Below are 57,671 nucleotides of genomic sequence, written 5' to 3'. Positions count from 1 at the left end.
ATCGTAGGGCTGGGTAAACAACAGGCGCTTCTCGCCAGACGAATAAAAGTATTTTGGTACGCCGAATAAATTAATACTCTTCAATGTTGAATCAACAGGTAGATAAGCGCCGAGGAGCTCACCTGTCGTGGTATCATACCGGGCAATATTTTCGAAACGTGCGCGATCATCATCACTAGTGGAATACCGGGGATGATAACAGATTCTGAATTCGTTGAATAGCGTAAAATCTCTAAAAGAAACCGTGCTGTCGGATTCCGTCACATCGATAAAGCCCCCATCCAATCCAAACGTGTAGGCATAGGAGGTCATAAAATCCTTAAATGAGACGATATTTCCAAACCTATCGACGGTGAACCTATTGACGCTCTTAAAAGGTTCGTTTTTGTTGTTTTTGTCTATCTTATGGCTGAAGCTACCATCGCGATTAAAGAAAAAGAGGCTGTTCATCCCGCCATCTAAAATAATATAATAGCTGTTGGTTACCTCCATCTGCGAAATAATTGAAAACGCAGAATGCTCATTGGTCTCTAAGGGGATATAAACGATAGAATCAAACAGCATGGCATCTGTACCCCCACTCGCCGCGGCAGGGTCTATCCGGATTTCAGTAGCTGCTGAGGTCGAATCGTGCTTGGTTAGGGTTTCACTCAAGCAAATACTCGCCAGGACTGCCCCATGGAACACGAATAAAGCAAGCTGGAGAAGAACCCTGCTAACTATCGGTCTCATAATTAATGGATTTCTTTAATTTTGTCAATACCAAGACCGGATTTTGGTTATTTCCTCGCTTATAGTACTCCCGCAGGTGATCGGGTAATGACGCCAAATATCCGGATATGCTAATATTAGTATTCAAAGCCTGGATCATTCGCGTGGAAGGGATTACTGATATCAGCCTGTTATTATCAACACCCAAAACATCAGTACCTGCTATGGGCAGATAAAGTGTCGAAGAATCAGAAAGATAATTTCTAAAATTAATCAAAACATCGGTATTAAGATCATAAAGAAGAGTTTTGATATATTTAGAACCTATTAACTTGAAATACAAAATCTTACCTGTTTTATACACATCGGTGATTAAGTATACTCGAGATTTATTATCGTTCGTATAAGCACGCCTTTTGCTACTGTATTTATTACTTGTCAAGAAATCCGACGGAATCCTGAGGTTTTCGGGCAACGAAATCTGAAGGTATGCATTCATTTCCCCATTATCCCCAAACGTATAAATGGTATAATCATACGGTCTGGAAAACAACAGCTGCTCAGTTGATTGAAAGAAGTATTTCCGCGCACCATATACATCATCTTGGTCAATGACCGACGGATCAAAATATAGATAGGAAGCATTCTCTCTTCCATTCTCCGTTACGGTAATACTACGACCCTGGGGCTTTTTGGCCATAGAATTATCATAAGAAAAATAGTCAATTTTAAATGTATTCAAATAATGCGATTCACGAATTGTATAATCTACCGGCTCCTTTTTTCGTGTTTTTATAAAATTTCCCAATAAATCAAATTCGTAGATATAAGGGGATAGTGCATCAGGAAATGATAAAATTTCATTTTCAGTATCTATCGTAAACTTCAAAATACTCTTGAAAGGAATTGGGATATCATCGTTTTGAGCACTGATCTTTCTGACAAAACCTCCATTCTTTCTAAAAAACAAAATTTCATTCGTAAACTTGTCCAAAATCACAAAAAAATCCCCAGCAATCTGAATTTGGGATATCTCCCCAAATTCAGATTCATGCGTAGTTTCTAACGCAATGTATTGTACCGAATCAATAAAATCCTTCGTATTTAACGATACGTGCTTATCAGGCCGTATATTCACTTCAGGCACATCAGACAGGCTTTCCATCTGTTGGTTGTCCTTCTTCTGCCCCTTAAAATCTGTACATGCCCCCATTAAGGATAGAAAAGCGGTCGAGCAAAGTGTCGAAAAAAGGAAGTGCTTCATACTATGCGCTATCCAATTAGTCGTTTACACACTCAGGATCATCTTCTTTTGTACAAGGTACAAAAAAATTGTTACAACCAGAACCCAACCCTGTAATCTCTTGTTGTGTACAACTATGGCGCTCATCTCTTGAGTACATACAATCGATATTATACAATATGGCGGGCTCCGAACCCACATTATACTCGTACAGCGTACCTTCAAGGAGACCTTCAGTATTCCACAGTCGCTCAGACCTCACCAGTTCACATACAGTACACTCTACTTCCACGATTTCATCCACCTTAGCATAAGATGGAAGTTCAAAGCTATCTGTTTCACATGGAACATACGCAGCCGGCGCCTCAGGATCAGTAGAAGTCACAAAACTCGATAGCGTTACTAAACAAAGGCTAAAAACTGCTAATACAGAAAGTTTAAATTTAGTTTTCATAATTTTTGAATGATTTAGTGAACTTATTTAGTTATAATTTAAATGAATACACAGAAACAAAAAAGTGTCAAAAAAAGCTGCTTTTATATCTTTAGTTTCCTAAAAGATAAGGCTTTCTCTACGTTTATAGCACTATTAACAAAGATAAACATTAATTTGATAAAACCAAATTGTCATAAATAAGCAAAATTATTCGATATTGTCTGTTTGCAAAGGCACTCATGAATGCTTCGCAGTTATCGATCTCTCCGCTGCCGCTAAGAAGCAGCATTTATAGCGGAAACATACAAAAAAATTGATTGAAGTGTTTTATAGGGTGTACGACAAATTTCCGTCAAACTCTCGACTTACGAAGTTTTGTTGGCTTTGTGCGTAGGGGAAACTTCGTCAGTCTTTACCCTGGGGTTATAAAGACTGCGCAGGTCGCCTACCCAATACCCTTTGGAGACTGGCGAAGTCAACATAGCGGAAATCTGTGCACCCTGTTTTATATAATATTGGTTTTTTCTTTCGAAATTCTGTTATCGGCTATCGGTAATCGGCTATCAGTAGCTATGCACCTCACAACGGATACCTAGCCACCAGCGGCATCATCCTGCCTACACCGAAGGCCTTGCTGCTGACGCGCAATATCGGGGGGCTTTGGAAACGCTTGAATTCAGCGGTGTTGGTCATTTTCAGTATACGGTGCACCAAGGGTTCGGCGAAGCCCAAAGCGATGATTTGCTCGGCATTTTTTTCGCATTCGATATACTGGAAGAGGATGGCGTCCAGCAGGTCATATTCCGGCAGGGAATCGCTATCCTTTTGGTCGGGTCGTAATTCCGCCGATGGAGGTTTCACGATGGTGTTTTCCGGGATGATTTCCCCATTACGATTGATGTACCGGGCCAGTTGGTAGACCTGCGTTTTATACACATCGCCAATGACTCCCAGTGCCCCGGCCATGTCGCCATATAAGGTGCCGTAGCCCACAGCGGCTTCACTTTTGTTGGAGGTGTTGAGTAAAATATAGCCAAGTTTATTGGACATGGCCATCAATAGCGTGCCCCGGATGCGGGCCTGTATGTTTTCCTCGGTTGTATCGGGATGCAGGTTTTCGAAAACGGTAGCGAGGCTTTGGTCAAATGCGTCTGCCATGGGCTGTATGTGAATGATTTCATGTGGGCATCCCATGTTTTTCGCCAAATCCTGCGCATCCTTGATGGAGTGGTCGCTAGAATATTTAGAGGGCATCAATACAGCCATTACATTTTCGGGGCCAAGCGCTTCGCTAGCCAGCGCCGCCACTACCGCTGAATCTATCCCGCCCGACAATCCTACAACCGCTTTTTTGAAGCCCGATTTGAAAAAGTAATCGCGGATACCCAACAACAAGGCTTGGTGTATCAATTCGGTTTCCAGGGGTTGTTGCAAGTGGCCTACGTCATGTACGGCGGTTATTTCCGTGCCATTCAGCTCATAGTACCGGAGATCTTCGGTAAAGGCGGCCATCATATCCACCAATCTGCCATCGGGTGAGAGGATGATGGCGCGGCCATCGAAAATGATATCGGTATGTGCGCCCACCTGATTGAGGTAGAGCAGCGATGCTTGGGCCTGCCTTGCCTGAGCCTGCAATACCCCCATCCGTTCGTTGAGGTGGTTGTATGAAAATGGGGAAGCAGCTATATTAATGACGACATCAGGATTCTCTTCCCGCAATTTATCCATCGGGTTCCTCCGGTATAGTTTAGGTTCGGTGGCATTCCACAAGTCTTCACAGATGGTAAGCGCAATCTTAGTGCCTTGATAATGGATACATCCGAATTCATTGGCCGGTTGGAAATAGCGGTATTCATCAAAGACATCGTAGTCGGGGATGAGCCCTTTGCGTACGACCTGTCGCACTTCACCATCAGCAAAGAAGAGGGCGGCATTGAATAGCGCTTTGCCTTGACCGGATGTGTTGGGTATGGGCGCGCCGATGATGCAGGCTATACCCTGGCATTGGGAGGCTATCATGGCGATTGATGCCTGACAAGCATCCAAAAAGGCTTTGGATCTCAGTAGGTCCTTAGCGGGGTATCCCCCGATGGCCAATTCAGCAAATATCACGATATCCGCGCCTTTATGCTTGGCATCGTGTATGGCCTTGATGATTTTAGTGGTATTTTGTTCGAAATTACCAATGTGGTAATTAAGCTGTGCTAAGGCAATAACCATGAGGCTTTTTGAGTAAGGGCAAAGGTCAGAAAAAGATTCCGAAATTGAAAGCTATGTACGAATTGCGGGGCTCACCAGCCCGTACGGCCCTCGTGAAACCATTGTTGAAGGTCAATCCGGTCATCATCACGAGGTTATGGTCGAGCTGCCATTCCACCCCTCCACCAATCTGTAAGGCTAGGCGGAGAAAGTCTGCACTACTACCCATCGAGTGGCGTGATGAAGCCCCGGCTTCCTGTTCCTTGGCATTGAGTTTGAGACCGGCGGTAAAGCCAAATTGCCCATAGTAGCTACGAAAATACCGCATCGTACTTTTCAATTTCACGGCGATGGGAATCTCGGCATATTGGAGGCGGTAATCCCGATCGAGGGTTCCACCCGTTGTTTCGGGCGATGGTCCAGAAGTTTCGGTATTCAGCGTATTGATGAGTAATCCCGTGGAAAAGTAATAATTTTCGGAGAAAGCGAAGTCGGCCAGCAAGCCGTAGGCATAGCCAAATTTGGGGCTGCTTTCATACTCATCATTGTCGCCATACCGCATCCATCCGATATTTGGGGAGAATGTGATTCCCAATGATATCGGCTTGTATTGATAGGTGGAACTGTAATAGTCCTGGGCCAAGCCCTTGTGGTTACTGAATACGAATGGTAGCGCTAAAAGGAGGAATAGTATTGTTTTCTTTTGCATGTTGTTGGTATAATCTGTGTAAATCTCTTGAATCAGTGTCATCAGCGTTCCATCAAAACCCATCAAATTCCTTAACTTCGTTGCCGGCTAATGAACAAAAATGATGCTCAAAATCTATCCGTTGCAAATTTATTGCTTTTTTTTGATTATTGCTTTGGTTTCTTGCAAGGGAGAAAGCCGGGTGGATGTCAGTCATATTGATGTGGATATCTCCATCGAACGTTTTGACCGAGCGTTGGACAGCCTGCATGTGGATAATATCTTTCAGAAAAACCGCGAATGGCTGGATCATTATGGTTTTTTTTACACCGATTATATGCAACATATGCTGGAAGCGGGCAATCCAATGGACAGTGTGCGGCTGGCGACGGTATTGAAGCAAGTGATAGCGACGGATGACTTCAAGGCCTTGAAGAAAAGCGTATATGAAACCTTTCCGGATATGGAGGCGCAGGAAGCGGGGCTAACTGATGCATTCCGGCATCTGAAATATTATTTCCCTGAGATCGTGATTCCCCATTTTATTGCCTTTTTTTCGGGCTTTGCCGTGCAGACGCCCATAGGAGAGGGGTATCTAGGCATCGGATTGGATATGTTCTTAGGGGCCGATTCCAAATTTTATCCTGCCTTGCGGGAGAGCATTCCTTATTATATTTCCCAACGTTTTACACCGGAAAATATCGTACCACGAGTGGTAGAAGGTTATATCCGTGAGGAGCTCTATCCACAGGATGAACTGGATGTAAGCTTACTCCAACATATGGTGTATCATGGTAAGGTGCTATACCTGATGGAAAGGACCATGCCTGATGTGGCCGACAGCTTGAAAATCGGTTACACCAGCCAGCAATGGGATTGGGCCAACCGTTTTGAACGTGATGTATGGGCTTGGTTCCTCCAGGAAAATCTACTATTTGAGGCGGATTACAACCGCATCCAGAAATACCTCGGCGAAGCGCCGTTTACGCCTGAGCTGGGTGAGCGGAATGAATCGGCACCCAAGCTGGGTGTGTATATTGGTTGGAAAATTGTGAGGCAGTATATGGAGCGGCATCCGGAAACCACGTTGGAGGAGCTGTTAAGGATAACGGATGCACAGGTGGTGTTGGATGGGGCGCGGTACAGAGGGAAATGATGATATGATGTAAACACCACACCAGCCTAAACCGGTGTGGCATTCTTATTTTGTTTTATAAACCGAATCCTATTTAGTTAACGAATTAATGTAGGCTGCAATCTTGAGCGCATCTGCTTTCGGTACATGCGGCATCGGAGGCATTTCTGTAGCGTAGCCGGGCCAGTTTTCCGGTTGGGGATTGTGGATCAACTCCACGATCTTTTCATTGGAATACTTCCGTTTTGCGATTTCCAAGTACGAAGGACCGACCTGCTTTTTTGTGGGATTATGGCAGGCTATGCAGGTGTGTCTTGATAGCAACCCTTCCACGTCCTTGAAGGTCGGCGCCTTGGCCACGGTAGGTTTTGCTGGTGTAGCTTTTACTGCTGATTTACTAGCTTGCTTTACCGTTGGAGCAGCAGGACCGGAGGGAGGTGCTGGTTCCTCAATCACCACCGGAATGGAGCTGTCTTTGGTGCTCACTTCGCTCATCGCCAGTTTTGCGCCCTGCGGTATGCTGTGCAAGGTATAGTATGCGGTGGGATGGATCAGCGAATAGAAATTGTCCTTTTCGCGGATTCCGTCCAGTATAATTGTATGGATGTAATGTTGTCGCAAGCTATCCACCATGATCCGCGCGCTTAAGCCATCGGCAGCAACCTTTACGCCTTTGATGGGGAGTGAACGCATGTCTACCGGTGGACTGCCATATACCGGATGGTACTTGTAGGTATAGCTTTCCACGCGATACGACGCGAGGTCATTGGCAGAAGCGGTATCCACCGGAAGGGTGAAGGTAATCTCAAACCCGTCGGGCATGGCTTTTACCGTTTGCATTTCAAACGGGATGTTTTTATTCCATTCCAGCCTTTCCAGCCCTTCGTTGGCGTCGCCCGCGGAACCCCAGCCACGGTTGGTTTCGCCTACGAACAATGATCCATCGGGCGCCCACGCCATCCGCAGGATGCCCGACCGGAACCCACTGCGGAACCCGATGGCCGCTCCCTGGAGCTGTCCGTTTACTTCTTCCAACATCACGCGGGACAACATGCTCATCCCTTGGTCGCCCACCAATACCTGTCCGGAGAACGGACCGAATGTGCCTTCGGGAATGACGGTAGGCTCTGATGAGGAGATACCCAGGATCCCGTGGGGCAGCCATACGGCTGGTAGGCGGAATTCGGCAAATTCCCGCTTGGCATCGAATGCAGTTTTGTGCGTTTCGTTGATGATATTCTCCGGCTTGATGTAGCGGCCCTGATCATTCTTAATGCGGCGCTCATCCATTTTCGAAAGGAATTGATCGGTAGTGAGCTTAACTGCTGATCCGGCGAAATCGATCCACCGTAATCCGGCAGGGTGTCCCATAAAATCACCTTTATTTACCTGCCACAGGCCGCCCGATGCAATCCAGTCGCCTTGGTTTTCAGTGTAGAAAAACTGCCCGTTGAGCAGGCCGGGACCCGCGGGCGAGCGCATGCCCGTAGCCCAGGGGGTCAGTTTACCGTCTTCCGTGATATTTACTGCCCAACCACGCCAAGGCACCCGGCTCTCGCCGCGCCACCATTCCTCATCGCCGAATGCCACGTTGCCGGTTACGAAAAACGACCCGTCCGGAGCGATGACCGGGCCAAATGAATACTCATGGTAATGCCCCGACAAGGGCCAGGCATAGACGGTTTCATACACGTCGGCCTTGCCGTCGCTATCGGTGTCAACCAGCTTGGTCAGTTCACCGCGCTGGGCACAATATAGCGCACCATCCTTATAGGCAAGGCCAAGGATTTCGTGCAAGCCCGAGGCGAACTTCCGGAAATATGGATTACTGCTGGTCGGATTCTCGATGATGTATACGTCGCCACGGCGTGTGCTAACACCGAGGTTACCGTTGGGAAGCATGGTCAAACCGCCCACTTCCAGGATGATACCTTCCGGTGTACGTACTTTTCGGATTCGGAAGTAGTCTTCCTCTTTGGGGCTCTCCTGAGCGGACAGGCTTAGCACCGAGGTGAGCGCGATGGCCAATGCCGCAACTAGCTTTATCTGTAGTATCTGTTTAATCTTGGTTGTCATAGTCAATTGGTTAGAAGATAATGGAATAACGGATTGTGGGGAGCACCGGCACCAACAATTCCTTGCCGTTTTGCTGTTCACGGACAATGGGTTTGCCTTTGCCAACATCTTCCAGTTTGAGGTACCAAGCTTTATCTCCGATCATGAATATCCCGTTGCCTTGATCGATGATTATTGGCGCCGCTGCCAAACGCAGGTATAAGCCCTCCGGATTGCCGGAAACCGTTAGGGTTCTGGTAAATCCCTCTCCATTGGTTAATGGGCGGATGGCATCTTCGACCTGGTCATCATAGATGCGGTAGCGGAAGGTCGGGAGGTCTTGCCCATCCAATTTGTATCCATTTGGCTTGTAACCGGTGCCTACCGTATCCATTGGCCAAGTGTCGTTTAAGGTAGCCAGTTTTCCGATGAGGAGGCTGGGTGCTCCAAAATGGATAGGGCTTCCCAGCACCCTGGATGTGCCGTTACCCCGCTCATGCCACATCGGGGTGGCATCGAGAAATCCGCCGCGCCATACCTGGAAGAGGCTGCCATGGTCAAGGTCGTATGTATAATGCACCTGCTCGGGATGCCCAGTAGAGATGGCATGCACCACACGTGGCCCACCAGGAACATCCATGAAGCTGCGGAGTGTGGTATTCACCTGAGCGTTTACCGAGATGGGATCGGGACTATTTTGACGCGCGGAAGGGCGTTCGGATAGCGCGTTGATGTTAACATCCTTCAAGGCGATTGGTCCTTGGTTGGCGGTAAAACGCACGGGAGCTTTCGCTTTTTCGGTGGTGTTTGCTGTAGGTTCCAGTTGTACATCCTCGTGGATGGTTACCCCGTTGAGTGCTGCGCGGAGCAGCCGAGCGGGAGCGATTTTATTGCCGGCGCTATCGAACTTGGGCGCTTGGAATTGAATACGGAGCCGTTGCCATAGCCCCGGTGCGCGACCTACCTGTTGCCTTGGTGGGTAGCCGGGTGTTCCGCCATTGCTCCGGGCAGTGGGGGTGGTCGTCCCTCTGCTGTCTGCCAACGTGATGGGGTAAACATCATGTAAATACAGCGTGGCTTCAGTTCCAGTAGCTAACAAGTAACTAAATTCAAGCTCGACATCGCCATATGCCATTGCGGTGACCAGATCGCCGGGGCGACTTCTCTTTTTGGGGATGTGGGCCAATACGCCCTCACCCGCTGATGCAACCATTACTTGCCGTTTGGACCAGGGGACTGTTACATCGCCTACAGACTCCCAACCTTGCGAAGGCAGGGTAAATACTTGTGTTTGGGCGCTCACGCTTGTGCAACATAGCATGGATGCACAAGCAAGTAACGCGATTGATTTGGAAAAATACCTCAATGAGATCATGACTCGGTTTGTAAGTGTATCTAAGAATTCGGCCGCTAAGATAAATTTTAATCCACTATTATCATAAAACGATTTAGCTTTTATTCTTGGCATAGCTTGGCATAGGTTAAAAAGGCGCTTCCATATATCTGGAAATTACCTATAAAGTATTTGCTTTGCTGTCAGCCTGCGTGTAGTTGAGCCTTCGACTACGCTCAGGCTGACAATAACTACTGTTTACGCTAAGCGATATCCCTCTGAGCAATGTCAGTTTTTATCGATTACTTTCACAATGGCAGCTAGTTCTTCATTTGCAAGGCCTTTCCTGTCAGCTTTCTCCAAAATATTCGCGAGGACCGCGGGGAACTCTTGAAGGACATCCAGCTCCTTGAAAGTGTCGGCAATTCGTTGGGTTGCCGCTACACTGATGGTCAACGGACTTTGCGTGATCCGATAGTCCTCGCGATTGATGACATCGATTTCATACTTGAAAAATTCGGTGAATCCAGGTGTGATTTCGCCGATGATGGTGCCATAGTCTTCCAGATTCAATCCGTACCACTGGCTAAGTTTCACGCCGTATATCAAGCCGATGTAAGAGCCGTAGAGCCAGGTCAACGTCGCTAAATCCATCGCTGATGAGGCCGCAGCTTTTTCACTTAGGTGCTTTAAGTTGCCGCCAAGGATATCCAATGCACCCTTATGCTGCTGGTATGCGTTTTTATTTCCGGATAGTAGTATGGTGGTGTTTTCAAGCCCCATCTGGTCTGGAGCAGCCTGGATGGCCCCATTGATGTAGTGGCCGCCATGCGCGGAAATGATTTTTTCGATTTCGCCAGCCTCTTTTGGGCTTCCTGTGGTCAGGTTGACAATGGTTTTGTGAGCAAGAATTTGTTGGTCCGCTAAGCTTTCCAGTATCCCAAACGTGCCTTTGTTGTCATAAACACAGATGATGATGAGTGTGCTGCTTGCAATCGCTTCAGCGGCATGGTCAGCAATTTTGACATTTTCCAGATCCAAAGCCTTACTTTTAGTGCGGTTCCAGACGGTCACCTCATAACCTGCGTCAACATAGAGCTGTACCAGCTTTCTACCCATTTGGCCTAATCCCAGCACGGATACTTTGCCGTTTGCTTTCTTTGTAGTTTTCATCTGTATATAATTTGTTTTTAACGGTGATGAAGCTATCAGATTTATTCATTCCCCTGTGTGGTTGAATAAATCATGATGGTTTCATATTCTTTATTTTTTATCTTGCAGCAAATTTCCTGTAAAGCAGACAAAAGGGCAATAACCGAAAAAAGATTCGGTATCAATGCATTTGAGGTTCCCCTTAATGGCTGATCGTATTGGAATAAAGAAGATAAACATGTACGAGAGAAAAATGGAAGAGGATCTGGATTGTGGGATCCGTGTTGCATTGAAGGTTTTTAGTGGCAAATGGAAGCTTTGTATCATTGACGCTATTAACAGGGGGATAGTTCGACCAGCTGAAATCCACAAAAATATCGCAAGTGCGACGTTGCGCGTAATCGAGATGCAGCTGGCGGAATTGTATTTCTTCGGTGTCGTTGATAAATGTACTGAGGATGTCTACCCAAAAAAGTCGGAATACAAACTTACTGAGCTAGGCAGGAGCCTGCTGCCCATCCTGTCAAAAATTGATAAATGGGGAATGGATCATGCGGATTTTGTAAAGGAAAGGCAAAGTGAGTTGGAAGAAAATGCGATGAAACCTGCATGAGCTGTTCATTGCGATTCCACAACTAGTCTTTTACTTCCACTTCGAAATCAAGCGATAAAAACTGAGGTATGCTTCTATTACCGGATGGGTCCCTTCCTCCATCAATCCCATAAGCTTCTTGACTCGGAACAAAAAACCTGATTTTTCCACCTTTATTGATTAAAGGTATGATCTTAGTCCACGCAGTGATGACACCACCAGCCAAATTAAACGCTACATCGGTGCCAGAATCCTTGACATTACCAGCGGGATCCTTCAGTGTATAATTGGCAGTGACAGTGGAGTCAGCCGTAATTGCGTCACCTTCCCCGGGTGTGATGACCTGATAGTAAATATTATCTTCTTGTTTGGTAAAATCTTCAACATTTAATCCCCTGTCAACAATCATCTTTTGGATAACCACTTCCTCATAATCTTCAAAATTATCATGTACAGTTACCACGTAATCCAAAGACGCATTAGGGGGTACACCTAACGAGCTGTTTCCATTTCGGCCATACATCAATCGGGAGGGTACAATGATTCGGATTTTACCATTAGTCTTTTGCAGCACTTCACGGATCACCTCCTTAAAGTCGCCGGGTTGTTCTACGATGGCCGAGCCGGCATATGATGACCCGAAGGGGAAATAGCCGAAAAACTCGGCATATCGATTGTTGACACTCAATGTATCCCCTGAATTGTATACCCCATCGAGGCTCTTTACCGTATAGACGACGGGGTAGGTTTTTTTATAGTCGATGGGATTTCCTGTTCCTTCTTCCAAGACCTGATAGAAGAGGTTGGTCTCCTTGTATTGCTGTACCGTCAGGTTGTTTTTCTGGATGTATTCAAGGATATTGGCATTGTCCAATTCCTCAAACGTTTGGTATTCCTTTTTCTCACAACCTATCATGGAAATGACAGCCATGATTCCAGTAGCTACAACACAAAAAGTCGATTTGGTCATTGTTTATTGTCTGTATAATAGAGTCTATATTAATTGCCAGAACTAGGTTCTTGGATGTCAACAACATGTATTTCATAATACAATGGGGAATTGGCTGGAATATTGCCGACACTGGCATTTTGATAAGCCCAACGCGAGGGAGTGACAATTTTAATGGCTGCTCCTTTTTTCAAGCCGCTTTGTGTGATGCCGCCAAAGTCAAACGGTTCATCGAGCAACTGCCCGTCTTTATCATATCGAATTTTTGCAGGAAAGAAAGCCGCTTGCCATGCGACAGTGGAATTATTCCATACAATCGTTTTACCCCCCTCGTCGTCATTCGATTCAACCACATCATTAGATTCCACCAATCTTGTGACATGGTTTGCTTTGACCGTTGGAGCTTCAGGCACCAGCTGACTTGGATTGCTGGGATGTGGTATCATTTTATACTGATAGGAATCTTCGTCACCTAAATCAATCACTTCATACCATATCCCAGTATTTTCATGGAATTGTGGACTATTTAGGTGTGCCTTTGCATAAGCCTCAACCAATGGCTTTTCGATTTGATATTGGGCATCGGGATCAAACGGATCGCCATCCTTGATACAAGATGACAACCCCATAGCCACGATTAACCCCAATACAAGTACGTTTACTCTTTTCATAATTCTTTTTACATTCAACTTGCAAGATGCAAAGTTATTTAAATAATCCGATTAATTAATCTATTAACAGTATTTAACAAATCATCTGGGCTAAGGTTTACATTGGAAACCGTCAAGCCGCAGCGATGTTCCGGATAAGACGAGCACAAGACACGAGTTGCTACAACTGGGCAAAAGAAAATTAAAGCGTGCGCTTAGTTATTCTCGCTTGGCCCCAAAAACCTGCACCCAATAATTGCCGCTTTGTGCTATGGCCATTTCACGGTAGGTTTCACGCATGAGGTTAGCGCAATGGCTTTGGCTTGCCAGCCATTTTTGAATGGCAGCCTTCAAATCAAAGTTGCCAAAGGCAATGTTTTCGCCATAAGTGATGACATCAGTATGCGTTGTAATATAGTCTGCCGCGGCAAGCCGTTGGTACAAATTATCTCCGTTTTTACTGGTATGGCTAAAGTAGTTGTTTGCATGCATATCTTTTGCATGGGCCGATGCGGCTTCATATAGCTTGGTATTCCAGCTTAATTTTGATGTGCTTGGCATGGATTGGTCACCACAATTACAACCATTTTCGCGCACAGCATTGACTTCCGCCAATGCCAATATAATGATGGAATCGGTTTCTAATTGCGGGTCGTCATCTTTTTCTGTACCCGGATTTGTGGACGTGATTGGCTTATCTTCGTCGGGATCCAATGATTCATGCGCCTTCGGTTCGCATGCAGACAGCAATGCTAACGAGCAGAAAACCGCTGGAACCAAATAGTTTAACATGGGTAGCTGTTAAATTTTTTGCAATAAAAGCAATTTTTTGGTTTGTTCCAAATGTTCTCATTGCATTTTAGGTTTAATTTGGGAAATTAGTGCTTAAAAGTTGCGTGTTGACGCACGCTATTAAGCAGTTCGGTCAATTCTTTCGGCTTTAATACCCCAGCATATTTGAAGAGGATCTCAAAGTTTTCATTGATTAACACCCAGGTGGGAAATCCGAGCCTGCCATTCAGATTCCCCAATGCATGGGCTAATTCGTGGCTTCCCGTGGAAGCTCCTGTGGGTTTAAATTGATAGGTGGTGTCGTTGAATATGACAGTTTCCTTGGTTTCGGCATCAAATTCCGAAAAATAGAGGTAGGTCGACGCTGATTGAAAATCCTCATTCTTGTTGAGCTGTGCTTTTTGCATCCGGCAATAGGTGCACCAGCTTGTGGAAAGCAGGATGAGGGCAGGTTTAGGGTGGAGGCGCATGCTGTCCGTCAGTTCACCAATCGGCACAGCCTTTGGCTGGGCAGTGGCGTGGAACCCGGTCAACACCGAGACGGCCAATATGAATGCGATGTGATGGAATACGTTAAGCATGCGATCCTCCTAAACTACATAATGATGGTACACTAATAAAAATGGTACACTAATAAAAACTATACCGTACCCCCACAAATCCGCGGGTGCCTTGGTTGGGGCCATACACATAAGTTGGATCGAAGGTCAATGCATATGGGTTCTCGGCGGTTTGCACGGGCTGACCCGCCGCATCCCATTCCACCAGTTTGTCAAACGGGTCGTGGGGTCTGGCAATGAGGAACGGGGTGCCTTTATTTGGGGTCCAATTCAACAGGTTCTTCACCCCTCCATAGATTTCGATGCCATTGCTGAAGGACTTGGTAATCTGTATATTCTGAATGCTCCACCAGGGCGATTTTATAGCGCGCGGATCCCAATCACTGAGCAACGGTAGGCGCATGGGGCCGTAGAGGTTGCCGGTATAATCCAGCGTGAGCCCCAATTTCCTCAGCGTATAGCTGGCGTTCCACACGCCCGTGAACTTCTCCGTAAATAGTTGCTGCACCCGTTGTCCCTGTTCCTCGCTGTATACGTCCATGGCTGTAGCGCCTGCCATCACCTTTAGTCCATTCATCAGCATGAGGTCGACATTTAGCGAGATACCTTTTGACACAGCATGGCCATCCAGGTTGCCGAAGTGGATTTTTGTGGCATCGGTGTCATAATCGGCGATAATCTTATTGTTGAAATACGTATAGAACACCGTGGCATCGAAGCCGATGATACCCCCACTGGAAAGTGGCACCTTTTTAACAAAATTGAGGTTGCCGTTCCATGAGGTTTCCGGTTTGAGGTCACCATCAAAGATTACTTCGCGTGCCCCAGTCAGTGCTGAATGGTCTTCCGTAAACACATTGGCTACGCGGTAACCGTTTCCGAAACTTAGGCGCAATATGTTATTCTTATTCGCAGAGCTCCATTTGTAGTTGGCGCGGGGAGTAAGGATGCTACCGTGTATGGAATTGTAGTCATAACGTACACCCAACAACAGTTTGTTGTTTTCGTTGAGGCTGATTTCATCCTGAAGAAATACCCCCGGAAGCCGTGTATGCGTTGGCTTATTGATGTCTGCATTATTCGCATCTGCCGTAGCCGGTGTATTGTCATCATAGTAGGTGTACCGGTAGGTCAATCCAGCTAGCAGATCATGGTTGGCTAGGGGTTTGTTCCACATCAACTGGCCGAAGCCAATGTATTGGTCGGCCAGAAAGGGCGTATTTCCATATACGCTATTTTGGTCATGCCCATTAGCGCTGAACATGAATAAAATATGTTCCTTGACAGGCAATTGGTAGGTGCCAAATAATTCCCACCGGCTGGTGTATATGCTCTCTCCATAAACTTCATCTCCGCCACGGTATTTCGGGGCCCAGTTCATCTCGCCTCCCCAACGGTCTTCATAGATATACCGGGCTGCAAAAGAAAACACGCGATTTTCCCTGCGTTCGAAATTCCACTTGTTGAATAAAGAAATGCGGTGTTGAAGCGTCACATCCGTGAAATTGTCGTGGTTGTTGTCAATCGGATTTTGATAGTTGAAATAGTTGGCTCCCAACAACGATTGGACCTTGTTGCTCACATTAAATTTAACGGCCACATCTGCGTTGATTTCTCCCCAACTGGTGCCAAACGCATCTACCGCGAGGATTGGGGTGGTCCTTGGATTTTTGGTGATGATATTGATCAGACCACCAACGGCTTCGCTGCCATAGAGTGTTGATGCGGGACCCTTCACGATTTCTACCCGCTCGATCAACGACTGAGGTATGCCGCTTAAGCCATATACGGTAGACAAGCCGCTCACGATGGGCATGCCGTCTATCAGCACCATGGTGTAGGGGCCTTCAAGCCCATTGATGTGAATGTCGCCCGTATTGCAGATGTTGCAATTAAGTTGAGGGCGTACGCCGTTTATATTCTGCAACGCATCGAATACAGATGGAGCGGGGTTGGCCTTGAAAAATTTAGCGGTATATACTTCCACGGGAACAGGGCTATCCAATTTTGATACTTCCTTCATCGTACCTGATACCACTACCTCGTCGAGCGATGCACGTTCATCCATCAGGGTGATGTCCTTTTGCGTTGGCGTGGTGCCGTTAGTCCGGATTTTCAGGGAATATGGCCGATATCCAACGTATTTTACCTCAAGTTCCCAATTCCCGGCGGGGATACCGGTCAGTAGGTAGCTTCCTGTGCTGTCTGCCGTAACGCCGATTTTCAGCGATGGAATGGATATTGTGGCCCAAGGTACGGATTCACCACTTCTATCCTCAATGGTGCCGTTGATGGATGATGTGGTTTGGCCGTAGACGAAGGCCGTAAGGGATATCAAGATAGTAGCAAGCGATAGCGTGTATTTTCTTTGCATTAGATTTGAAAATAGAAGTGAGTAATATATGACTGACAATAAGCTGATGACCACAAATAACGGATGGTTATCATGAACCATTGATTAAGGTCATCGAGCGAAAAATTTGAAATAACCCGAAGGGCGGGGGTAGTAACTAGACCGACGTTTGAAGTCGCGTAAGTTTTAACAGCTATGCGGCGGCCCTCTTAAGTAAATATGGAGGAACGGATTGGTTTGCGGGCTCAATGCCCTGTACGCATGGTAAGCGACACTTATCGGTATAATGACAGGCTGCTCATAGTGGGTGAAGTCCGTACAGATGAAGCTGCCTTGGAAGACCGCATCCAATAAATGTACCTCACTATCAGAATGGTGATGCTTGGATGCGTCAGGGTCTTTTTTTAAATTGTAGGGGTGGGTGTGGATAACAATCCGTCCATCGGCGGTCTTATGCTTATGCATAAAGATCGTTCCACTTACTGTGATTAAGCAGAACAAAATCACCTGAAAAAGGGCGACACTCGAACGTATGTTGCTATTCCATCTCACATTTGACTAACTAACAGTGATACAAAGATAATCACAAAATAAACACGGTTATTGTATCATGTTGAATACAATGCCACAAAGATAAACGAAAAAGTTTGATTAGTCTAACATTTTTAATTAAATATCATAACATACTGTAGGTGAGTATCAAATAAATTAAATCAACCGATTGTTCTCGTCCGGAAACACCAAGGTGGGTTCGTGTTTCCTGGCTTCCTCGATATCCATTTGCGCGTAGGAAATAACGATGATGATATCACCCACTTGCACTAAACGTGCTGCAGCGCCATTGAGGCAGATGATGCCCGATCCGCGTTCACCTTTGATGACGTAGGTTTCGAATCGTGCCCCATTATTGTTGTTCACAATCTGCACTTTTTCGTTGGCAACGATGTTTGCAGCATCCATCAAATCCTCATCAATCGTAATACTGCCCACGTAATTCAATTCAGCTTGCGTGACACGTACCCGATGGATCTTGGATTTCAATACCTCGATAATCATGGTGCAAAGATACGGAAAATATAAATAATGTTTGCCAAGCCCATTCCTTAGTGGCCTTCGCGAGAAAGCGGAGCGCCTTTGTGGTCTCTGCGTGAACCCTTTTAAATAGATTGCTGCATTTATCTTCGATGAGCTCGCTTTGCTCGGTTATCCTTGATGAGCTCGCTCTGCTCGGTTTATGTACACCCGTTCCAACGTTACGTTAACAGCATATTGTCAATAAGCCTTATGCCGTCTACCCAAGCAGCAACTAATGCCACCAATTGCTGATTTTTCACCAGACTATCTGCTTCTGTAAAAGATTCCGTATCATGTATAGCGAAGTATTCCAGTCGGATACCGGGGTTGTTTTCCAACATGTTGATCGCATCATCCCGCAAGGTTCTGATGCTTTTTCTATGCAGGCCGGCCTTGGTTTGCAATAAGGTTTGATAAAGCGCGAGGGCTTGTTTACGTCCGTTTTCCGATAACCGCACATTACGTGAGCTCATGGCCAATCCATCCGGTTCCCTAACGGTAGGGCACATTTCCAATGTTATGGGCAGCTGTAGCTGGATTACCAGCTGCTCCACCACCTTGAACTGTTGGAAATCCTTTTGACCAAAGCATGCTATATCGGGTTGCACGGCATCGAATAGTTTTTTAACAATCTGCGTGACCCCCTGGAAATGCCCAGGGCGGTGCAGACCTTCCAACACGTTGTCCAGGTGTCCGAGATTAATATGCCATTGTTCATCCTGCCCGTACATTTCCTCCACTTCTGGCTTGAAAAGCACATCGCAACCAGCTTGAGCCAACATGTTGGTGTCTTTTTCGATAGGGCGTGGGTATTTTTCCAAGTCTCTTGGGTCATTGAATTGCGTCGGGTTCACGAAAATACTGCATACCACCATATCGGCCAATGTTTTCGCATGGTTGATCAGGGCAATGTGGCCTTGATGCAGGCCCCCCATGGTGGGCACAAAAGCAATGCGCAACCTATCGTTGCGATAAGATTGCAGATGCTGGTGCAATGATTCCTTGGTCTTAACTATTTCCAATGGTTCAAACGAATTTTTGTTCGACAAAAATGGTAATTTTTTGCGTTATCTTATTGGCAGGCTGGGCAACTAATTGTTATTTTGATAAAAAATGATTATCTTTGCAAACCGATTTTACTTTTCTAATTAAAAAAAAACAAATATTTGGAGATGGCAAAAACGAAGATACTGTTTGTTACCCACGAGATGTCGCCTTTCCTCGAACTAAGTAAAATTTCTGAAATCACCCGCCAATTGCCACAAGCTATGCAGGAAAAAGGATACGAAATCCGTATTTTGATGCCTCGTTTTGGCAATATCAATGAGCGGCGTAACCGTTTGCATGAGGTTATCAGACTTTCAGGGATGAACATTGTTGTAGACAACAATGACAACCCATTGATCATCAAAGTTGCTTCCATACCGGCAGCGCGCATGCAGGTGTATTTTTTGGATAACGAGGAATATTTCCAACGTAAGCATGTGTTTTGCGATGACTGCGGCAAGTTCTATGACGACAATAATGAGCGTACTGTATTTTTCTGTAAGGGTGCGTTGGAGACTGTTAAAAAATTAGGATGGTCACCGGATGTGATCCATTGCCATGGATGGATGAGTGCATTGATACCGGCATATGTGAAGACCGCGTATAAAGATGACCCCACTTTCAAGGATGCTAAAGTGATTTATTCCCTTTATAAAGAAGATTTTGACACTTCTTTGGGTGAAAATTTCGCGGAAATAGCATTAACGGGCAATATGACGGCCGATGATGTAGCACCTTATGGTGCCGCCGACTACGCTGGCTTGTATCAAGGTGCGTTGGCTTATTCGGATGCCGTGGTACTTAGCGGCGAGGCCGTGGATGAGCAAGTGTTAAATATTGTTAAAAATGGCGATATTCCAGTATTTGAGCTGGAAAACACCGAAGAATTCGAAAATTATTGTAACCTTTACGAGCAGTTTTCAAGCGTGGAGCTTGAGACGGAAGTGGAAGCATAATTTTTGGTTTAATTTCTTTGCTAATTAAACATGCATGTTTGCCAATAAGACAAGCCAACATGCATGTTCCATTTGGTCATTTAAAGAACAAACAGCATTCGAATGAAGTATCATACCAAAGACTTATTGACCCTGTTGATAAGTCTTTTTGTTTTGGGTAGTTGTAAAAACCCATCTGGAATAGGACTGGATGTAGATCCAGATATGGAGGTTGTGGGTGTATTGACGGATACACTTTCACTGCGTACGGTAACGCTCCGCGACGACAGTGCTCGGTCGGCTTCGTTCAGCCAAACGACTTTCGGGGTGTTTGATGATCCAGTGATCGGAAAGACCGTAGCGGACCTCGCGCTAGCCATTGGCAAGCCTACAACAGTGCCCCGTATCCGCTCCGATGCGGAGATAGATTCTGTTATACTTGTACTTCCTTATGGGTCAGAGTACTTCGGAGATACGGTTAATTCCACATTCCCGCTACAGGTTCGGCAATTGGATGAAGTGTATGTGGTTGGGGAGTATTCCACAAAACAGTGGATGGCTAAAGAAGACGTTATCGGGTCTAGAACAATCAACCGCTTTGCTTATAAAAACACCGACAGTATCAGCGTCATCAGGCATATCGATGGGAAAGATTCCTTAGTAAAAGCCGAACCTCAGTTGCGTATAGCACTCTCACCCAGTTTTTTCAAAGGACTGCTCAGTGAATCGGTTGATTCGGCCCTGCTTTCTACCGAGGTGGGTTTCAATAGCCATGTGAAAGGACTTTATTTGCAGGTGGATGAAAGTGCAATGGAGGGAATTGGCGGATTAGTTACCTTCAGGGGTGTAAACAATGTGACGGGCATCGAGCTTACTTACCGGCAACCCAATGGAGAAGAGGGGGATGATGCAGCTATTGATACTGTCCGCACGTTTTTGCCAACGACCGTGCAAACCTCCACGGGTTCCACGTTCCCAAGGATTTCCTCAGCCGTAAAACATGAATATACAGCGGCTGTGCAGGCTCAATTGGGTAATCCCAATGGCAATTTCGAAACATTGTATTTGCTGGCACCTACTGGTCTCCGGACCCGCCTGCAGATCCCTTACATTGATTCCTTGAAAGGGCGAAGAATCGCCGTAAATAAAGCGGAACTGGTACTTTATGTAGATTCCGAAACGTCAGGAAGTACATTTGATGCACAAGCTCCCCGGCTTACCCTTTACCGGGAGGATATCGCTGGACAGCGGCAGCCCATACCCGATGGGGATTCACGGAACAGTGGCAACAATTTCTTAGGAGACAGACGTAGCCTTTGGTATCGATACGGTCATTGGATGGCTTTCGGGGGAGATTACAAAAATGATCAGAAGCGGTATGTTTTCCATCTTACTTCATATATCCAGGACCTGCTCCTCGGAAAGATCAATAGCAGTGAATTCTTTATCGCACCGGCATCTACATCCGATCCCTTGGTTCCTTTCCAACCGGGATTGAACACCGGTAGCAGGGCTGTCATAGGTGGGGGAAATAGCGCTGAATTCAAGATGAAACTGAATATCTATTACACCCCATCCGATAATTGATATACGGATGGAAATATATTAGGTACATGGAAAAGCATCCGCCGGTAGGTGGATGCTTTTTTTTTGTAAATTGTTGTAGCTTTGGCAAAATAATTGCTGAATTACAAAGAAACTTAACCGGAATCCATCATTGCGGTCTATAAGCATGAGGAAATAAAAAAACAAATTTGAACTATGTGTGGAATAGTAGGATATATTGGCCAAAAAGAAGCATGGCCCATCATTGTAAAAGGATTGAAACGCCTCGAATACCGTGGGTATGATAGCGCCGGCATCGCACTTGTCGCCCAAGGAATTAATAGTTATAAAAAAGCCGGAAAGGTAACCGATTTGGAAGCCTTTGCCGAAGGCAAGGATTTGCGCGGAAGGGTAGGGATCGGCCATACCCGGTGGGCTACACACGGGGAACCATCCGACCGCAATGCGCACCCGCATTTTTCGGAAGACGAACGCTTAGCGATCGTGCATAACGGCATTATAGAAAATTATGCCACCTTGAAGGAAGAATTGGCGAGCAGAGGGCATACGTTTAAGAGCGATACCGATACGGAAGTGCTGATCCATCTGATTGCAGATATCATGGAAGCGGAAAACACGGATTTGCTGGAAGCTGTCCGAATTGCGCTCACCCAAGTGGTCGGTGCATATGCCATCGTGATTGCCGACCGAGAACATCCGAACCAATTGGTTGCAGCACGAAAAGGTAGCCCAATGGTTATAGGGATAGGTGAAAAGGAATATTTTATCGCATCAGACGCTTCCCCGATTATTGAATATACACGTAATGTGGTTTACCTCAAAGATCAGGAAATCGCCTTTATTAGTGATGATGCATTGCTCCTGAAAAACATCGATAACGAAGTGCAGACGCCCTATATCCAAAAATTGGAAATGCATTTAGAGATGCTTGAAAAAGCAGGATATGAGCACTTCATGCTTAAGGAGATCCATGAACAGCCCCGCTCCATCCGTGATTGCATGCGGGGGCGGATTTATCCGCAGGAAGGCAAAGTGCAATTGGGCGGAATTAAAGAATATGCAGAGAAACTTCGCAATGCCGACCGGATTATTATCGTGGCTTGCGGCACCTCATGGCATGCAGGTCTAGTGGGTGAATATCTTATCGAGGAATATGCACGTGTACCCGTAGGGGTAGAATATGCTTCCGAATTCAGGTACCGAAACCCGATTATTACGGAAAAAGATATCGTCATTGCCATTTCACAATCGGGCGAAACGGCCGATACCATGGCCGCCGTGGAGTTGGCGAAGGAACGTGGGGCTACCATATTGGGGATATGTAATGTGGTAGGTTCCTCCATACCGAGGTTGACACACGGTGGGGTTTATACCCATGCGGGGCCAGAAATTGGGGTGGCTTCCACCAAGGCCTTTACTGCCCAAGTGACGGTACTCACCTTAATTGCCTTATATACCGCACAACTGCGAGGCACGTTGCCCCAAAGCAAGCTGGTAGAACTGCTCACCGCCCTTGAAGATGCACCTTTATTAGTCGAAAGGGCTTTGAAATGTGATGAGGCTACCCAATATATTGCCTCCGAAATCAAGGATTCTACAAATGCCATCTTCTTAGGAAGAGGTATCGGTTTCCCTGTGGCATTGGAAGGGGCCTTGAAGCTCAAGGAAATATCCTACATCCATGCTGAGGGGTATCCTGCTGCCGAAATGAAACACGGACCCATCGCCTTGATTGATAAGGAAATGCCCGTAGTAGTGATAGCTACCAAAAACTCTTCATATGAAAAGGTTATCAGCAACATACAGGAAGTGAAAGCCCGAAAGGGACGGGTCATCGCCATCGTAACTGAAGGGGATACTGCCGTGAGAGAATTGGCGGATTATGTCATTGAAATTCCGGATGCCGAAGAGGCGCTCCTTCCGCTGTTAGCCACTGTACCGTTACAATTGTTGTCGTACCATACCGCGCTTCTGCGTGGATGCAATGTAGACCAACCCCGTAACCTCGCCAAGTCTGTGACAGTGGAGTAGTTGGGGGCGCGTTTGTTTCTTTGTTATCGGATGTGTTAGAAGATCCCCAATATTTTTTTGCCTCCTTGTGCTTTGGAGCGATTTGCCGGGAAACTGGGCTTCACGCTCGTATTTACTTCAGGCGAGCCCACCAATGTCATCGCGCATCGAAACCCTATCATGGCATTCGATTCATCTTGTTGCAGATAACGTCGTGTGGCCGGATTGAGCCAGTAAGCACGGTCATTCCATGAACCACCTTTGTATACCCTTGATTTGTTATTGACCAAAGTGGTTACACCATAAAGTTCATCATTCGGTTCATCGGCAAATCCCCGCACATCGTGTTGGAAATCCGTCTGTTCGGAATCATTGGTGGCGGCCTGCAGTTCTTCCCAGGTCTGCTTGCGAGGGGCTGTGGCAGGCACTTTTATGGGACGGCCGTATTTATCTTTAGCAATGATGCCTTTCTCGGCATCTTCATATTGTTTGTCCATATATACGTTGCCTCGGAAAGGATTGAAATCTTCAAAATCCTCATACGATAGTTGACGATAGACGTCACTTACCCACTCATTGACGTTGCCGGCCATGTTGTATAATCCATAATCATTGGGAAGGTAGTTGGTAACGGATACAGTGATATCGCCCCCATCATTGAGATAGCCTGCTACGCCCATGTTGTCGCCTCCCGTAATCTTGAAATTAGCCATCATCAATCCCTGGGTACGCCTTTTCGGCGAGCGAACTCCCAATCCATTCCATGGATAGACCTTGCTGCCTTCGACGTTGCCGTATTCAGTATTTCCCACTAACCCCAAAGCGGCATATTCCCACTCAGCTTCTGTAGGGAGACGATAAGGTTGCTTAAGCACACCATCTTCCATCCTTACTGTCCTACGTGCGCCATCTTCCGCACCCGGTGTATTATCCTTCGGCATCTGTTCGCCGTCAATGCCTTCGCCCTTATACTGCCCGTTGAGGTAAATGTCGGTATTGAATGGCTCACCAGGGCGTGCTTGCGATTCGGCAAGTGTTTTATAATCGACCAATGCTCCCTTTTGACGGAGGATATGTTCATTCACGCGGTCTGTGCGCCATACGCAATAGTCGTTGGCTTGTTCCCATGTGATGCCAACCACAGGGTAATCCTGGTATGCTGGGTGCCGTAGGTAGAGATCTACATAGGGTTCATTGTATGAGAGCGGGTGGCGCCATGCCAAGGTGTCCGGAATGGCATTGTAGTAAAGTTCCTTGTCGTCAGGGAAATTTTGGTTGAGCCAATGGAGGTATTCCAGCCAATCGGCGTTGGACACCTCAGTCTCATCCATATAAAACGATGCCACCGTTACCCGGCGTTTGAGATTGTCATGGGCATAGGTGATATCTTCGTTAAGGCTACCGCCCATCACGAATGTGCCACCCTCAATGACCACCAACCCTGGTCCCGGGCCCTCCTTCACTTTCCTGTTGATTTGGAGCCCCCCATTATAGGGATCGTTATATGCAACGCCTGTCTTCGGCGATACACCGCTCTGGTTTTTGCAGGCGCTCAAAAGCGTTCCGCAAAAAAGTAACAATAGAAAATGAATTAAATAAGTTCTTGTAATGTTCATCTGGTATAGTTAGACAACTTCTAAGTATCAAAATTAATAAAATATTACAGTTAATTGCAACTTAAAATAGCTTTTCAATAAAAATTGAATGATACAGTATGCTCAAATATTATACCATTTGAGATTATGCGGGCATTTGCCTATGTTTGGTTGTTTATTCGCCAGTTCGCTTTTTGCGGATTCGCCGTTCGCTGAGTTGACAATGAGCGAATAAACGAATAGGCAAATAAGCGAATTAGCAAATAAGCGCATAAACGAATAAGCAAATAAACGAATAAACAAAATCACGATGAAGATAAAAGTGGGGTTTGGTTTTGATGTACATCAGCTCAAAGATGGTCACCCTTTTGTATTGGGTGGCGTGCAGCTAGACCACCATTCCGGTGCTTTTGGGCATTCCGATGCGGATGTATTGGTGCATGCCATATGCGATGCCATACTGGGTGCAGCCAATTTAGCGGACATCGGCCACCATTTCCCCAATACGGACGAGCGTTGGAAAGGGGTGAGTAGCCTTATCTTATTGCAAGAATGCATAAAGTTATTGGATGAAGGTGGATGGACGTTGGGCAATATCGATGCGATGCTATGCCTTGAAGCCCCCAAAATAAAACCCTATGTCCCCGAAATGAAAAGACACATCGCAACAGCGGCAGGTATTGATGAAGAAGATGTTTCGATTAAGGCTACCACAAATGAGACCATGGGATTTATTGGCAGACAAGAGGGCGTGGTCGCTTACGCCGTTTGTTTGATTAGTAAATGAATCACCGAACTTTTATCACCTTATCATCCGCGCCTCATGAAGTGCTTGATGGCCAATATGACGCTAACTCCCGTAAGCACTGCTCCCAAAATAAACGGAGCGCCGGGTAAATAGATGACCGTATCTTTTCTAGTGAAATAGGCAAATAACCAAGTCATAAGCGGTGGGCCTATCACGGCCGTAAGGCTGATGACTCCAGTGAGCCCACCCTGTATCTGCCCCTGTTCGGTATGTGGCACACGGTTGGAGATAATGCCCTGTATGGCCGGGCCCGCTATGCCCGCCAACACATAAGGTACGCATGCTGCATACAACACCCATGATTCGGAAGCAAAAGCCATGAGCGGTAGCGACATGGTGTACAGGCTCAGCCCAATGATTACGCTACGTTCGGCCCCGATTTTGGGGATGATGATGCGTAGCAGACCTGCCTGTACCACAGCCAGCAATATGCCTACGAAGCCTAAAGAAATGCCCACCATCCGTTCGTTCCATCCATAGCGTTCCATGGTGTAATAAGCCCAGGTGCTTTGCACAGCGTGTGCAGCGATATTAACCAAGGCAATGCATATGACCAACGTACCGATTTCTGGGAAGCGCCGGATATGTTTGAAGGATCCAACAGGATTAGCCTTACGCCAGCTGAATGCTCTTCGGTTTTCCTTGGTGAGGGATTCGGGCACAATGAAATAGCCGTAAGCAAAATTGATAAAACTGAGTGCGGCAGCTGCGAAAAAGGGGATGCGTGGTCCATAATGCCCCAACAACCCACCCAGTACCGGCCCGATGATAAACCCAATGCCAAAAGCTGCGCCCAATAAACCGAAATTCTGTGCCCTTTTATCAGGTGTGCTCACATCGGCAATATAGGCTGCGGCTACCGTGTGGCTAGCCCCGGTTACACCGGCTACCAATCTCCCTATAAATAACCATAAGATTGATGGAGCCAGCCCCATCAACAAATAGTTGATACAAAAACCCAGCAGGGAAAACAGCAGTACCGGTCTCCGGCCAAAACGGTCACTCAAATTGCCCAATACCGAAGCAAAAAAGAATTGGGTAGACGCGTAAGCAAACATCAACCACCCGCCATATTTAGATGCCTCACTAAGTGTACCTCCTATCAATTGCTGGATCAGTGTTGGCATTACGGGGATAATAATGCCCAATCCGATGACATCGATAATGACCGTGATAAAAATAAACGCCAGGGCAGATTGTCTTGGTTTTCGCATACCTCAAATGGGATCCAGCCGTAAAGGTAGGCATTTGCTGGGGTAAGTTAAGTCGCTTGGATGGCGTAAAGTAACTTGATGGTTACCCGGTTTTATTTTCATGTAAAAAGATGCATATTTGATACATTCATCACCCTTTCCTTCCCAAAGAATTACACGGTTACCGTGCCAAGGAATCCATCTTGCATACCCTATGGGAAATGGACCAATGGCTGGAAAAATATGTAAAGAATAAGAAGTAGCGGTTCAACGATTGGTACGTCGGCGGGTGAGGTCAATATCCGCTGATATGGATACACCGGTAGAGTACAACTTAATGTTGCCTTGGCCGATGTTGTTTAGAGGCACCTTCACAAAAGGCTGGACAGTGATGCCAAGTGCGTTGGTGAATTTATGTTGGTAGCCAACCGCAATGTTGGCTATTCCGAAGATATGCTGATTTTCGTTATTGACTTCATACCGTCGGGAATAAGGATAGCCATTCCCTGAGGATATAAAATCGTATGTTTCATTGAGCATGATGTAACTAGAGACCCCCCCTGATAAAAACCAGGTGGCATTACCATGCCGTTTCAGGGTATAAGTCATGTTTATCGGGATATCCAATACACGGCAATCGGCATCTACTAAATCTGGCCTATACGTATAGGCTGGCCAGCCCCCATCAGGCCTGTAGGAATCGAAATCGGCCTGGTAACGTTTTTTTGCATATAAAATCCCACCGCTAATGCCGATGCGGTTGCTAAGCTGGTATGCTGCTGTGATGCCGATGTTACCACTGAGTTTGCCACTCACTGGGCTCATGCCCGATACGTCAGGTGCAGCCATAATGCTTAAGCTCCAACCCGTATGTTTGGGGCTGGCTGGTACATCGGATACCACGGCCTCAGATCGGAGAACGGTTGCTGGTAAGGCTGCAATGCCTGTATGCTGAACAACTCCCTTACCATCATGGAGTTTACCGGTATATGAACCATTGGGCAAGAATAACCGACCTACAGGCAAAAGCTTGCTCGTCCTTAGATCGCCGAAGCGATTTTCATGTGCAAGATCAAGAATATCATTCGTAGGTACACGTTGTTGGGCTATCGTAGGCGAATCTGGGGTGTCATCTGTTTTATCATCGGATTTTTCATCCGCTTGTTCAGTTTGTTTGGTTATGGGCGATTCGTTACTGACCGTGTTGTTCGTAGTGGTGACAGATTCCCTGCCATCATAGAATAGCCATATCATGCCAATGACCAACGAGGCTGCGACCGCACCGCCAATCCAGAGAAGTTTGGCTATATTGCGGTTCTTCGGTGGCGCCAATTTCTTTTCAAGCGCTTTCCAATCCTTTGCATCGAAAGGAATATTTGGATCGCTGAGCCCCTTTTTGAAAAGGTCATCTATGGGATGCTTATCTCGCATTATCTTCCATTATCTTTTTGAAACATCTTCCTGTCCTTTATTTACTTGAGTTGCCGTTGTCCTAACGTATTCCTGCAACCGCTCCTGTAGTTTTTTCCGTGCCTTATGGAGATTTGCCTTGGACGTGCCGACGGTAATTCCCAATAGATCTGCTATTTCATGATGGTTATAGCCATCTATAGCATACAGGTTAAACACGGTTTGATAGGCTGGACTTAGTTCCCTGACTAAGACCAGCAAATCATCGTAGGCCAATTTACTATATATGTCGGCCTCATTACCCTTGTCTTCATGGTTTTCAACATATTCTTGAGGCGAAAACCTAAGACTTGCCCTATAATAATCGATGGCGGTATTGGTAATGATTTTACTTATCCACGATTTGAAAGGTTTTGTGGTATCGTATTTAGTAATATGGTTGAATACCTTTAAAAAACTCTCGCTCAAAATATCAGACGCTTCATCTGAGTTGCGGGCATAACGCCTACATATCCCCATAGCATAACTATGGAAATGCTTAAACAAAGCATATTGGCTTTCCTTATCGTGACTTAGGCAACCTGCAATATACTTTTGTATTAGTTCTTCATGAGTTGTCGGCAAGCGTTTTTCTTTATTATACCTACACTACGTTTGATGTATGCAAAAGGTTGCTTGAAGACAATAATTTTTTAAAGAATCCATTCGAAAAGTCTTACAGTATCGTAAGCAAGTGTTCCATCCTACCTACAACCTATCGCATGCAAATTGCTTTAATTGCAAAAACATAAATAGCCGGATTTAAGCGAGTTACTAATTTATTTTTTATAGTTGGCAACCTTTTCCAGTTGGTTATCGTACCCCAAATATAATGAATCATTTAATATTAACCACTACAATTGAAAATGACTATGATGACTAATCACGTAAAAAGAAGCAGATTCTTGATGGCTATTGCGGCTATTGTTGCCTTGCACGGCTGTAACGACTCTGATCCAGCTGAACCAGAAATGCCAGAAAAAGGCATCCAAGTGCGAGCTCATGCTACATATGGTCAAGTGCTGACCGATAGCGTTGGCCATGCACTTTATTTTTTTGCACGCGATGCCGATGGGAATTCAGCATGTACGGGGAACTGCGAATCAGCATGGCCTGTCTATTACAGCAGTGACGCTGGGATTAATGCGGAAATCGATGCCTCCGATATTGGAGTCCATATCCGCGCGGATGGCTCCATGCAAACCACGTACAAGGGTTGGCCACTTTATTACTTTGCCAGTGACGAAGCCGCCGGTGAGGTAAATGGAGATGGGGTAGGAGGCAATTGGTTTGTGGCAAAACCTGATTATTCCGTATTGCTGGTGCAGAATCAATTGGTAGGTGCAGATGGGACATCCTATACGGCCGACCTGACTCCCGGAGAGGGACAGACGAAATACCTGGTGGACGCGTATGGCCGGACATTGTATGGTTTTGTCAACGATAGGTATGATACCAACAACTTCACAAACGCAGATTTCAGTAACAATGGCGTATGGCCCATCTATGAATCGGAAATCAAAGCGGTAGCGAGTGTCGCCAATCGCGAAGATTTTGCAGAGATCATGGTGCACGGGCGGATGCAGCTTACCTATAAAGGATGGCCGTTGTATTATTTTGGCCAGGACGCGATGCGAGGCGAGAATAAAGGAGTCAGTTTCCCATCCCCTGGGGTTTGGCCCGTATTGCAGCTGGATTCACCGGAAGCCCCCATGCCATAAACAAACTAAGTAATTAATTAAAAAAACACACAATATGAAGAGCCAAAAAGTAGTATTCCCAGCCTTATTATGCGCTATCCTACTTGTTGTTTCGGGTTGCGGGAAGGACAGTGATAGCCCTACACCCGATCCAGGGAATGACGATGTAACCGTAGATAATGTGACCTATGCCAACTTTGCGGGGGGGTTGTTCCAGTCAAGTTGTAGCGGCTGCCATACAGGCACGGGGCAAGGTACAGGCAAATGGGTTTTTTCAGGATACAGCTCCGTGACAAGCAACCTTGCACTGATTAATGATGCTGTCATTGTAAGGAGGATTATGCCTCAGGGGAGTAGCTTATCTTCCCGGCAATTGGAATTGTTGAAGGCGTGGATTGACAAGGGCGCTCCACAAAATTGATGCAATAATGGAGTTTTTTGTACAAGCGAAACCAATGAGCGCGTTATGGATCTCGTTGCTCCTGATGATGTGGTGTCCCCGTGCGGGGGCACAGGACATCTTGGTAGACAAGCAGAGCCAACTATCTTTCTTTTCCGAGGCGCCACTGGAAGATATCACCGCAAAGACCAGTAACGCATCATCGGCACTTAACATTAAAACCAATGAAATCGCTTTCAAAGTGGCAATCAAATCATTTGAATTCAGAAAGCGATTGATGCAAGAACATTTCAATGAAAATTATATGGAAAGTGACAAATATTCGCATGCCACCTTTGCTGGTAAAATAAACGAAGCGCTGGATTGGAGCCGAGATGGTCAATATCCTGTGACGGTAGCGGGAAATTTGGATATTCATGGTATAAAGAAGTTTTATACCACCAAGGCAACTGTAGAAGTAAAAAACGGCAAAATATCAGCACATGCGAAATTCAATGTGAAGGTGGCCGACCATAACATTAAAATACCACGGGTGGTGGTCAAGAACATCGCCGAAGTGGTAGAAATAGAAGTTTTCTCAACGTATCAATTGCAATAAAACTATGCGTAACTCCTTATTAAATACTAGTAAATACCTGTCGCTAATCGGTCTTTTGATTTTGCACCTGTCCATATTTGCGCAAACCGACTTGGAAAAGGCGCTGGCAAATGACAGTACGGCCAATATGCGTGAAGAGGTAGAAGCCACGTTCAAGACCACGCGTATCATCAATAGTCAGTCTATTGAAACAATTCACAAGCATGAGCTTGATTTTAAGGTAGACCATCGTTTTGGAGATATCGCCGGTTCAAATGGTGGGGCTGCCAATTTCTTTGGATTGGACAATTCCACCGATATCAAGATTGGTTTTGAATATGGTATTTCGGATAATCTGAATGTGGGTATTGCTCGTGCAAAGGGCGCTACCCAAGTATCGCAATTGTACGAGACAAACTTGAAATATAGGCTGCTACGGCAGACGGTTGATGATAAAATGCCACTCTCTGTGACGTTTTATACCAGCCTTACCATTCCCGGTGTAGGGGCAGATGATGTAAATGACGATATGGCAACATCATACAGGCAGTTTTCAGACCGGCTGAATGTAGTAGGACAATTCATCATTGCGCGTAAATTCGGGTCCAATTTGTCCGTGGCGCTACACCCTACTTATATTCGCCGGAATACAACGGCCTCTTACGATGATCAAAATGACCTGTTCGCCATGGGGATTGGTGGTAGACTGAAGGTGAGCAGGCGTATGGCGCTAGTGATGGATTATTTTCTGCCTTTCCGGTCGGCAGCAAGCAAGGAAAAGTACGAAAATGCCATCACAGCGTTATACAATCCCCTAGGCGTGGGCCTGGAAATCGAAACCGGTGGCCATGTATTCAATCTCAACTTTACCAATGCCACAGCCATCCAGGAAATGCAGTATATTCCAGAGACTACTTCATCATGGACCAAGGGACAATTCAGGTGGGGATTTACCATTTCCCGCCGGTTTTCGTTGGGTGGTAAGACAGAGTGAGGCCTAGTGTGATTTAAACCTCATGGGTTCTGCCGTGCGGAAGCCCGTTGCAGAAACCTACGAGGTTTTTTTTAAAATCAATACCTTTGAGGGGATATGATTTGGTTAAAAATTCTCGATGGGTGTTTCACGCTGCTCCATTTGCTTATCATTGGGTTCAACCTATTGGGATGGATATGGAAAACCACCCGTAGGCTCCATCTGTACAGTGTGTTGGTTACAGCGGGCTCTTGGCTGCTGCTAGGGATATGGTATGGAATTGGATATTGTCCCATTACTGACTGGCAGTGGCAAGTAAAAACCAAGTTGGGCGAACAAAACCTACCTAATTCCTTCGTCAAGTACCAATTGGATAAATTGACCGGAGCAAATATAGACTCTTCATTAGTAGACCTCATTACCGCCATAAGTTTCGCAATAGTCACCTTGTTATCCATCTACCTGAATATCATCAACCGGAAGCGCAAATAGCTTCATTGCTGACCAACCCTCACTTACGTGTGACGGCCTTAATGACGGTATACATGCTGATGCATACACCCGCAAGCGCAAACAGGGCCGTCCACAACGGTGTGTCGGCGTTCCTCGATTTATCTATGCGGTGGCCGATATAGGTAAATATGCCGATGATGGCGAGCATTTGAAACCCTACACCGGTAAAGTGGGCGTATTTGCCCAATCCATTATTCGGCGACGGTTTGGGACTTTTCATATGCAATGAGTTTTACCTCCGGTAGATGGCTTACCGATTCCAAGCTTTTGCTGGTGGTACAACGGCCATTTATGGAAGCGCCATCTTCGACGATGAAACGCATGGCCTGAATATCTCCTCTTATGGTTGCTGAATGGTTAAGTTGGAGGATTTCACTTGCCACTACCTGTCCCTGGATGGTGCCGGAAATTTCGCCAGAATGACAATCGATGTTGCCCTTAATGACTCCGTTTTCGCCGATGACCAATTTGGCAGTGCATGTGATGTTGCCCGTGATTTGACCATCAATACGAAGGTCGCCTGAAGTGTTGATGTTGCCAATGATTTCTGTTCCACTGGCAATCAAATTAAATGTGCCCCCTCGTTGCTCGAGTTGCTTTTCATTTTTTCTGTTTGCAAACATGGTTATTATGCTTAGGTAATTACGTTGTTTCAAAAAGCGATGTAATCCGTGGGGTTTACAGGATTGCCATTGTACCACAACTCAAAATGAAGGTGCGGTCCGGTACTCAGCTCACCTGTATCACCTGCAAAGGCGATAACTTCCCCGCCACGCACAAAACTACCAACTTTTTTGATAATAGAGGAGCAATGTTTATAAAGTGACAATAAATTATTACCATGTTGCACAATAACCACGTATCCGGTCTCCGGCGTGTAGGAAGCAAATACCACATGTCCACTCAATGTCGATCGCACGGGTTCATCTAGTTTCACGGCAATATCTACCGCATAGTGCTCTTCCTTGGGACTGAAGTTGGAACTGATTACACCTTTTATCGGACTGTAAAATGTATAGGACGCGATACCGGCACGTATACTGCCCGGATTTTCAGTTAAATCGTATGGCGCCCCTGATTCCACCAACTCACGTAGGGCCAGTTCGTCTTCAGAAAGACTGATATCAGCGCTGGCAGCGGGTGTAGCGGCTGTATCATGTTCGTGCTTCACTTGCTGCCCACTGGCTTCTTCCAAGGTTTCACCTGCACGACCACTGATTACCTGCTGTAGGTTCTTGAGGTAGATGTCATTGGCTAAGGCCAATTGTTCCATGGAGTCGATACGTGTATATGCATCTACGAGTTGGCTGCGTTGGTATACACTTAGCGATGTGCCAATAACGTATTCACGCAGGGAAGTAGAACGAATGAGAATAACAGTAAGGATGACGAGTATGGCCGCCGCCGAAACGCCACCAGTGATCCAATACCATAATTTGCCACTGAAAGCAGCTCGCTCTTCAAAGGTGTCTTCATGGAGAACCACCAATTTATAGCGTGAATTGAGTGCTTTAGAAAGTTTGTTCCTTTGTTTAGCCAACGTCTCTCCTTTCCATGCAAAGTATCAAAATAAATGGTATTTTTGCATATGTATTCCCGACAAAGATATTCATTTTGTTTAGAGGTTCCCTATAAACTTATGGGTGATCTATGAAGGGTCGATTATGGCCAGTTTGGGAAATAAATCGAATCGATAAGCTATAGTTATATTGAAAACACGTATTAATTTCTTGTCATATATCCGCTTGGGCATTATGGGCTTGGTGGCCTGCGTGCTATGCGCATGTTCCATGAAAAAACAGGCAGACCAGGAGTTTGACATGATGGAAAACATCACCGCGAGATATAACATCGTCTATCATGGCCGTAAAATCATCGACGATACCGAACGGGAGAACCTCGCCTCACACCAAGACAACTACCAGCAATTGCTCCCTGTATTGGTTGAACCGACGGAATCCACGGCCTCTTCCAATGCAAAGCTAATGGATTCGGTTATTAGTAAAGCGTTGGACATTATCAATAAAAAAACCAATAGCAAATACATCAATGAAGCCTACTTGCTCACGGGTAAGGCCAACTACTTGAAAGGGAATTATTACAACGCGGCTGAATTTTTTACGTACGTGGCCAATACATTCGGGGATCTACCCGAATATAGGCAAGCTGCATTGGTATGGAAAGCGCGCGCGCTTATGCAATTGGGCAACCAAACGGAAGCCGGGATGGTACTCGATACGGCGTTTATGGGATTGGAATCGGAAAAAAAATCAATAGGGTTAGCTTTTGCCACACAGGCAAAGTATTACCTGCTGACACATGATGAAGAAGCCGCAATATCCATGCTATTGCAAGCACTCAAACATAGTCATCATAAGCCCACCAAATTGCGCTGGCATTTTCTATTAGGGCAATTGTTTCAAAAGCATGGACGCGTAGAGGAGGCCTATCACCATTATAGCCGTGTGGTGAAAAGCAATGCACCCTATGAAATGACCTTCCATGCGGGGTTGAGCCGGGTGTTTTTGGTTACGGAAGAACACCCTACCGGCGCAGACCGGGTCAAGTTGCTTCGACGGATGTTGCGTGATGGGAAAAACAAGGAATTCAAGGATCAGATCCATTATCAGATTGCTGAAGTGTTCTATGTGGATGATCATACACCCGAAGCATTGGCCAACTATGAGCTGGCCTTGCGCCAGGAAAGTGGCAATCGCTACCAAACGGCACTCACCTACCTGCGGTTGGCCGACCACCATTTCGGGCAAGCAGCATACCAGACCGCGAAACAATACTACGATAGCGTAGGCATGTACTTGCCCATGGATTTCCCCGACGCAGGATCCGTACAACGCAAAATTGCCAATTTGGATGACCTCATCGTGCAATTGCAGACGGTGGCACGTCAAGATAGCTTGCAATACCTTGCAGGGCTCACCGAACCCCAGCGCAACGCTGTAATCGACAGCATCGTCACGCATACTTACGCTAAGGTACAAGAAGGGAAAAGCGCTACAAAAAAACAGCAGGCTGGCCAATCGGTGCAACGTTCGCCTTTCGATGATGCGCTAGGCTCGGCAGTGACTTATACCGATAATCGGTTTTACTTCAATAATCCCGACGCGATGGGGATGGGGCTATCGGAGTTCAAACGTAGATGGGGAAACCGCCAGCTCCGTGATAATTGGAGGTTTAGCGATATGATCAATGGGACTCCAACCATCGGAAATACTGCTCCCACCGAGGAGATGGCCACGATACCTTCAGATACCACCGAACTTGACAGTGCAGCATGGGCATTAAAACTCCGTGAATCCTATTTGGATGCGTTGCCAGATACGGAGGAGAAAATGGTTGCTTCCCACAACCAGATACATACTGCGCTAATCGATATCGGGAATTTATATCGCGATGAACTACGTGACAACAAGGAGGCGGCCAAGACCTACGAGGAGCTATTATCCCGGTATCCGAATACCAAAGACGCTGCATTGATTTACTATAACCTCTACCGGCTTTATATCGATGTGGATGAATCGCGGGCGGCGCTTTACAAAGAAAAATTATTGGCGGAATACCCAGATGCATTGTACAGCCACATCATCCGTGATCCCATGTACCTGGCCAAACTCGAACAAGAAAAACAAGCGTTGGACCGTGCATACGAGAAGGTGTACACACTTTACACACAGCGTCAATATCCCGAAGTTGTGGAAGAAGTAACCCGCATACTCGATGAAGGACACAGTAGGCAGCAAACGCTAAGCCAATTGTCCTATTTGAGGGCGCTGGCCTGGGGTCGGACGTCAGCAATCGACACGTTTGAACATGCATTGACCCAAATCGTTGAAGATTTTCCGGATGATAGCCTAATTACCCCATTGGCTAGCCAGCACCTGGCATTCATCGCTTCCAATAGGGATACGTTAGCAACCCGGCTATTTGCATTGCAAGGTATCGACGAAGAACGAGAGCGATTTGTGGACGAACCCACCATGACGCTATGGCCACAATTGATTATCAATCGTGGCCCCGAGCGGCCAAGACCACGAACACAGCTAGCTGTTTCCACAGCAGGCCAAACAGGGATAGGCGGTCGAAATAACCTGAATGCTGCTGGGAATGTGACACAACAACGCCTGGCCAAAGAAGCCCTAATTGGCGAAATTGGTCCCAACGCATACCGAGATTTGGAACTGTTGCCCGATTCAGCTACTTATTATTTTGTCATCAATGTGATGAATGAGCGGGTCAATTTGGCACCTTCCCGTTATGGCATCGGACAATTCAATCGTGCGAGGTATGGAGGGGACAACATCAACCACCAACTCAAGATGGTGAATGGTGAAAACCAATTGGTCTTTATCGGCCCCTTCGCGAGTTATGATCAAGTAAAGGGTTATGAAACGCAGTTATTGCCCATGATGCCAGACATCATGAAAATCCCTGTAGAAATATATAACACATTTGTTATCACCGAAAGCAATTTTGGCACGTTATCTGATTTTGATAAAATAGACGATTACCATATCAGCTATCAGGAACAAAGATTGAAGGAATAAGGGGAGAGTCGGCAAGTCCGGAATTCGAGAGTCAGGGAGAGCGAACAGCAAATAAACGAACAGCGAATAAGCGAATAAACGAACAGCGAATAAAGCGAATAAATGAAGCGAGAGACGAAGAAAAATATATTGACTAAAGCAGATGTCAGTCGGTACACCCGTAATTTCTGGAAACTGCTGATCGGGCTCATCTTATTGGGGGTTATATTCATTTTCAGTGTAGGGATGGGGCTTTTTGGTAAGCTGCCAACATTCCGAGACCTGGAAAATCCCAAGAGTAACTTAGCCTCCGAGGTCATTTCAGATGATGGTGTGGTGCTAGGCACCTATTTTGTCCAAAACCGATCCAATGTACGATATGATGAGTTGTCGCCCCACCTGGTCCAGGCCCTCATCGCTACGGAGGACAAGCGTTTCCATGGTCACTCGGGTATTGACTATCGACGCACCTTTACGATTATTTTCTACAACTTAATTGGGAAAAAGCAAGGGGCCAGTACCATCACACAGCAGCTGGCATTGAACCTATTCTCCGAAGGGCGTGCCCGAAATACAGGCAAACGTATCATCCAGAAGTTTCAGGAATGGATTACAGCCGTACGGCTGGAACGTAATTACACCAAGGAAGAAATCATCACCATGTATTTCAATACGGTGGATTTCGGTGCCTACAACACCTATGGGATTAAATCAGCGGCCCGTACTTATTTCAATACCACACCCGATAAGCTGAATGTGCAGCAAGCGGCTGTATTGGTGGGCATGCTTAAAGGCCCTGGCATCTATTCGCCTGTGCGGTATCCGCAGAATGCCATTCGGCGACGAAATCAGGTGATGGATAATATGCGTAAGGAAGGATTTTTGACACGTGAGGAATATCTACGCCTAAAAGACGAGCCCTTAGTGAAAGATATGCGTATTTCAAATTACGGCGAGGGGTTGGCCCCCTACTTCCGAGCGGTGATGAAGCGTGAAATCCAACGTGAATTTAACGAAATGTCGATCACCAAGGCCGATGGTACCCCATATGATCTGGACAGGGATGGCCTGCGGATCTATACCACCATCAACTCCAAGATGCAAGGCTATGCCGAGGAGGCGCAGCAGGAGTGGATGAAGTCTTTACAGGCAACATTTGACAAGCAATGGGGTAAACGCGACCCGTTTGCGGGCGACAAAGCAAAATTACTGGAAACGGGGATGAGACGCTCCGACCGTTACCGCATGTTGAAGCAGGCCGGTAAATCGGACGCTGAAATCAAAAAGGACTTCGAGACGGCTGTGCCGATGACCATTTTTACCTGGGAAGGCAACAAAGATACGGTGATGACCCCGATGGATTCCATTCGTTACAACAAACTTATCCTGCGCAATTCGATGATGTCCATGGAACCACATACAGGCTATGTGCGCGCCTGGGTGGGAGGTGTCAGTTTCGAGCATTATAAATACGATCAGGTAAAGATGGGCACCCGGCAAGTAGGGTCTACCGCCAAACCATTCACCTATGCAGTGGCGATTGATAATGGCTATTCCCCTTGTTTTCAAGTGCCAAACGTACCGCTTACCATTGGTTCTGGCCCGAATGCATGGAGCCCCCGTGGTGATACCAAAGCGGGAAGCCCGATTACCTTGCGCAGGGCATTGGCCAATTCACAAAACTTGGCAACAGCCTACATGGTCAATGAAGTGGGTGCGCGGCCCGTGGCTACACTCACCAAACGGATGGGCATTACATCTAATGTGCCTGAATTCCCTTCCATTTCATTAGGGGCCTATGAAGCTTCGGTATATGACATGGTTGGTGCCTATTCGGCATTCGTGAACCATGGGGTATGGATAGAGCCGATTTATATCCTGCGTGTCGAAGATAAAAATGGCATGCCCATCTACCAGAAAGCGCCGAAAGTGGCGACAGTACTCAACAGCGAAAGCGCGTATATCATGGTGGATATGCTCAAAAGTGTGGTAGACGGAGGGTCTGGAAATCGACTTCGTTTTCGGTATAACCTGAAGCCTCCGATGGGCGGTAAAACGGGAACGACAAATGACAATTCAGATGCTTGGTTTATTGGCATTACCCCGGAATTAGTCAGTGGCGTGTGGACGGGTGCTGAAGATCGTGGCATCAGTTTCTCTTCCTTGGCCGAGGGGCAGGGCGCCCAAGCAGCGTTGCCGATATTTGGGTTGTATATGCAAAAAGTATATGCAGATACCACACTTCATTATTCCACTGGAGACTTCCCCCTGCCGGAAGGCGGGCTTACCCGCGAATTGGATTGCAGCAAATACCAGCAATTTTATGGGGAAGACGACCAGCGATTGGACGATCGGCTTGGGTTTTGAGTTGTTTCACGCAAAGTCGCAGAGACGCCAAGCGAATCTAATAATACTTAGCGCCTTAGCGTCTTTGCGCGAGAAAAGGAGTACGCAGTGACCAAATTCGACTACCGTAAAGCACTTGAGCATGTACCCCATAAACCGGGTGTATACCAATACTGGGACGCGAAGGATGAGCTCATCTACATCGGGAAAGCCAAAGACCTCAAAAATAGGATTAGTTCTTATTTCGTAAAAAACAACCAACTCAATGGTAAGACCCAAGTGCTGGTGCGTAAAATCAATCGCATCACATTTACCATTGTAGACACGGAGATTGATGCATGGTTGCTTGAAAACAGCCTGATAAAAAAACACCAGCCTCGATATAATGTCATGCTCAAGGATGACAAAACCTATCCATGGATTGTCATCAAAAACGAACGTTTCCCACGTATCTTCCCCACCCGGAAAATCGTCAAGGACGGCTCCAAATATTTTGGTCCCTATGCCTCCGTGGGCATGATGCATGCGATCATGGATACCATCCGTGAGCTCTATCCGCTGCGTACCTGCAACCTGGCCCTCAGCCCGGAGAATATCAGCAAAGGTAAATTCAAGGTATGCCTGGAGTATCAAATAGGCAACTGTAAGGGGCCCTGCGAGGGCTATCAGCTGGAGGATGATTATGAAAAAAGCTTAAATGATATCCGTGATATCCTTAACGGCAAGATCGGGATAGTGATTCGGCGAATAAAGGGCCATTTGGATCGTGCAGTAGCCGATCTGAACTTTGAATACGCCCACCAACTCAAGGCTAAGCTCGACCTGTTGGATCGCTACCAAAGCAAATCCACCGTGGTCAACTCTTCCATCACCAACGTAGACGTATTCAGCATTGCCTCCGAGCAGAGCTACGCCTTTGTCAATTACCTCAAGGTTATGAACGGTGTGATTATTCAAACGCAGACCGTGGAGATGAAGAAACGCCTTGATGAAGGAGATGCCGAACTGTTGAGCCTGGCCATCCCGGAAATCCGGAATCGGTTTAACAGTACCTCCAAGGAGATCATTGTGCCCTTCGACATCGATATTGAAGCAGAAAACCTGAAATTCACCGTTCCGAAACAAGGGGAAAGGAAAAATCTGCTCGATCTCTCATTGAAGAACACCTTATATTTCAAAAAGGAACGTCTCAATCAGTATGAAAAACTTAACCCTGAACTGAGGACCGAACGTGTACTGGCTCAAATGCAGCACGACCTCCGAATGAATGTGCTACCCCGGCATATCGAATGTTTCGATAACTCTAACTTCCAAGGTAAATATCCCGTATCGGCTGTGGTCGTATTCAGGGACGCTAAGCCCTTTAAAAAAGATTACCGGCATTTCAATGTGAAGACCGTGATAGGCCCTAACGATTTCGCCACGATGGAGGAGGCCGTGCACAGGCGATATAAAAGATTATTGGATGAGGGGCAGACGCTTCCACAGCTCATTATTATCGATGGGGGCAAAGGTCAGCTTTCCTCGGCCCTGAAGAGCTTGAGGCTGCTCGGAATAGATAAACAGATAACGATCATCGGCATTGCCAAACGATTGGAAGAGCTATATTATCCGGGCGACCAATATCCCATGTACCTTGACAAGAAATCCGAAACCCTGAAAGTAATCCAACACCTGCGTGATGAAGCCCATCGTTTCGGCATCACCTTCCATCGCAAGCAACGGAGCCGCAATACGTTCCGATCGGAGCTGGAACAAATTCCCGGCATTGGTAAAACATCAGCCGAACGGTTGCTGAAGGCATTTAAATCCGTGAAGCAAATCCGTGAAGCCACGCCAGAGCGGCTCCGGGAGGTACTCACGGATAAACAGGCACAGGCCGTGACCGCGTATTTCCATGTACCATAAAGTAGACAACATCGAATTATTGAAATTCTTTATTATCAATACGTTAACAATAAGGCAAAGTTTTTGAACACTTGTTTATTGTAACATTTTTATTGTAATATAAAGGAGTGTATGAGAAAGATAATGATGATGTTGATCCTAGCCATGTCGGTATTATGGCTGGGTTCATGTGCGGTACGCACAGCTGGGAAGAGTGGAAAAGTGCCTCCTGGCCAAGCCAAGAAGATTACTGGCAAGAAATCCGCCCGTGAACACGCTCCGGGACAAAAGAAAAATAAGTTTTTGTTTTATAACCATATTAACGAGAGATGATGAAGAAGCGACTTGTTTTGCCGTTATTGGCATGGGTATGTGCTTTGGTGTTCTTTGGTGCATGCAGTAAGGGTGATCCGCAATCTGCTGGAACCGCAAAACTAGATCTTCGGTTAACCGACGCGCCCGGTGCATTCGATGCACTGTATCTGGACGTGCAGCAGGTGGAATTCCATACCGATGAGGCTGGATGGACTACGGTAGACCTGTTGGTTCCCGGCGTTTACGATTTGCTGGAGTACCGGAATGGTGTGGATACCCTGCTCTGTACGGCAGAACTCCCAGCGGGGCGGCTTTCGCAGGTGCGTTTCATATTGGGGGAGAACAATTCCATCGTGGTTGATGGCATGGAACACCCATTAGACGTGCCTTCGGGTCAACAGAGTGGATTGAAATTCAACATCCATCAGGAATTGATGCCTAATGGAGCGTATACGATGTGGACCGATTTCGATGCTGCCCGCTCTATCGTGGAGACAGGCAACGGCTCATACAAACTAAAGCCTGTGATTCGGGTGTTTACGGAACTGACCGATGGCCGGATCAGGGGTATGGTGGAGCCCATGGAGGCCAATCCCATCGTTTATGCCATCAATGAAGCAGACACGGCAAGCGCCATTCCTAATGCAGATGGATTTTTCATGTTTAGTGGATTGCCTGAAGGCACCTATACGGTGGTGGCGGAACCGGATGAAGCATCCGGCTTAGCGGTTTACGAAAAGCCCGGTGTGCCAGTTACGTTCGGCATCGTATCGGACATTGGCACCATCACATTGGTTCCTTCCTCCGAAGAAGAGTAATCAATTGCCCGACTTCCCGATCCTGCCAAGGTGGGTGTCCTGGAAACTTGATGCGTACTTGAGTCCGTAGCCAAGTATCCTAATCCAAGGCACTATGTCCAAGTAAGATGATACCTGCTAACAACAAGGTTGGCTGAGTGGTTAATGGGTAACAGAAGAGGGCGCCTTTTTTTGACGCCCTCTTAACTAATCTACCTAAGAATCAGTACCCAGGATTTTGTTCCAGATTGGGGTTAACAGCCAATTGCTGGCTTGGAATGGGATATACCAACGTATGTGGCCCAGCGTCAGCAGGCTTTTCTTGCCATGGTTCCAAGAACTTGCCAAAGCGTATTAAATCTTGCCTTCTCCATCCTTCCCAATAGAGTTCCCGTCCACGCTCCGCCAACAGCTCATCCAATGTGAGGGCCGTCAATGGTAGGACGCCACGGTTGGTCCGTATGGCATTTACCAATACCAGTGCTTGCGCCACTGTGCCCGTACCGCCGCGCAACATGGCTTCGGCCTGCATTAATAAGACATCGGCATACCGGAATACCACCCAGTCGTTGTTCCGCTGCCCGGAAGGCACACTATAGTCGAATGCATATTTCAACACCCGTATACCCGCGGTTTCCAAGGTATTGCCCGATGTCCTGAGCGTCACTTCCCTCGCGAAAACCAGCGGTTGGCTGGAAGGATTCCTGGCCATCAACGGCCTATCGGTACTCAGGTTGTACTGCTGTCCGATGAAAAAACCGACATTACGTCGCTGACCGGGGTTGGTCATCGTGTCTGCCGGGTAGTCGTAATAGATGCCCAACCGTTCATCTCCCTCATCAAATAAGTCGTAATAGTTCGAAAGGGTACACCAGCCGTTCCATCCTCCCGGTACCATATTATAATGCGCGATCGTATTCCATGTACGATCCATGCTTCCACCCCGTACGCCGAATTCATTGTATAGCGTAAAGATGTTCTCCGTCGAGGCCGTGTGGTTATCGGGCGCAAAATTATCGAAGTATTTGCCGGGATTGGAAATCTCATAGCGGTTGCTCGCCGTAATTTGATTAGCCAGCGTAATCACTTGGTTCATATCAGCCGCCTCGAATACCGGACTCTCCCGGTTAAGGAATACCCCTTTATTCAAATGCAGCTTCATCAACAGCATCCTCGCAGCATTTTGGTTGGCCACATAGGCAGCGCCCGTGCTCGGAAGGTCGTCCATGATGTCATTCAGCTCATTAGCCATGAAATCAATGGCCTCTTGTGCCTGAAGCGTAACGGGAGGCACCCGGAAATCCTCCAACTCCTCGCGATAGGGTACCATCCCCCATAGACTCAACACATCGTACATGCTGAGTGCACGGATAAAGCGGGCTTCAGCGGCCTGTTGCGCTGTAGGGTTGTTGCGCAGTACATTAGAAGCCTGGAATTGCGCTGTCAGCAAACTGTTGAATGTATTGTTCATAAATGAATTATCAGCATTCCAGGTGTGCTGATGGATGGCCCTGTAAATACCGTTGTCATCCCAGTCGCCACCCCGGGTGGGGGCCATGGCCGCATCACTTGAAATCTCCTCCAGCACCCACCGCTGATTTTGGTGGTACGGGGTATTTAATGCCGAGTAGGCCCCAATCAGCAAATCAGCCGTATTGACGTTTGCCACTCCTTGCTCCAGCTCACTCCTGAGCTGTTCATCCAGATCGGTGCAAGACAAGGAGAATCCGGCAATGAGGAGTGAAATCGCGCTATATAATCTGAAATATGTCTTCATGATTGCAATAATTTACTATAGTGAAAAATTAACACCTAAAAGAAAGGTACGGGCGGGCGGGTAGGGGATATATTCAATACCGAGAGACGGTATGTCGTTGGTCGAGCCATCGGTATTCACCTCGGGGTCAAATCCCTTGTATCCTGTAAAGACCAGTAGATTCTGTCCAGTCAACGAGACGTTCAGGTTCCGGATGGCATGGCCAATGTTGCCTACGTTGTAGCTCAGTGTCGCATTGGATAGCTTCAGGAAATCACCCTTCTCCAGGTATCGGGTAGATGGTGCTGCCGAATTAGAGGTGGATTCACGCACCTGCGTATTGAAGACCGACTTGGCAATGTTCCGATTGGTCAAATTATTCACACCCAATACGGTAGCCATGGTGTTGTTGAACAAGTAGTGGCCAAAAGCCCCATGCATGTTTACGGTCGCCGTGAACTTTTTATACGTTACATCGGTCGAGATACCCAGTAAATAATTAGGATTCGGACTATTTACATAGAATTTGTTTAGCGCGGGATCCACCGATGTACTGACAGTACCATCGAGCCCCCTATACATGCTCATGCCCGTTTCCGGGTCAATCCCCTCAAACATGGCCAAGTACCAAACGTTCAGCGGTTGACCGTTCGCCATGCGTTGCCCCAGCACACCTGAAAAACCTTGCCCACGCAGGGCTGCCGTCTCATAGTAGCCGAGCAAGCCATTCACATTGTTTTTCAGGTAGGTGGCATTGGCAGCTAGGTTCCAGTTCCAATTGTCGTTTTGGATAATATTACCGGATAAAGCGAGCTCCACACCTTCATTGATAATCTCCCCATCCAGGTTTACCCAAATCCTACCGCTGGGTGCAGGCTGGGCGAGCGTCTGCTCAAACAATGCGTCGGTGGTACTCTTGCGGAAATAATCCACCGACCCCGAGAGCCGGTTCTGGAATAGTCCGAAATCGATGCCTGCGTTTATGGTAGCCGAGCTCTCCCACCGGAGATCAGGATTGCCGAAGTTGGCTTGGCTGATAGCCTGTGCGGCGAAGACATAGCGGTCCCTTGAAGCGCCTGACGGAAACTCCTGGTTACCGGTCTTACCCCAACCCAACCGCAGCTTGAGGTTGTCGAACAACTCATTACCTTCCATGAACGCTTCGTTGGAGATGTTCCAGGCGAACGCCAGCGAGGGGAAGTTGGCGTACTTGTTGTTTTCGCCGAATTTCGTGGAGCCGTCGCGCCGGATGGTACCGGTGAAGATATACCGGTCTGCATAGTTCAAGGACGCCCGGGCAAAAAACGACTGTAGTTCATTGGTCGGGCTCCGGTAGGAATCAATCGACCGGTTACTGGCTATGGAGTAGTCGAGGTAGTCGTAATAGTCGAGTCCACCCAATTCGGAAAATCCGCTCCCGCTTTCCGAATTCCACCGGATGTCGTAGCTCAGGTATTCGTAACCGATCATGGCATTCAGGTTGAGCGAAGTCGCAATCTCCTTGTTGAACGAAAGTGTGTGGGTGAGTTGATGATTGGTCTCTGAATTATTTCCGATAAATGCTGCACCGTTATTTACATCACTAGGATTGATCATCCCGGCAACAAAGCGGCCTGTCCGCCGACCAGTTTGCCGGGTCAGGCTGTATAGAAACTTATATTCCAGCTCATCCGTTATCTTATAAGAAGGAGAGATACTGGCCAAGATCGTATTGACCACCGCATTATCCTTATAAGCCTCCAAGGATGTGAGTGGGTTAATGAGATTTGAAGTCACAAAGGTCAGATTGCCCTCACTATCGTGCAGGGGGCGCGTTGGGTTCCATTGCAGGGCCTGGGAAATCACGTTTCCGGCAAAACCCACTCCTGCGTCTATCGGCGCTATATTTTCATCGGTTTGAGTTGCCAGCACGCTAATGTCCAGTCCCAATTTCTTGCTTTCTAAAAACCGGAAGTTGCTGCTCAAATTTGCCGTGTATTTCCGCAAGCGGGAGGTCTCAACAATGCCGTTCTGATCCAAGTAACCGGTGGAAATCCGGTATCTTCCGTCCTCGTTACCCCCAGATACATCCAATGAATAATTCTGGGTCATAGCCGATCGGGTGATGGCATCAAAGGCATACACATCGCCCCCAAAATCTGCTTCGGTATCATCCGGCGCATAAAATTGCAGCGCCTGCCTAAACTCGTTACCCGTGAGCACTTCGGGCTTCTTCAACAGGTTGGAGAAGCCGGCTGATGCCATCACGTTCATTGTAGGCTTACCCGTCTGGCCACGTTTGGTGGTGATGATGACCACCCCATTGGCACCTCGTGAACCATATATCGCAGTAGCTGAGGCATCTTTCAAAATATCCATACTGGCTATATCATTGGGGTTAAGGTAGCTGAGCGGGTTACCGATGTCCGAACCATATCCACCGGAACCACCCGGACGGGCCGAGGTGCCCGACAAGGGAATTCCATCTACCACAAACAACGGGTTGTTGCCGGCGCGAATAGACGAGTTCCCTCGAATTCGCACCGTGGTAGATCCGCCGGGTTGACCGGTGTTGTTGATCACCATCACACCGGCTGTTCGACCTTGTATAAGTTGGTCTGGTGCCACAATTACACCCTTATTAAAATCCTTGGCCTGTACGGATGCCACCGAGCCGGTGAGATCTCTTTTCCTCATGGTGCCGTAGCCGACTACCACTACTTCGTCCAAATTGGCCAAATCCTCCTGCAGGACAACATCCAGCGGGGTGTTTGCACGGGCGGTAACTTCCTGGCTTACGTAGCCGATGTAGGTCAGTACCAATACAGCGGGTGTATGGTCGACTTTTAGGGAAAATTGGCCGTCGTCGTTCGTCAGTGTGGCATTGCTGGTTCCCTTTTCCGTGACACTAACACCGGCTAAAGGCTCGTTGTTGGCTGTTGCGACCCGTCCCAAAACGACCTCTTGAGGTGCCGGCAGTTTGACATGGCTTACTAGTTCAGTAGGGGGTGGTGTCTTTTTGTCCAGCACGATAATGGTTTTATTCGCTACCATGTAATCGATGGGTTGATTGGCAAATATCATTTTTAGCACCTCCTCCAAAGGCTTATCCGTTACTTGTATGGTTACGGGATGCGCCTTTTTGATTTGGTGGGTCTTAAAGATGAAATCCACGTCGCTCTGTTTACGGATTTCCTTAAGTACCTTTTGTAAGGAAGCCTTCTGCTCAGAAAGCGTCACATGCTGGGCTAGGGCAGAGGCACTCACTTGCATACAGGCAGAAATAATGATTAAAACAGTAAGCTTCATTTGGAAAATGAACGTTGGCATGAATGGCGATAATGCCAATCTCGGATGTGTTAGTGTGGCAGTTTTAGCTTTATAGGAACACGGTTTACTGCCGCAAAGTATATAATGCATATCTTTGTAAACTTTGGGTTAACAATTGGTTTAATTTCAGCAAAAATTGGATCGAAGGATTCCCAATGTGGTTGCCGGGGATGCTGGCGGGCATTCCCGGTTTTTAGTCCTTCCTTGGTTAAGTGTGGTTTCGCTTTTTCATCATTTGTGTGTTTTTAGTTAGTATATTAATTCATTGTGATTCATGCTTAATCATCTTGGCGATGAAATAAATAGCGTGTTGTTTTCTATGTTAGTGATCAGCCCTCCCGATAACTCCAATACTTGCAATACTTCGGAGAGGTTTTTATTCCGAGATATTTGGGCGTTATAGGTGTCATTTGGCAGGTCATCTTTATATACGACTTCCACATCATACCAACGCGCCACTTTACGCATGATGCTTTTTAAGTCTTCACCGTCGAAGACGAAGTCTCCATTCTTCCAATCCACCGCAGTTTCTACATCTATATTTGCAATGGTTATTCCCGCTCCATCCGCTTTGGATTGTTGGCCAGGTGTTAGTAGCATGCTTTCCCCCCGGGTAACTACTTTCACCGAGCCTTCCAACAGCGTCGTATTTGTGGTGTTTTCATCGGGATAGGCATTGATGTTGAACTGCGTGCCGAGCACTTCCACTTCTTGGTTTTTTGTTTTTACGATAAATGGTACATTAACTGTCAGCTTTCGGCTATCGGCTTTCCGTTTATTTTCGTCTCGATTCGGCTGTTTACTGCATGTTGATTGCTGATGACTAACCTCGAAATAAGCTTCTCCCTCAAGTTCAACCATTCTTTTATCTCCATCGAATTGGACCGGGTATGTTAATGTACTGGCTGCATTGAGCCACACGTTTGTGCCATCCGGCAGGGTGATTTGATAGTGACCTCCTTTGGGCGTTGAGATGGAATTGAATGTTGTTTTCAATGCTCCGTTTTCAATTATTTTACTCCCATCCGCATAGGTTATTTCATTTCCCACGATAATACCGCTTTGTTCAGCACTTAGGTTAATGGTATGGCCATCCCCAAGTTTGAGCGTAGCACGATTGCCTCCGGGAGCGACATCATGGGTGATTGCAGCAGTATCCTTGCTTAGACCCTGGTGGCGATAATAATACGTTCCCACTGCAATTGCAATGAAAATCAAGGCAACAGCGGCTATTTTTTTGTAAAATGATGATATTTTAACCCAATTTTTCCCACTGTTTTGGTCAAGGTTCAATCTTGCGAAAACATGGGCTAACACTTCATCATCCACTGGAATTTCTCCCTTGTTTTGCAGCTGCTTGTCAATAAGCTGCTCAACGTATGCCCGTTCTTCGCCCGACTGTAGCAGGCGGATTAATTCCTCTGCCTCCTCGGGCGTACACGAATTATTAAGGTATTTTTCAAATAACCGATGAATATGTTGATGATTGTTCACTTACCCTCTTTATTAGTAATACATAAAATGTAAGGGTTCCCTCTGCTCCCCTAATGAATTTTTTTTAAAAATTAGGAGACAGGGGAGATGAGGAATAACAGCAGTGTGTTGCCCAATAAGGCATCGACAATCTAGGAATTGATTATATGACGGCTTATAATGGGTAAAGGGCAATCATTAGCACCATCGCATGTTCGGATAGATAATATGCTTTAAGTGATTTCGTGGCTTTGACGATGTGGTCACTGATGGTGGAAGTGGAGATACCCAGCATATGGCTGACGTCTTCATAGCTTTTACCTTCTATTTTACACAGCTTGTAGATAAGCCTCCGCTGTGGAGGAAGCCGAAGGATACCATTGGTTAATATCGCATGGGTCTCTTTAAAGGCAATTTCCTCATCGATATGTTGATAAGATGATGTCGACTCTTTAATTAAATAAGATTCGATGTCACGTTGTTTGGTTTGTGAATGAAAGAAATCGTAAACCAAGTGTTTAGCAATGGTAAATAGGTATGATTTGAATGATTTCGTCACATCGATGGTTTCACGTCGTTCCCAAATACGCTGGAAAAGTTCCTGTATAATCTCCTCCGTGACGTCTGTTGATTTGACCATCTTCAGGACATTGCCATAAAGCCTTTTGCCGTAAAAAAAATATAACTTTTCAAAAGCTTTGGCATCACCTTTTTGCAGTGAAATTAATAATCTGGATTCGTTAAGTTGATCATTAATAGCCATATCTTCTTCACAAATTTCATTTAACCAGTTTTAGCCATGCATGTTTGATGGATTTATCTATGGTAATACTGTTGGGTTTGCGTTTTACCGCTATGTCAAAACAGCTTATAATAATTGGTCATTTTCAATTAGTCAGCTTTGATTATCATCGCCAAAAATCGTTCAATATTACAATTAAAAAGTTGGGTTTGCAATTAAATTGTTACATATTAATTGCGTAATCGATTGCTTGTTTTATAGGACTGGATTCGCTGCGCAGTGGGGTTACTCCGCTATGTGATGTCTTATTGTACTACCATAGCGCTCCAATAGTCGAGGGTATGGCTTCAATCAACCGCCCAGCGGGCACCACTGCCATGCCGTTCTCCTCAGCCAATTGATTACCTGCAGCGCCATGCAGATAACAGGCTAGTACAGCGGCTTCGGCTGGTGTATACCCTTGGGCAAGGAAGGCGACCAACATTCCGGTCAACACATCACCCATACCGCCACTAGCCATAGCCGGATTGCCTGTGGGGTTGATGGATACGTCGCCATCTGGCAGCACAATAAAGGTATATTGGTTTTTCAAAATGATGATGAGTTGGTGTTCGGCAGCTTTTTTTCTAGCCGTTTGTACCCGATCCCACCAATTACCATGGGCACCAAACAACCGGTCGAATTCCTTCATGTGTGGAGTAAGGATACTTTGGTTTGGCAGTTTTTTGACAAGTGTTTTCCTCTTCGTGAGGAAGGTAAGCGCATCTGCGTCCAAAACCAGTGGTTTGGATCCGTATCGCAGTATATCCGGCAGCATATTCGGCGACTTATCACGCGCATTGCCAAGACCCGGTCCGATGCCCACAGCATCGAACTTCGCCCATTGATCAGCCAAATCATCCCAGGCACAATACATTACTTCCGGATAGCGGGCATTCAATGCGATTAATCCTTCCGGAGGAATACATGCCGTGGTAAGTCCTGCGCCACTGTAAAGGCTTGCTCCGCTACATAACAGGGCCGCGCCCATGGTGGACCTATTCCCTGCGATAATCAACGCATGTCCGTAGGTGCCCTTGTGGCTGAAAGGTTTTCGTTTCCGATATATGCGCTGAATATCTTCCGCTTCGACCAACTTGAAATCACAAGGCATATTTTCGATAAATGCTTCATCCAAGCCAATGTCTACCACATGGAAACGATCCATTGCTGTGGCTGATTCGGGAAAGAAAAAACTCAATTTAGGGCGTTGGAAGGAGATAACATCATGTGCATGGAGCGTGTGTTCGCCTTCCGGGATAACGCCGTCTGCCCGAAGGCCGGTAGGGACATCCACGGCAACGGTCTGTTTCTTGGCTTGGTTGATATGTTGAGTCAATCGTAGCCAATCCCCGTCTAAGGGCTTGTTCAACCCAGAACCGAGCAAGGCATCTATAATCACTTCTTGAGGGATACCAGGCAGTTCATCAGCAGGCAAAAATTCGGTAATTGGGATGGGCGTGTTATGTAGCCGGGCGAGGTTTGTGGAGAAATCGTTGCTTTCATGACTGCTAAATCGAGCAATCCAGACAGCAATCGCATCATAAGAGCGCTCTTGCAGCAATCGAGCGATGGCCAGTCCATCGCCACCGTTGTTTCCGGTGCCGCAACAGACCAATATGCGGGTGTTTTTATCCGGATACAGTTGCATGAAAATCGTCACAAAGGCCAATGACGCCCGCTCCATCAAATCAATGGAGGCAATGGGTTCCGTTTCAATGGTATGTCGGTCTGTCTCCTTGATTTGGGTAGCAGTGATGATGTTGTTCATCTTTTTAATTAATTAAGCCCCTATGGTCAGCCCATTTATATAGGCATCCATAAGTGAAAGGTACGCTTTTGTGATGAGAATGTCAAGAAGGATAGGGGTAATAGGGATGTGGTAGCTTAATTTTCATTAGAATAAATTGTTCTTTAACGGCAATGAAGCTTGCATGAGCTGTCTTATTTTTCATTTCTTCTGTGTTTTCAGTGGCATTCAAGAGACCGCTTCGCTTAGTTCATGCCCTTTTTTGAGCGGTAGCTCATGCAGGTTTCATTTTAGTATAACGGTTGAATAGGGCTTAAATCGCAGAATCAGCGTCAATCAGACTGCTGTTATTAATCGATCGTTCGATTATCGGTCAGATTTTGACTAACTTTATTGCTGCAATGTTATATTTCCATATTTGGAAGCGAGGTTGCCTTTTATAAATCTATTAGTAACTCATGTTTAGATTATTTGGAATAATGCTTTTGCTGTGCTTTGGTATCTTGCTCGATGCTGCCGGCCAGGTACTAGACAAGGCCACGTCATATTCGGTGGATAAAGGGCCTGATGAAGTGGTATTAAAGACTCCGGGAGGGAAAGCCTTATTGGCGTATCGGCATACGGTGAAGCCTCCTCCAGCGGGCGTGGATCCTTCATACGGCCGTGCTGGATACATCCACCCGCTGAAGACACTGTCTGGAAACGTGCTGACACATATCCAGCCTGCGGACCATTATCACCACTATGGCATTTGGAATCCGTGGACTCGAATAGCCTACCAAGGCAAGGAGTACGACCTCTGGAACATCGGGGACAAGAAGGGAACCGTGCGTTTTGTGGAATTTGCGGATACCTTCCAAGACGAAACCATGGCGGGATTTGAAGCAGTGCATGACCATTTCATCTTTAATGATGGGCGTGAAGAACGCATCATGAGGGAGAACTGGCGAATAGCTGTTACACAAATGGATGATACGAGATACCTATGTGATATTTATTCTACCCTAGTGCCTACAGGCGAAGGAGACGTTGTATTGAAGGAATATCGCTATGGTGGATTGGGTTTTAGGGCTAGGGAGGAATGGACCAACAAAAACAGTGAAGTGCTGACATCCAGTGGAAAAACACGTAAAGATGCCGATGGCTCCTTGGAGCGATGGGCTATGGTATATGGCGAACTTGGAGATGGCCAAGGGGGAATTCTTTTCCTGTCTCATCCTGATAATTATAATTTCCCTGAACCGGTGCGGATATGGCCTGAAGATGGAAATGGGGGTAGAGGGGATCAGTTTTTTAATTTTTCACCCACAAAAAATAAGGATTGGGTGCTGGAACTTGGCAAAACCTACACGCTCCGCTACCGATTGGTTGTTTTTGACGGTCCCATGATGGCAGATGAAGCCGAGCGGATATGGCAAACTTTTGCCCATCCATAGCAGATTATATAAAAACTTATAGTATTCAATTAACAACGATGAGCTTATTGCCGTTTATACGACTGGTTCCTTTGGGGGTATTATCCATCTTTTTGTTATTAACGAATGCGCTTACTGCCCAATCATTGGACTGGAAGAACGTGAAGGTATTGGTTTATACTAAAAATGGCGAGGGATATGTACATGACAATATTGAAAACTCCGTGATAGCCCTGCGTGCATTAGGTAAACAACATGGATTTGCAGTTGATGTGACGGATAACCCATCGGCTTTCTCGGATGAAAATTTGCAACAATACGATGCATTGGTGTTTTCGAACACCAATAATAATGTTTTCGATACGGATGCACAACGGGTAGCCCTTATGCGGTATATCCAAGCGGGGGGTGGCTTCGTTGGTATCCATTCCGCGTCAGGCACCGAACGCAAGTGGAAATGGTTCAAACAGCTGTTGGGCGCCACCTTCTACTGGCACGATAAGTTCCAACCCTTTACCGTGAACATCATCGATGCCACGCATCCATCCGTTGTGCATTTACCGAGGAAATGGGAGCGGGTGAGGGGAGATGAATTTTATTATTTGAAGGAAATGAATGTCAACCTTCAAGTAATTGGGGTGAACGATGCGACTACCTTGGAAGGAGAAGATGCCCGGCGGTTGGATACATTCGGTGATGTTTTTCCCTCCGTATGGTGCCACGAGTTTGATGGAGGAAGGTCATGGTACACGTCACTTGGTCATGACAAAGCGGATTATTTTGACGAAGACTTCCAGAAACATATTCTCGGTGGGATTGAGTGGGCGGTTGGCACAACTGGAAAGCGGGATTATAGCAAGGCATATGCGACCAGCCCACAGGATGAAGTAAGGGAACGTTAGACAGACATTAACTAACCATAGCATCATGGATAAAGAACAAAAGCAATTAGACAGGAGAGCATTCATCAAGCAAACGGCAAGCGGATCGGCTTTATTGGTGGCCGCATCGGTTTTCCCTTCCATCGTACCGGCATCGGTATTTGGTAAGAACGCACCAAGCAATCGCATTAATATCGGGCAAATCGGTTTTGGCCGGATTGGCAGATCGCACGACCTGCCCGAAGTGATGAAGCACGACTATGTAAGGGTAGTGGCGGTTGCCGATGTGGACCGGTACCGGTTGGCGATGGGCAAGGAATGGATTGAACAGCGGTACGCCGGTAAGGAAGGGGGCAAATCGCCCGTCGATGTGAAAACCTATGAAGATTACCGTGAACTGATTGCCGATAAGGATATAGACGCGGTGATCATCAGTACGCCCGACCATTGGCATGCACAACCTGCGATGGAAGCTGCGATAGCAGGCAAACATATTTACTTGCAAAAGCCCACCTCGCTTACTATTCGTGAAGGACGCATGATGGCAGATGTGGTGTCGAGCAAAGGAGTGAAATTCCAATTGGGGAGCCAACAGCGATCGACAAATCCATGGCCACAGTTTAAGCAGACATGTGAGTTGGTTCGCAATGGCCGCATAGGTGATATCCAACGGGTGATTATAGGCCTGCCGGGCGACCCTGCCGGAGGGAACCCGATTGAAATGCCGGTGCCCGAAAATCTCAACTATGATCGGTGGTTAGGCTCTACGCCTTTGGTACCCTATACGTTGGACCGTGTGCATTCCCAAACGGACATCAATGACCGGCCGGGCTGGCTGCGCTGCGAGCAATTCGGAGCAGGCATGATTACGGGATGGGGCTCGCACCATATCGATATTGCGCATTGGGGTTTGGGTACTGAGCTGACTGGCCCGTTGGAAGCCGAGGGCCGGGCTACATTTCCCACATCAGGCCTATGGAATGTACATGGTGATTTCGAAGTGGAAATGCTATACCCCGACAATGTTGTGATGCAAATCAGTGGTACCAATCCAAATGGTGTACGTTTTGAAGGGACGGAAGGATGGATTTTTGTGTCGCGTGGCAATGTGGGGGTCACATCCACCGATCCAGGAGCAGCAGATGGTAAGGAAAACGAAGCATTCAAAGCAAGTGATAACAAGATATTGCAATCCGTGATTGGAGCGCATGAAACTAAGCTATATGAAAGCCCTGAACAACACACCAACTGGCTCGAATGCATACGTGACGGAAAGGAAACCATCAGCCCTGTAGAAGTTGCCCACCGTTCGGGTTCCGCTTGCCTTATTGCCCATGCAGCCATGAAACTGGGGCGCAAGATTCGTTGGGACGCCAGTAAAGAGCGATTCATAGGCGACGATGAAGCCAATGCACTATTGGAGCGGCCTCAACGTTTTCCTTATGGAACGGGGTATGTGAAGGGGTGAGTTGGGAAGTCGGAAAGTCCGAAAGTCGGGAAATGGTTAGAGTAGGTGAGAGCCAGCTAAAACTTGGCGGACTTTGCGGGGAGCGTAAGCGTCTTCGTGTTCTTTGCGTGAAACAAAATAACAAAAACATAGATGAATAAACAAACAGTACTGATTATTTTAGTGACCATTGCATGCTTTACCGCATGTAATCCAGACCAAAACAACGTGCAGCAGCAAAAAGATATCCAATTGATTACCGTAGCACCGGGACATTTCCATGCCGCTTTGGTACAGAAGTCGATGTACCCCGAAGTGGATAGCGTGGTTCATGTGTACGCCCCTCAAGGGCCTGAATTGGATGCATACCTTGCACTCATTAACCAATACAACACCCATCCCGAGAACCCCACACACTGGCATGAGGTTGTTTATCAAGGGGACGATTTCCTAGAAAAAATGCTTGAGGAAAAAAAGGGCAACGTGGTGGTATTGGCTGGCAACAACCAGCATAAAATAAATTACATTACCCAATCCATTGATGCAGGTCTCAACGTGTTGGCGGATAAACCGATGATCATCAACCACGATGCCTTTCCTAAGCTTGAGCAAGCGTTTGCGAAGGCATCGGAAAAAGATGTACTACTTTACGATATCATGACCGAACGGTATGAGATCAATACCATGCTTCAAAAAGCCTTGTCGCAAATCCCTGAATTTTTCGGTGAATTGGTAGTAGGTAGTGCCGATAATCCGGCCATTACCAAGGAAAGCGTGCATCACTTTTTCAAGGAAGTGTCTGGCAAACCCTTGGTGCGTCCTACTTGGTTTTATGACACCAAGCAGCAAGGAGAGGGGCTGGTAGATGTAACCACCCATTTGGTGGATTTGGTACAGTGGGAAAGTTTTCCGGAGCAGACCATCGATTATAAGAACGACATCGAAATCATAAACGCTAGGCGTTGGTCTACTAAGCTTACTCCGGCACAATTTGAACAATCTACAGGAAAAGGGGAAATTCCACCATTTCTTAATGAGTCGCTGGATGACGATGGTAATCTCGCCGTATTTGCGAATGGCGAAATCAATTATACACTAAAAGGTATCTACGCCAAGGTATCGGTCATCTGGAATTTCGAGGCCCCAAAGGGCACTGGCGATACGCATTATTCCATCATGCGAGGGCAGCATGCCAACCTGATCATTAAACAGGGTGAAGAAGAGCAGTATAAACCCGTATTGTATGTAGAAGCGACAGGTGAGCGGGATAGAGATGCATTTGAAGGCGCATTGATAAAAGCCATTGAACAATTAGCAGGGACATACAAGGGGCTGGCATTCGAGTCCGCGGGTGATGGGCGCTACCGGATCAGTGTAGACCCTTCGTTGGTGACCAACCATGAGGAGCATTTTGCAGAGGTGACCGAAAAATACCTGACTTTCCTCCAATCCGGGAAAATGCCCGATTGGGAGGTGCCGAATATGATTGCCAAGTACTATTTGACGACTAAGGCATTGGAAGAGGCAAAGTGAAAATGAAGCTCAACTGAAAGAAAAAGTTACCGTTCAACCCATATCAGTTTACACAGCACCGAACCCTGTCTACACCGGACAGGGTTCGGGTATCATCCACCCAAGTCCGTTCTAACTTCGAATGGTTTATTGTCCATGTTTTAAGGATACCGGTCAGCCGCCGGATGGGTTCGGGTGTATTCGACCCGAGTTCAGTCAGACTTCGAATGGTTTACTGCCTACGTTGCAAGGAGACCGGTTAGCCGCTGGATGGGTTCAGGTGTATTTCACCCAAGTTCGGTCAGACTTCGAATGGTTTACTGTCCATGTTGCAAGGATACCGGTCAGCCGCTGGATGGGTTCAGGTGTATTTCACCCAAGTTCGGTCAGACTTCGAATGGTTTACTGTCCATGTTGTAAGGATACCGGTTAGCCGCCGGATGGGTTCGGGTGTATTCGACCCGAGTTCGGTCAGACTTCGAATGGTTTACTGTCCATGTTGTAACGATACCGGTCAGCCGCCGGATGGGTTCGGGTGTATTCGACCCGAGTTCAGTCAGACTTCGAATGGTTTACTGCCTACGTTGTAAGGATACCGGTCAGCCGCCGGATGGGTTCGGGTGTGTTCTACCCGAGTTCAGTCAGACTTCGAATGGTTTACTGCCCGTGTTGTAACGATACCGGTCAGCCGTTAGAGGGGTTCGGGTGTGTTCTACCCGAGTTCGGTCAGACTTCGAATGGTTTACTGTCCATGTTGTAACGATACCGGT

The 57,671-nt window shown here is 46.7% G+C and carries 49 protein-coding genes (1 of these 49 running past the window's edge); 20 read left to right on the top strand and 29 right to left on the bottom strand.

All coding sequences use genetic code 11. From position 1 onward, the window contains the following. The 5 genes from NF543_RS22365 to NF543_RS22345 form a co-directional block, all read right to left on the bottom strand. A protein-coding gene (locus tag NF543_RS22365) for a DUF4934 domain-containing protein (RefSeq protein ID WP_257670430.1) crosses the window boundary here: on the bottom strand, positions 1–732 show its 5' portion. Its footprint begins 498 nt before the window's first position; 732 of the gene's 1,230 nt are visible here — the first part of the coding sequence; it begins with the start codon at positions 730–732; its stop codon lies off the left edge, out of view. After that, complete coding sequence (locus tag NF543_RS22360) at positions 716–1,876, bottom strand: DUF4934 domain-containing protein (protein ID WP_257670429.1); 1,161 nt, start codon at positions 1,874–1,876, stop codon at positions 716–718. Before NF543_RS22360 ends, NF543_RS22365 begins: the two co-directional genes overlap by 17 nt. Positions 1,877–1,991: 115 nt before the next feature. Continuing rightward, the gene (locus tag NF543_RS22355) at positions 1,992–2,408 is read right to left on the bottom strand and encodes a hypothetical protein (protein WP_257670428.1); all 417 of its coding nucleotides are present in this window, start codon (positions 2,406–2,408) and stop codon (positions 1,992–1,994) included. Between the two features lie 561 nt (positions 2,409–2,969). Then, positions 2,970–4,613 (bottom strand): NAD+ synthase, encoded by a 1,644-nt coding sequence (locus NF543_RS22350; protein ID WP_257670427.1) that lies wholly within the window; start codon positions 4,611–4,613, stop codon positions 2,970–2,972. Positions 4,614–4,638: 25 nt separating this feature from the next. Then, entirely contained in the window at positions 4,639–5,301 is a 663-nt protein-coding gene (locus tag NF543_RS22345) for an outer membrane beta-barrel protein (RefSeq protein ID WP_257670426.1), read from the bottom strand. Between the two features lie 100 nt (positions 5,302–5,401). Between NF543_RS22345 and gldB the strand changes: the two genes are divergently transcribed. Then, positions 5,402–6,436 carry a gliding motility lipoprotein GldB gene (gene gldB / locus NF543_RS22340; protein ID WP_257670425.1) on the top strand — a complete coding sequence of 345 codons (1,035 nt, stop codon included), beginning with the start codon at positions 5,402–5,404 and terminating at the stop codon, positions 6,434–6,436. 69 nt (positions 6,437–6,505) lie between these two features. Here the strand turns inward: gldB and NF543_RS22335 are convergent, their stop codons facing one another. The 3 genes from NF543_RS22335 to NF543_RS22325 all read right to left on the bottom strand — a co-directional run bounded on the left by NF543_RS22335 (position 6,506) and on the right by NF543_RS22325 (position 10,976). Beyond that, entirely contained in the window at positions 6,506–8,491 is a 1,986-nt protein-coding gene (locus tag NF543_RS22335; RefSeq protein ID WP_257670424.1) for a c-type cytochrome, read from the bottom strand. A 10-nt stretch (positions 8,492–8,501) separates the two neighbouring features. Further along, on the bottom strand, positions 8,502–9,773 hold the full coding sequence (locus tag NF543_RS22330; RefSeq protein ID WP_257957551.1) for a 3-keto-alpha-glucoside-1,2-lyase-like domain-containing protein: 1,272 nt from the start codon (positions 9,771–9,773) through the stop codon (positions 8,502–8,504). Between the two features lie 318 nt (positions 9,774–10,091). After that, the gene (locus NF543_RS22325; RefSeq protein WP_257670422.1) at positions 10,092–10,976 is read right to left on the bottom strand and encodes an NAD(P)-dependent oxidoreductase; all 885 of its coding nucleotides are present in this window, start codon (positions 10,974–10,976) and stop codon (positions 10,092–10,094) included. 217 nt (positions 10,977–11,193) lie between these two features. On the opposite strand from NF543_RS22325, the gene NF543_RS22320 reads away from it, so the two are divergent. Further along, the gene (locus NF543_RS22320) at positions 11,194–11,568 is read left to right on the top strand and encodes a winged helix-turn-helix transcriptional regulator (protein ID WP_257670421.1); all 375 of its coding nucleotides are present in this window, start codon (positions 11,194–11,196) and stop codon (positions 11,566–11,568) included. A 22-nt stretch (positions 11,569–11,590) separates the two neighbouring features. On the opposite strand, the gene NF543_RS22315 is transcribed toward NF543_RS22320, so the two are convergent. The 8 genes from NF543_RS22315 to panC form a co-directional block, all read right to left on the bottom strand. Further along, positions 11,591–12,517, bottom strand: coding sequence for an FKBP-type peptidyl-prolyl cis-trans isomerase (locus NF543_RS22315; RefSeq protein WP_257670420.1), 927 nt, complete (start codon positions 12,515–12,517; stop codon positions 11,591–11,593). 29 nt (positions 12,518–12,546) lie between these two features. After that, positions 12,547–13,167 carry an FKBP-type peptidyl-prolyl cis-trans isomerase gene (locus tag NF543_RS22310; protein WP_257670419.1) on the bottom strand — a complete coding sequence of 207 codons (621 nt, stop codon included), beginning with the start codon at positions 13,165–13,167 and terminating at the stop codon, positions 12,547–12,549. 198 nt (positions 13,168–13,365) lie between these two features. Continuing rightward, the gene (locus NF543_RS22305; protein ID WP_257670418.1) at positions 13,366–13,938 is read right to left on the bottom strand and encodes a CAP domain-containing protein; all 573 of its coding nucleotides are present in this window, start codon (positions 13,936–13,938) and stop codon (positions 13,366–13,368) included. Positions 13,939–14,024: 86 nt separating this feature from the next. Next, positions 14,025–14,519 (bottom strand): thioredoxin family protein, encoded by a 495-nt coding sequence (locus NF543_RS22300; RefSeq protein ID WP_257670417.1) that lies wholly within the window; start codon positions 14,517–14,519, stop codon positions 14,025–14,027. Positions 14,520–14,568: 49 nt separating this feature from the next. Beyond that, complete coding sequence (locus tag NF543_RS22295) at positions 14,569–16,872, bottom strand: TonB-dependent receptor (RefSeq protein ID WP_257670416.1); 2,304 nt, start codon at positions 16,870–16,872, stop codon at positions 14,569–14,571. Between the two features lie 165 nt (positions 16,873–17,037). Then, positions 17,038–17,403, bottom strand: a complete 366-nt coding sequence (locus tag NF543_RS22290) for a DUF8478 family putative metalloprotein (RefSeq protein WP_505560202.1) — start codon at positions 17,401–17,403, stop codon at positions 17,038–17,040. Positions 17,404–17,559: 156 nt separating this feature from the next. Next, entirely contained in the window at positions 17,560–17,907 is a 348-nt protein-coding gene (gene panD / locus NF543_RS22285; RefSeq protein ID WP_257670414.1) for an aspartate 1-decarboxylase, read from the bottom strand. Positions 17,908–18,104: 197 nt separating this feature from the next. Further along, positions 18,105–18,974 carry a pantoate--beta-alanine ligase gene (gene panC, locus NF543_RS22280; protein ID WP_257670413.1) on the bottom strand — a complete coding sequence of 290 codons (870 nt, stop codon included), beginning with the start codon at positions 18,972–18,974 and terminating at the stop codon, positions 18,105–18,107. A 123-nt stretch (positions 18,975–19,097) separates the two neighbouring features. Between panC and NF543_RS22275 the strand changes: the two genes are divergently transcribed. The 3 genes from NF543_RS22275 to glmS all read left to right on the top strand — a co-directional run bounded on the left by NF543_RS22275 (position 19,098) and on the right by glmS (position 23,504). Next, positions 19,098–19,928 carry a glycogen/starch synthase gene (locus NF543_RS22275; protein WP_257670412.1) on the top strand — a complete coding sequence of 277 codons (831 nt, stop codon included), beginning with the start codon at positions 19,098–19,100 and terminating at the stop codon, positions 19,926–19,928. 102 nt (positions 19,929–20,030) lie between these two features. Continuing rightward, complete coding sequence (locus tag NF543_RS22270; RefSeq protein ID WP_257670411.1) at positions 20,031–21,494, top strand: DUF4270 family protein; 1,464 nt, start codon at positions 20,031–20,033, stop codon at positions 21,492–21,494. Between the two features lie 174 nt (positions 21,495–21,668). Further along, complete coding sequence (gene glmS, locus NF543_RS22265; RefSeq protein ID WP_257670410.1) at positions 21,669–23,504, top strand: glutamine--fructose-6-phosphate transaminase (isomerizing); 1,836 nt, start codon at positions 21,669–21,671, stop codon at positions 23,502–23,504. 35 nt (positions 23,505–23,539) lie between these two features. Here the strand turns inward: glmS and NF543_RS22260 are convergent, their stop codons facing one another. Further along, complete coding sequence (locus NF543_RS22260) at positions 23,540–25,099, bottom strand: SUMF1/EgtB/PvdO family nonheme iron enzyme (protein ID WP_257670409.1); 1,560 nt, start codon at positions 25,097–25,099, stop codon at positions 23,540–23,542. 289 nt (positions 25,100–25,388) lie between these two features. Here NF543_RS22260 and ispF point away from each other — a divergent pair, with 289 nt between their 5' ends. Beyond that, the gene (gene ispF, locus NF543_RS22255) at positions 25,389–25,865 is read left to right on the top strand and encodes a 2-C-methyl-D-erythritol 2,4-cyclodiphosphate synthase (RefSeq protein WP_257670408.1); all 477 of its coding nucleotides are present in this window, start codon (positions 25,389–25,391) and stop codon (positions 25,863–25,865) included. A 23-nt stretch (positions 25,866–25,888) separates the two neighbouring features. Here ispF and NF543_RS22250 read toward each other — a convergent pair whose 3' ends face one another. The 3 genes from NF543_RS22250 to NF543_RS22240 form a co-directional block, all read right to left on the bottom strand. Then, positions 25,889–27,100, bottom strand: coding sequence for a TCR/Tet family MFS transporter (locus NF543_RS22250; protein ID WP_257670407.1), 1,212 nt, complete (start codon positions 27,098–27,100; stop codon positions 25,889–25,891). Positions 27,101–27,346: 246 nt separating this feature from the next. After that, positions 27,347–28,510, bottom strand: a complete 1,164-nt coding sequence (locus tag NF543_RS22245; protein ID WP_257670406.1) for an outer membrane beta-barrel protein — start codon at positions 28,508–28,510, stop codon at positions 27,347–27,349. 9 nt (positions 28,511–28,519) lie between these two features. Beyond that, positions 28,520–29,113: an RNA polymerase sigma factor gene (locus NF543_RS22240; RefSeq protein WP_257670405.1), complete on the bottom strand. Its 594-nt coding sequence runs from the start codon at positions 29,111–29,113 to the stop codon at positions 28,520–28,522. A gap of 287 nt (positions 29,114–29,400) precedes the next feature. Here NF543_RS22240 and NF543_RS22235 point away from each other — a divergent pair, with 287 nt between their 5' ends. The 5 genes from NF543_RS22235 to NF543_RS22215 all read left to right on the top strand — a co-directional run bounded on the left by NF543_RS22235 (position 29,401) and on the right by NF543_RS22215 (position 32,670). Beyond that, positions 29,401–30,249: a hypothetical protein gene (locus NF543_RS22235; protein ID WP_257670404.1), complete on the top strand. Its 849-nt coding sequence runs from the start codon at positions 29,401–29,403 to the stop codon at positions 30,247–30,249. A 34-nt stretch (positions 30,250–30,283) separates the two neighbouring features. Next, positions 30,284–30,649 (top strand): hypothetical protein, encoded by a 366-nt coding sequence (locus tag NF543_RS22230; protein ID WP_257670403.1) that lies wholly within the window; start codon positions 30,284–30,286, stop codon positions 30,647–30,649. A gap of 34 nt (positions 30,650–30,683) precedes the next feature. Then, positions 30,684–31,226, top strand: coding sequence for a YceI family protein (locus NF543_RS22225; protein ID WP_257670402.1), 543 nt, complete (start codon positions 30,684–30,686; stop codon positions 31,224–31,226). A 4-nt stretch (positions 31,227–31,230) separates the two neighbouring features. Further along, the gene (locus NF543_RS22220; protein ID WP_257670401.1) at positions 31,231–32,199 is read left to right on the top strand and encodes a DUF5777 family beta-barrel protein; all 969 of its coding nucleotides are present in this window, start codon (positions 31,231–31,233) and stop codon (positions 32,197–32,199) included. A 96-nt stretch (positions 32,200–32,295) separates the two neighbouring features. Next, a complete protein-coding gene (locus NF543_RS22215) occupies positions 32,296–32,670 on the top strand; it encodes a DUF2784 domain-containing protein (protein WP_257670400.1) in 375 nt (124 codons plus the stop codon). 19 nt (positions 32,671–32,689) lie between these two features. On the opposite strand, the gene NF543_RS22210 is transcribed toward NF543_RS22215, so the two are convergent. Genes NF543_RS22210 through NF543_RS22200 form a run of 3 tightly spaced genes read right to left on the bottom strand, consistent with a single transcriptional unit; the run spans position 32,690 to position 34,231 of the window. Continuing rightward, positions 32,690–32,911, bottom strand: coding sequence for an AtpZ/AtpI family protein (locus tag NF543_RS22210; protein WP_257670399.1), 222 nt, complete (start codon positions 32,909–32,911; stop codon positions 32,690–32,692). Then, on the bottom strand, positions 32,883–33,314 hold the full coding sequence (locus NF543_RS22205; RefSeq protein WP_257670398.1) for a bactofilin family protein: 432 nt from the start codon (positions 33,312–33,314) through the stop codon (positions 32,883–32,885). Before NF543_RS22205 ends, NF543_RS22210 begins: the two co-directional genes overlap by 29 nt. 29 nt (positions 33,315–33,343) lie before the next feature. Continuing rightward, entirely contained in the window at positions 33,344–34,231 is an 888-nt protein-coding gene (locus NF543_RS22200; RefSeq protein WP_257670397.1) for a M23 family metallopeptidase, read from the bottom strand. A gap of 169 nt (positions 34,232–34,400) precedes the next feature. On the opposite strand from NF543_RS22200, the gene porW reads away from it, so the two are divergent. The 5 genes from porW (at position 34,401) to NF543_RS22175 (ending at position 42,598) form a co-directional block, all read left to right on the top strand. After that, positions 34,401–37,253 (top strand): type IX secretion system periplasmic lipoprotein PorW/SprE, encoded by a 2,853-nt coding sequence (gene porW / locus NF543_RS22195; protein WP_257957550.1) that lies wholly within the window; start codon positions 34,401–34,403, stop codon positions 37,251–37,253. A gap of 102 nt (positions 37,254–37,355) precedes the next feature. Then, on the top strand, positions 37,356–39,599 hold the full coding sequence (locus NF543_RS22190) for a penicillin-binding protein 1A (protein WP_257670395.1): 2,244 nt from the start codon (positions 37,356–37,358) through the stop codon (positions 39,597–39,599). 87 nt (positions 39,600–39,686) lie between these two features. Beyond that, positions 39,687–41,486 (top strand): excinuclease ABC subunit UvrC, encoded by a 1,800-nt coding sequence (gene uvrC, locus NF543_RS22185; protein ID WP_257670394.1) that lies wholly within the window; start codon positions 39,687–39,689, stop codon positions 41,484–41,486. A 111-nt stretch (positions 41,487–41,597) separates the two neighbouring features. Continuing rightward, a complete protein-coding gene (locus NF543_RS22180; RefSeq protein ID WP_257670393.1) occupies positions 41,598–41,798 on the top strand; it encodes a quinol oxidase subunit 4 in 201 nt (66 codons plus the stop codon). Then, entirely contained in the window at positions 41,798–42,598 is an 801-nt protein-coding gene (locus tag NF543_RS22175; protein ID WP_257957549.1) for a DUF4382 domain-containing protein, read from the top strand. The genes NF543_RS22180 and NF543_RS22175 overlap by 1 nt, the downstream gene beginning before the upstream one ends. On the opposite strand, the gene NF543_RS25595 is transcribed toward NF543_RS22175, so the two are convergent. The 6 genes from NF543_RS25595 to NF543_RS22150 all read right to left on the bottom strand — a co-directional run bounded on the left by NF543_RS25595 (position 42,599) and on the right by NF543_RS22150 (position 51,667). Beyond that, entirely contained in the window at positions 42,599–42,691 is a 93-nt protein-coding gene (locus NF543_RS25595) for a DUF4260 family protein (RefSeq protein WP_373275025.1), read from the bottom strand. A 109-nt stretch (positions 42,692–42,800) separates the two neighbouring features. After that, positions 42,801–44,354, bottom strand: a complete 1,554-nt coding sequence (locus tag NF543_RS22170; protein ID WP_257670391.1) for a RagB/SusD family nutrient uptake outer membrane protein — start codon at positions 44,352–44,354, stop codon at positions 42,801–42,803. 15 nt (positions 44,355–44,369) lie between these two features. Continuing rightward, positions 44,370–47,642, bottom strand: a complete 3,273-nt coding sequence (locus NF543_RS22165) for a SusC/RagA family TonB-linked outer membrane protein (protein ID WP_257670390.1) — start codon at positions 47,640–47,642, stop codon at positions 44,370–44,372. Positions 47,643–47,924: 282 nt separating this feature from the next. After that, positions 47,925–49,136, bottom strand: a complete 1,212-nt coding sequence (locus NF543_RS22160) for a FecR family protein (RefSeq protein ID WP_257670389.1) — start codon at positions 49,134–49,136, stop codon at positions 47,925–47,927. Between the two features lie 154 nt (positions 49,137–49,290). Then, complete coding sequence (locus tag NF543_RS22155) at positions 49,291–49,878, bottom strand: RNA polymerase sigma factor (RefSeq protein ID WP_257670388.1); 588 nt, start codon at positions 49,876–49,878, stop codon at positions 49,291–49,293. A gap of 292 nt (positions 49,879–50,170) precedes the next feature. Beyond that, complete coding sequence (locus NF543_RS22150; protein ID WP_257670387.1) at positions 50,171–51,667, bottom strand: NAD(P)H-hydrate dehydratase; 1,497 nt, start codon at positions 51,665–51,667, stop codon at positions 50,171–50,173. 437 nt (positions 51,668–52,104) lie between these two features. Between NF543_RS22150 and NF543_RS22145 the strand changes: the two genes are divergently transcribed. The 4 genes from NF543_RS22145 (at position 52,105) to NF543_RS22130 (ending at position 56,922) form a co-directional block, all read left to right on the top strand. Further along, complete coding sequence (locus NF543_RS22145) at positions 52,105–53,082, top strand: DUF6807 domain-containing protein (RefSeq protein WP_257670386.1); 978 nt, start codon at positions 52,105–52,107, stop codon at positions 53,080–53,082. Between the two features lie 38 nt (positions 53,083–53,120). Continuing rightward, positions 53,121–53,963: a ThuA domain-containing protein gene (locus NF543_RS22140; RefSeq protein WP_257670385.1), complete on the top strand. Its 843-nt coding sequence runs from the start codon at positions 53,121–53,123 to the stop codon at positions 53,961–53,963. A gap of 25 nt (positions 53,964–53,988) precedes the next feature. Beyond that, positions 53,989–55,410: a Gfo/Idh/MocA family protein gene (locus NF543_RS22135; protein WP_257670384.1), complete on the top strand. Its 1,422-nt coding sequence runs from the start codon at positions 53,989–53,991 to the stop codon at positions 55,408–55,410. Positions 55,411–55,542: 132 nt separating this feature from the next. After that, positions 55,543–56,922 carry a putative oxidoreductase C-terminal domain-containing protein gene (locus NF543_RS22130; RefSeq protein ID WP_257670383.1) on the top strand — a complete coding sequence of 460 codons (1,380 nt, stop codon included), beginning with the start codon at positions 55,543–55,545 and terminating at the stop codon, positions 56,920–56,922. The last annotated feature ends 749 nt before the right edge of the window (positions 56,923–57,671 follow it).

The organism is Parapedobacter tibetensis (assembly GCF_024704835.1).
GTDB classification, from domain to species: domain Bacteria; phylum Bacteroidota; class Bacteroidia; order Sphingobacteriales; family Sphingobacteriaceae; genus Parapedobacter; species Parapedobacter tibetensis.
This window is presented reverse-complemented; position numbering and strand designations above follow the sequence as displayed.

What these genes read in the sequence shown, in the direction of transcription:
- NF543_RS22360 (WP_257670429.1), bottom strand. Translation starts at nt 1,876, where the DNA reads ATGGAAAGCCTGTCTGATGTGCCTGAAGTGAATATACGGCCTGATAAG.
- NF543_RS22355 (WP_257670428.1), bottom strand. Translation starts at nt 2,408, where the DNA reads ATGAAAACTAAATTTAAACTTTCTGTATTAGCAGTTTTTAGCCTTTGT.
- NF543_RS22350 (WP_257670427.1), bottom strand. Translation starts at nt 4,613, where the DNA reads ATGGTTATTGCCTTAGCACAGCTTAATTACCACATTGGTAATTTCGAA.
- NF543_RS22345 (WP_257670426.1), bottom strand. Translation starts at nt 5,301, where the DNA reads ATGCAAAAGAAAACAATACTATTCCTCCTTTTAGCGCTACCATTCGTA.
- gldB (WP_257670425.1), top strand. Translation starts at nt 5,402, where the DNA reads ATGATGCTCAAAATCTATCCGTTGCAAATTTATTGCTTTTTTTTGATT.
- NF543_RS22335 (WP_257670424.1), bottom strand. Translation starts at nt 8,491, where the DNA reads ATGACAACCAAGATTAAACAGATACTACAGATAAAGCTAGTTGCGGCA.
- NF543_RS22325 (WP_257670422.1), bottom strand. Translation starts at nt 10,976, where the DNA reads ATGAAAACTACAAAGAAAGCAAACGGCAAAGTATCCGTGCTGGGATTA.
- NF543_RS22320 (WP_257670421.1), top strand. Translation starts at nt 11,194, where the DNA reads ATGTACGAGAGAAAAATGGAAGAGGATCTGGATTGTGGGATCCGTGTT.
- NF543_RS22315 (WP_257670420.1), bottom strand. Translation starts at nt 12,517, where the DNA reads ATGACCAAATCGACTTTTTGTGTTGTAGCTACTGGAATCATGGCTGTC.
- NF543_RS22310 (WP_257670419.1), bottom strand. Translation starts at nt 13,167, where the DNA reads ATGAAAAGAGTAAACGTACTTGTATTGGGGTTAATCGTGGCTATGGGG.
- NF543_RS22305 (WP_257670418.1), bottom strand. Translation starts at nt 13,938, where the DNA reads ATGTTAAACTATTTGGTTCCAGCGGTTTTCTGCTCGTTAGCATTGCTG.
- NF543_RS22300 (WP_257670417.1), bottom strand. Translation starts at nt 14,519, where the DNA reads ATGCTTAACGTATTCCATCACATCGCATTCATATTGGCCGTCTCGGTG.
- NF543_RS22295 (WP_257670416.1), bottom strand. Translation starts at nt 16,872, where the DNA reads ATGCAAAGAAAATACACGCTATCGCTTGCTACTATCTTGATATCCCTT.
- panD (WP_257670414.1), bottom strand. Translation starts at nt 17,907, where the DNA reads ATGATTATCGAGGTATTGAAATCCAAGATCCATCGGGTACGTGTCACG.
- NF543_RS22275 (WP_257670412.1), top strand. Translation starts at nt 19,098, where the DNA reads ATGGCAAAAACGAAGATACTGTTTGTTACCCACGAGATGTCGCCTTTC.
- NF543_RS22270 (WP_257670411.1), top strand. Translation starts at nt 20,031, where the DNA reads ATGAAGTATCATACCAAAGACTTATTGACCCTGTTGATAAGTCTTTTT.
- glmS (WP_257670410.1), top strand. Translation starts at nt 21,669, where the DNA reads ATGTGTGGAATAGTAGGATATATTGGCCAAAAAGAAGCATGGCCCATC.
- NF543_RS22260 (WP_257670409.1), bottom strand. Translation starts at nt 25,099, where the DNA reads ATGAACATTACAAGAACTTATTTAATTCATTTTCTATTGTTACTTTTT.
- ispF (WP_257670408.1), top strand. Translation starts at nt 25,389, where the DNA reads ATGAAGATAAAAGTGGGGTTTGGTTTTGATGTACATCAGCTCAAAGAT.
- NF543_RS22250 (WP_257670407.1), bottom strand. Translation starts at nt 27,100, where the DNA reads ATGCGAAAACCAAGACAATCTGCCCTGGCGTTTATTTTTATCACGGTC.
- NF543_RS22245 (WP_257670406.1), bottom strand. Translation starts at nt 28,510, where the DNA reads ATGCGAGATAAGCATCCCATAGATGACCTTTTCAAAAAGGGGCTCAGC.
- NF543_RS22235 (WP_257670404.1), top strand. Translation starts at nt 29,401, where the DNA reads ATGATGACTAATCACGTAAAAAGAAGCAGATTCTTGATGGCTATTGCG.
- NF543_RS22230 (WP_257670403.1), top strand. Translation starts at nt 30,284, where the DNA reads ATGAAGAGCCAAAAAGTAGTATTCCCAGCCTTATTATGCGCTATCCTA.
- NF543_RS22225 (WP_257670402.1), top strand. Translation starts at nt 30,684, where the DNA reads ATGAGCGCGTTATGGATCTCGTTGCTCCTGATGATGTGGTGTCCCCGT.
- NF543_RS22220 (WP_257670401.1), top strand. Translation starts at nt 31,231, where the DNA reads ATGCGTAACTCCTTATTAAATACTAGTAAATACCTGTCGCTAATCGGT.
- NF543_RS22215 (WP_257670400.1), top strand. Translation starts at nt 32,296, where the DNA reads ATGATTTGGTTAAAAATTCTCGATGGGTGTTTCACGCTGCTCCATTTG.
- NF543_RS22210 (WP_257670399.1), bottom strand. Translation starts at nt 32,911, where the DNA reads ATGAAAAGTCCCAAACCGTCGCCGAATAATGGATTGGGCAAATACGCC.
- NF543_RS22205 (WP_257670398.1), bottom strand. Translation starts at nt 33,314, where the DNA reads ATGTTTGCAAACAGAAAAAATGAAAAGCAACTCGAGCAACGAGGGGGC.
- NF543_RS22190 (WP_257670395.1), top strand. Translation starts at nt 37,356, where the DNA reads ATGAAGCGAGAGACGAAGAAAAATATATTGACTAAAGCAGATGTCAGT.
- NF543_RS22180 (WP_257670393.1), top strand. Translation starts at nt 41,598, where the DNA reads ATGAGAAAGATAATGATGATGTTGATCCTAGCCATGTCGGTATTATGG.
- NF543_RS22175 (WP_257957549.1), top strand. Translation starts at nt 41,798, where the DNA reads ATGAAGAAGCGACTTGTTTTGCCGTTATTGGCATGGGTATGTGCTTTG.
- NF543_RS22170 (WP_257670391.1), bottom strand. Translation starts at nt 44,354, where the DNA reads ATGAAGACATATTTCAGATTATATAGCGCGATTTCACTCCTCATTGCC.
- NF543_RS22165 (WP_257670390.1), bottom strand. Translation starts at nt 47,642, where the DNA reads ATGCCAACGTTCATTTTCCAAATGAAGCTTACTGTTTTAATCATTATT.
- NF543_RS22155 (WP_257670388.1), bottom strand. Translation starts at nt 49,878, where the DNA reads ATGGCTATTAATGATCAACTTAACGAATCCAGATTATTAATTTCACTG.
- NF543_RS22150 (WP_257670387.1), bottom strand. Translation starts at nt 51,667, where the DNA reads ATGAACAACATCATCACTGCTACCCAAATCAAGGAGACAGACCGACAT.
- NF543_RS22145 (WP_257670386.1), top strand. Translation starts at nt 52,105, where the DNA reads ATGTTTAGATTATTTGGAATAATGCTTTTGCTGTGCTTTGGTATCTTG.
- NF543_RS22140 (WP_257670385.1), top strand. Translation starts at nt 53,121, where the DNA reads ATGAGCTTATTGCCGTTTATACGACTGGTTCCTTTGGGGGTATTATCC.
- NF543_RS22135 (WP_257670384.1), top strand. Translation starts at nt 53,989, where the DNA reads ATGGATAAAGAACAAAAGCAATTAGACAGGAGAGCATTCATCAAGCAA.
- NF543_RS22130 (WP_257670383.1), top strand. Translation starts at nt 55,543, where the DNA reads ATGAATAAACAAACAGTACTGATTATTTTAGTGACCATTGCATGCTTT.